This window comes from Algoriphagus jejuensis (genome assembly GCF_039523455.1).
GTDB classification, from domain to species: Bacteria; Bacteroidota; Bacteroidia; order Cytophagales; family Cyclobacteriaceae; genus Algoriphagus; species Algoriphagus jejuensis.
Genome location: NZ_BAAAFI010000002.1, coordinates 115,344 through 173,014, shown reverse-complemented (window position 1 = coordinate 173,014; position 57,671 = coordinate 115,344). Strand labels below are relative to the sequence as shown.

General features: G+C 48.3%; 42 protein-coding genes (2 of these 42 cut by a window edge). 22 read left to right on the top strand and 20 right to left on the bottom strand.

Annotated elements, in window-relative coordinates; genetic code table 11:
- Positions 1–1,211: the final stretch of a S8 family serine peptidase gene (locus ABD031_RS01725; RefSeq protein ID WP_343848068.1), read on the top strand. Its footprint begins 1,291 nt before the window's first position; only the last 1,211 of its 2,502 coding nucleotides appear in the window; its start codon lies beyond the left edge, outside the window; the stop codon is at positions 1,209–1,211.
- A gap of 412 nt (positions 1,212–1,623) precedes the next feature.
- On the opposite strand, the gene ABD031_RS01720 is transcribed toward ABD031_RS01725, so the two are convergent.
- From ABD031_RS01720 to ABD031_RS01700, 5 genes are all read right to left on the bottom strand, one after another.
- Positions 1,624–3,249, bottom strand: a complete 1,626-nt coding sequence (locus tag ABD031_RS01720; protein ID WP_343848067.1) for a M28 family peptidase — start codon at positions 3,247–3,249, stop codon at positions 1,624–1,626.
- A 328-nt stretch (positions 3,250–3,577) separates the two neighbouring features.
- Positions 3,578–4,630 carry a 2-oxoacid:ferredoxin oxidoreductase subunit beta gene (locus ABD031_RS01715; protein ID WP_343848066.1) on the bottom strand — a complete coding sequence of 351 codons (1,053 nt, stop codon included), beginning with the start codon at positions 4,628–4,630 and terminating at the stop codon, positions 3,578–3,580.
- On the bottom strand, positions 4,605–6,440 hold the full coding sequence (locus ABD031_RS01710; protein WP_343848065.1) for a 2-oxoacid:acceptor oxidoreductase subunit alpha: 1,836 nt from the start codon (positions 6,438–6,440) through the stop codon (positions 4,605–4,607). Before ABD031_RS01710 ends, ABD031_RS01715 begins: the two co-directional genes overlap by 26 nt.
- Positions 6,437–8,242, bottom strand: a complete 1,806-nt coding sequence (locus tag ABD031_RS01705) for an FAD-dependent oxidoreductase (RefSeq protein WP_343848064.1) — start codon at positions 8,240–8,242, stop codon at positions 6,437–6,439. Before ABD031_RS01705 ends, ABD031_RS01710 begins: the two co-directional genes overlap by 4 nt.
- A gap of 467 nt (positions 8,243–8,709) precedes the next feature.
- A complete protein-coding gene (locus ABD031_RS01700; RefSeq protein WP_343848063.1) occupies positions 8,710–8,994 on the bottom strand; it encodes a hypothetical protein in 285 nt (94 codons plus the stop codon).
- Between the two features lie 246 nt (positions 8,995–9,240).
- On the opposite strand from ABD031_RS01700, the gene ABD031_RS01695 reads away from it, so the two are divergent.
- The 6 genes from ABD031_RS01695 to ABD031_RS01670 all read left to right on the top strand — a co-directional run bounded on the left by ABD031_RS01695 (position 9,241) and on the right by ABD031_RS01670 (position 15,414).
- A complete protein-coding gene (locus tag ABD031_RS01695) occupies positions 9,241–11,289 on the top strand; it encodes a tetratricopeptide repeat-containing sensor histidine kinase (protein ID WP_343848062.1) in 2,049 nt (682 codons plus the stop codon).
- 19 nt (positions 11,290–11,308) lie between these two features.
- The gene (locus ABD031_RS01690) at positions 11,309–11,686 is read left to right on the top strand and encodes a response regulator (RefSeq protein ID WP_343848061.1); all 378 of its coding nucleotides are present in this window, start codon (positions 11,309–11,311) and stop codon (positions 11,684–11,686) included.
- Between the two features lie 59 nt (positions 11,687–11,745).
- Complete coding sequence (locus tag ABD031_RS01685; RefSeq protein WP_343848060.1) at positions 11,746–13,110, top strand: sensor histidine kinase; 1,365 nt, start codon at positions 11,746–11,748, stop codon at positions 13,108–13,110.
- 37 nt (positions 13,111–13,147) lie between these two features.
- Complete coding sequence (locus ABD031_RS01680) at positions 13,148–13,528, top strand: response regulator (protein WP_343848059.1); 381 nt, start codon at positions 13,148–13,150, stop codon at positions 13,526–13,528.
- Between the two features lie 442 nt (positions 13,529–13,970).
- Positions 13,971–14,351 (top strand): response regulator, encoded by a 381-nt coding sequence (locus ABD031_RS01675; protein WP_343848058.1) that lies wholly within the window; start codon positions 13,971–13,973, stop codon positions 14,349–14,351.
- Position 14,352: 1 nt separating this feature from the next.
- Entirely contained in the window at positions 14,353–15,414 is a 1,062-nt protein-coding gene (locus ABD031_RS01670; RefSeq protein ID WP_343848057.1) for an adenylate/guanylate cyclase domain-containing protein, read from the top strand.
- Between the two features lie 118 nt (positions 15,415–15,532).
- Here the strand turns inward: ABD031_RS01670 and ABD031_RS01665 are convergent, their stop codons facing one another.
- Positions 15,533–15,670: an ATP-binding protein gene (locus ABD031_RS01665; protein WP_343849127.1), complete on the bottom strand. Its 138-nt coding sequence runs from the start codon at positions 15,668–15,670 to the stop codon at positions 15,533–15,535.
- A 235-nt stretch (positions 15,671–15,905) separates the two neighbouring features.
- On the opposite strand from ABD031_RS01665, the gene ABD031_RS01660 reads away from it, so the two are divergent.
- Positions 15,906–19,529 carry an amidohydrolase family protein gene (locus ABD031_RS01660; protein WP_343848056.1) on the top strand — a complete coding sequence of 1,208 codons (3,624 nt, stop codon included), beginning with the start codon at positions 15,906–15,908 and terminating at the stop codon, positions 19,527–19,529.
- 63 nt (positions 19,530–19,592) lie between these two features.
- Here the strand turns inward: ABD031_RS01660 and ABD031_RS01655 are convergent, their stop codons facing one another.
- A complete protein-coding gene (locus tag ABD031_RS01655) occupies positions 19,593–20,057 on the bottom strand; it encodes a TspO/MBR family protein (protein WP_343848055.1) in 465 nt (154 codons plus the stop codon).
- A 2-nt stretch (positions 20,058–20,059) separates the two neighbouring features.
- Positions 20,060–20,362: a DUF4286 family protein gene (locus ABD031_RS01650; protein WP_343848054.1), complete on the bottom strand. Its 303-nt coding sequence runs from the start codon at positions 20,360–20,362 to the stop codon at positions 20,060–20,062.
- Between the two features lie 97 nt (positions 20,363–20,459).
- Here ABD031_RS01650 and ABD031_RS01645 point away from each other — a divergent pair, with 97 nt between their 5' ends.
- Positions 20,460–21,125, top strand: a complete 666-nt coding sequence (locus ABD031_RS01645; RefSeq protein WP_343848053.1) for a carotenoid biosynthesis protein — start codon at positions 20,460–20,462, stop codon at positions 21,123–21,125.
- Positions 21,126–21,251: 126 nt separating this feature from the next.
- On the opposite strand, the gene ABD031_RS01640 is transcribed toward ABD031_RS01645, so the two are convergent.
- The 9 genes from ABD031_RS01640 to ABD031_RS01600 form a co-directional block, all read right to left on the bottom strand.
- On the bottom strand, positions 21,252–22,598 hold the full coding sequence (locus ABD031_RS01640) for an alpha-L-fucosidase (RefSeq protein WP_343848052.1): 1,347 nt from the start codon (positions 22,596–22,598) through the stop codon (positions 21,252–21,254).
- Positions 22,599–22,636: 38 nt separating this feature from the next.
- Positions 22,637–23,962, bottom strand: coding sequence for a sugar porter family MFS transporter (locus ABD031_RS01635; protein ID WP_343848051.1), 1,326 nt, complete (start codon positions 23,960–23,962; stop codon positions 22,637–22,639).
- 15 nt (positions 23,963–23,977) lie between these two features.
- Entirely contained in the window at positions 23,978–24,832 is an 855-nt protein-coding gene (locus ABD031_RS01630; RefSeq protein WP_343848050.1) for a DUF1961 family protein, read from the bottom strand.
- Between the two features lie 62 nt (positions 24,833–24,894).
- Positions 24,895–26,997, bottom strand: coding sequence for an alginate lyase family protein (locus tag ABD031_RS01625; protein ID WP_343848049.1), 2,103 nt, complete (start codon positions 26,995–26,997; stop codon positions 24,895–24,897).
- 81 nt (positions 26,998–27,078) lie between these two features.
- On the bottom strand, positions 27,079–28,524 hold the full coding sequence (locus ABD031_RS01620) for a sulfatase-like hydrolase/transferase (protein WP_343848048.1): 1,446 nt from the start codon (positions 28,522–28,524) through the stop codon (positions 27,079–27,081).
- Between the two features lie 74 nt (positions 28,525–28,598).
- Positions 28,599–31,466, bottom strand: a complete 2,868-nt coding sequence (locus ABD031_RS01615) for an endo-acting ulvan lysase-like protein (protein ID WP_343848047.1) — start codon at positions 31,464–31,466, stop codon at positions 28,599–28,601.
- 151 nt (positions 31,467–31,617) lie between these two features.
- Positions 31,618–33,507 carry a RagB/SusD family nutrient uptake outer membrane protein gene (locus ABD031_RS01610; RefSeq protein WP_343848046.1) on the bottom strand — a complete coding sequence of 630 codons (1,890 nt, stop codon included), beginning with the start codon at positions 33,505–33,507 and terminating at the stop codon, positions 31,618–31,620.
- An 18-nt stretch (positions 33,508–33,525) separates the two neighbouring features.
- On the bottom strand, positions 33,526–36,807 hold the full coding sequence (locus ABD031_RS01605; protein WP_343848045.1) for a SusC/RagA family TonB-linked outer membrane protein: 3,282 nt from the start codon (positions 36,805–36,807) through the stop codon (positions 33,526–33,528).
- Between the two features lie 443 nt (positions 36,808–37,250).
- Entirely contained in the window at positions 37,251–41,423 is a 4,173-nt protein-coding gene (locus ABD031_RS01600; protein ID WP_343848044.1) for a hybrid sensor histidine kinase/response regulator transcription factor, read from the bottom strand.
- A gap of 693 nt (positions 41,424–42,116) precedes the next feature.
- Between ABD031_RS01600 and ABD031_RS01595 the strand changes: the two genes are divergently transcribed.
- From ABD031_RS01595 to ABD031_RS01535, 13 genes are all read left to right on the top strand, one after another.
- Positions 42,117–43,310 (top strand): DUF4861 family protein, encoded by a 1,194-nt coding sequence (locus ABD031_RS01595; protein WP_343848043.1) that lies wholly within the window; start codon positions 42,117–42,119, stop codon positions 43,308–43,310.
- 172 nt (positions 43,311–43,482) lie between these two features.
- On the top strand, positions 43,483–44,715 hold the full coding sequence (locus ABD031_RS01590; RefSeq protein WP_343848042.1) for a glycoside hydrolase family 88 protein: 1,233 nt from the start codon (positions 43,483–43,485) through the stop codon (positions 44,713–44,715).
- Between the two features lie 106 nt (positions 44,716–44,821).
- Positions 44,822–45,661 carry a 5-dehydro-4-deoxy-D-glucuronate isomerase gene (gene kduI / locus ABD031_RS01585; protein ID WP_343848041.1) on the top strand — a complete coding sequence of 280 codons (840 nt, stop codon included), beginning with the start codon at positions 44,822–44,824 and terminating at the stop codon, positions 45,659–45,661.
- A complete protein-coding gene (locus ABD031_RS01580) occupies positions 45,661–46,452 on the top strand; it encodes a gluconate 5-dehydrogenase (RefSeq protein ID WP_343848040.1) in 792 nt (263 codons plus the stop codon). Before kduI ends, ABD031_RS01580 begins: the two co-directional genes overlap by 1 nt.
- Before the next feature lie 252 nt (positions 46,453–46,704).
- On the top strand, positions 46,705–47,151 hold the full coding sequence (locus ABD031_RS01575; protein WP_343848039.1) for a sterol desaturase family protein: 447 nt from the start codon (positions 46,705–46,707) through the stop codon (positions 47,149–47,151).
- On the top strand, positions 47,148–48,044 hold the full coding sequence (locus ABD031_RS01570) for a MerR family transcriptional regulator (RefSeq protein ID WP_343848038.1): 897 nt from the start codon (positions 47,148–47,150) through the stop codon (positions 48,042–48,044). Before ABD031_RS01575 ends, ABD031_RS01570 begins: the two co-directional genes overlap by 4 nt.
- Positions 48,045–48,467: 423 nt before the next feature.
- A complete protein-coding gene (locus tag ABD031_RS01565; protein ID WP_343848037.1) occupies positions 48,468–48,980 on the top strand; it encodes an RNA polymerase sigma factor in 513 nt (170 codons plus the stop codon).
- A 3-nt stretch (positions 48,981–48,983) separates the two neighbouring features.
- Positions 48,984–50,468, top strand: coding sequence for a phytoene desaturase family protein (locus ABD031_RS01560; RefSeq protein ID WP_343848036.1), 1,485 nt, complete (start codon positions 48,984–48,986; stop codon positions 50,466–50,468).
- Positions 50,469–50,488: 20 nt separating this feature from the next.
- The gene (locus ABD031_RS01555; RefSeq protein ID WP_343848035.1) at positions 50,489–51,331 is read left to right on the top strand and encodes a phytoene/squalene synthase family protein; all 843 of its coding nucleotides are present in this window, start codon (positions 50,489–50,491) and stop codon (positions 51,329–51,331) included.
- On the top strand, positions 51,331–52,041 hold the full coding sequence (locus tag ABD031_RS01550) for a lycopene cyclase domain-containing protein (RefSeq protein ID WP_343848034.1): 711 nt from the start codon (positions 51,331–51,333) through the stop codon (positions 52,039–52,041). The genes ABD031_RS01555 and ABD031_RS01550 overlap by 1 nt, the downstream gene beginning before the upstream one ends.
- A gap of 3 nt (positions 52,042–52,044) precedes the next feature.
- Positions 52,045–52,890, top strand: coding sequence for a 4-hydroxy-3-methylbut-2-enyl diphosphate reductase (locus tag ABD031_RS01545; RefSeq protein ID WP_343848033.1), 846 nt, complete (start codon positions 52,045–52,047; stop codon positions 52,888–52,890).
- Positions 52,891–52,906: 16 nt separating this feature from the next.
- Positions 52,907–53,605 (top strand): fatty acid desaturase, encoded by a 699-nt coding sequence (locus ABD031_RS01540; RefSeq protein ID WP_343848032.1) that lies wholly within the window; start codon positions 52,907–52,909, stop codon positions 53,603–53,605.
- Between the two features lie 94 nt (positions 53,606–53,699).
- A complete protein-coding gene (locus ABD031_RS01535; RefSeq protein ID WP_343848031.1) occupies positions 53,700–56,102 on the top strand; it encodes a TonB-dependent receptor in 2,403 nt (800 codons plus the stop codon).
- Here the strand turns inward: ABD031_RS01535 and ABD031_RS01530 are convergent.
- The 3 genes in view from ABD031_RS01530 to aqpZ are tightly spaced (at most 54 nt apart) and all read right to left on the bottom strand, a layout consistent with a single transcriptional unit that may run on beyond the window.
- Positions 56,099–56,560, bottom strand: coding sequence for a YdeI/OmpD-associated family protein (locus ABD031_RS01530; protein ID WP_343848030.1), 462 nt, complete (start codon positions 56,558–56,560; stop codon positions 56,099–56,101). The two genes, ABD031_RS01535 and ABD031_RS01530, sit on opposite strands and share 4 nt — an antisense overlap.
- A gap of 54 nt (positions 56,561–56,614) precedes the next feature.
- Positions 56,615–57,061 (bottom strand): outer membrane insertion C- signal, encoded by a 447-nt coding sequence (locus tag ABD031_RS01525; RefSeq protein ID WP_343848029.1) that lies wholly within the window; start codon positions 57,059–57,061, stop codon positions 56,615–56,617.
- A gap of 51 nt (positions 57,062–57,112) precedes the next feature.
- A protein-coding gene (gene aqpZ, locus ABD031_RS01520) for an aquaporin Z (RefSeq protein WP_343848028.1) crosses the window boundary here: on the bottom strand, positions 57,113–57,671 show its 3' portion. Its footprint extends 125 nt past the window's final position; the window shows 559 of its 684 coding nt (coding positions 126–684); its start codon lies beyond the right edge, outside the window; its stop codon occupies positions 57,113–57,115.

The following is a 57,671-nucleotide window of genomic DNA, read 5'->3' as shown; positions in this document are numbered from 1 at the left end:
ACGGCGAAGGAATTTCCATTTGTGCTCCTTCTAACAACATACATCTGTACCGGCGGGGCGTGGTAAGCGGACTTGGTATCACAACGACATCGGGAGATGGACAATTTTTTAGTGCGCAGTTTGGAGGAACTTCCAGTTCCACACCCTTGGTTGCTGGCATTACCGGATTAGTTATCTCGGCCAATCCCGAACTTTCAGCCCAAGAAGTCATCTCTATTCTTCAAAAAACGGCTAGTAAAGATCTGAACCTTGCAGCCTACCCAAAGTCCACACCCGCAGCTTTTGACCCCAATCCTTCGTGGGATATTTCACCTGTAGCGCCGTTTACGGCGGGAGACTTTACTAATATTGGACATGAGGATGGTACTTGGAGTGGATGGTTTGGATTTGGTAAAGTGGATGCCCGTTCGGCTGTAGCTGAAGCCCTACGTACAATCAGACCCCCTGATCCCGACAATGGTATCGTCACCAAATCTTCTACTCCTTCACTATCAATTCCTGACAATAACACCGTAGGCATTACCGATACCATCACAATAGATAACAATGGAACTGTTTCCAATGTAACCGTTGACCTCGATCTCACACATACATTTATTGGAGATCTGGTGATAAAACTAATTTCTCCAAGAGGAACGCCGGCGATTCTCCACGAACGTAACGGAGGAAGTGCAAAAAATATCCTAAAATCATTTGATCTTCAAAATGCACCAACCTTGTCAAGATTTAACGGTGAACCAGCCTCCGGCAGATGGACTTTGGAAGTGGTAGATGCTGCTGCTGTCGATATCGGAAAACTTAACAAATGGACAATCAACATCGGAGTCGGCAATGTCAAGGATATAGAATTGGAAGATAGCCCCGGAATGTCGATACCTGACAATAACACTATCGGAATTGAAAGAAGTTTAAATATTACCGGCAACGGCACGATAAAAGATATTAAAATAGGGCTTGACATAACCCATAGCTATATCGCTGATCTAGTTGTCAATCTTGTATCTCCAGAGGGATCGGTTATAGGTATTCATAATCGTTCCGGCGGATCAGATGATAATATTATCAGGGACTATGAGATTGCAACTTTCCCTGCTCTTAGAAGTTTACAAGGACAAACAGCCAATGGCCTTTGGAAATTGCAAGTTGCAGACGTTGTGGGTCACGACGTGGGAAAATTGAATAAATGGTCAATTAAAATCACAATGATATAATCAGGGTCTGCTGAAAAGCTCAGGTAGAACAAGCTAAAAAGCCAGTCCTGATTTCCCCCTGGTCTCTTTTTTTTTGTCTTAGAGACAGCTCGGAATATGCTCAGAGTACCCAATACACAACGAGCAGCTCATCCCAAGGAATCTAAAAGTATAGAATGCCGCCCAGCGATTGGAGGTGTCCAGCCCGTTATTGAAAGGAGCCTCAAACTCGGTGAACGAAGGCTGGTGTTTTCTGGGTGTGGTTCACGCCTTTTGGAAGTATTCTTCATAAATCCATACATTTGGCGTCTTTCAATTTCTAACCTAATCTAGCGCAGTCTTCCTGAATCATCCTTTTGTGTTTTCTAAGCAGACTCTAAGTAATTTCAAAAAGCGGGAGACTTTTATAAGGCTCCCGTTTTGGATTCAGGCGTTATTTAATCCCAAACAAATCTCCTTCATTCCACTCTGGCCTTGCGGCAGTTTGAGCAATGGAATAGCTGATCAGGAAGTTGAGCTGAACATAGGTTTTGGCTGCGCCAAAGTCAAAGATACCGTCCATCCCATCGGCGGACTGATGATAGTATTTGGCGCGCCAAGTCTTGATAAAAGCATCCATGTCAAAACCCGGGACGTTTGTCTTATTTCCATACTTGATGTGCAGCGCAGGTATTCCATTAACCACAAAGCTGTATTGATCGCTTCGCACAAATCGGTTTTGCTCAGGCTCCGGATCCCCTTCTACTTCCAGTCCTAAATAGTCCGCGGCAAATTTCACGTTGTTCATGATGCTCGAGTGCTCGGCCCCAAGGGGAACAATCGAAAGCAAAGGCGCAATCACTGTCGGCATATCCGTATTGACATTGGCGACGATGGCCGATTTGAGCACAGTCGGATTGGATGCAAAATAGGCTGAGCCGATCAGGCCCATCTCTTCAGCAGTCACCAACACGATCAGAACCGAGCGCTTTGGTTTAGCTTTTCCTTTGGTATAGATTCTGGCGATTTCCAAAAGCGAGGCTACGCCCGAAGCGTTGTCGTGAGCACCATTATAGATCGAATCTCCGTTGACCGCACGACCAATTCCAACGTGGTCTAGATGCGCAGAGTGTACCACATACTCGTTTTTCAATCTGGAGTCCGAACCCGGAATCAAGCCGACGACATTCTCGCTTTCAAACTGGCTAAAGCTATTGCTGTAGCTAGCTCCCAGGATAAAAGGGAATTCAAATGAAGAGTTTTTACGAGACTTTAAGGCAGTCAAGGTTTCAGTCAGGTTTTTTCCCGAATTCAAGAAAAGTTGACTAAGGAAAGAATTGTTTGCAGTCAGGGCAAAATCCAAATTGCCATTGAATCCTCTGCTGTAAGCAACGGTTTTTTCAGGATTCACTCCGACTGTGGATTGGATTGTCGGATTTGGATTGGGAAAGGAGTTTATCGGATAAACCAAAACCGCCCCGATGGCACCCTTTTCTGCTGCAATATTCATTTTATTTCCTGCGCTGGAAAAGTGCGATATCAACGTAGAAGCAGAAATCCCGTCTGGCACACCCGCTAGGAATACCACTACTTTGCCGGAGACATCTATCCCGTCGTAGTCGGAATAGAAATCTGGGATATCCACCCCATATCCTACAAATACCAACTTCCCACTACCTGATGCTTTCTCAGAAAAGGGATGTGCATACGGCAGAAAGTCAATGCCAAAACCTAGAGAATCCACATTTCCTTTCGTGTCGCTGAGGAAAGCTTTCGCACTTCCATTGTCAACTTTGGTGTTTTGCAAAATCAGTTTTTGCGTGAACTGCCCCGGATCGCCTGCGGGTTGTACGCCCATTTTTTTGAATTCAGAGATGACATAGTCTACAGCTAGTTGATAGCCTTCTGTTCCTGGTTTTCTGCCCAGCAGACGATCATCCGCGAGATAGGCTATGTGATTGCGAATCGTGGTAGTATCGATCTGGTCCATGGCTTTTTTGACAGAACCCGGGACGGAAATATCTTGAGCAATTGATCCAAAAGATATTGCCCAAAAAAGAATAAAGAGTTGTTTTTTCATAGCTGGTTTAACGGGGATGAGTTGATTCTAATTTTTTCGAACGCTAGCCTGGCTTTGGTGTGTCCGCACTAGAAGCGATGGTATCGGGATTTGCCAATTCATGGAGATAGGCAATCGCCGCCCCGAATTAAGCATCTTTCCCTCAGAAAATGAATTCGGCATACCGATCACTTCGATACCAGAGACAATTCAAAGGTTGTTGATTAGACATATTCTCAGCGGCTCTTTGGACTGCTGATCGCGATGCTAAAAAATTAAAACCCACTTAATGAAAGACGCCCCAAGCGCATCTTTCTTTCAGGCCTTTTCAAAACCAATGTGAATCACCCTATCTAAAACTGTCATTAATCTGTTCCAAAGCTACATTTCCCGGATTTAAATCTGCCTCCATCAGTTGATTCAGCGGAGTTTTGGCTGTGTTCAGCGTTTGGTGTAGATCTTTCCATTCGTTGTTGACATATAGCAAACCTGTCAAAATCTCATCGTTTGCTCTCGCTTTCTGCAACGCATTCACTGCGGAGTTGCGATTCTCCGGATCCCAGTCCAAAGCCAGCTTATTCAATTGAATTTCTGAACCGTCGTGCATTTCCACATGAGCAGATTTTCCTGCGGGGAAGTCCGCTTTGATCTCGGTTTTGATCGGCACCAGATCCTTGGCCGATGTTGCTTCGATATGCTCTCGTACATAGTCGTAGGATTTGGTGGATCCGGGATTGTTGTTAAAAGTGACACAGGGCGAGATCACATTCAGAAAAGCAAAACCCGGATGACGGATGGCAGCTTTAAGTAAAGGAATCAGCTGCTGCTTGTCCCCGCTGAAGCTTTGCGCAACAAACGTCGCTCCCAGCTCAATCGCCAAACTGGCCAGATCGATCGCCTGAAAAGGATTAATCGCTCCCGATTTGTTTTTGGAACCTAGATCAGCCGTCGCCGAGTCCTGCCCCTTGGTTAGACCATAGCAGCCATTGTTCATCACCACATAGACCATATTCAGGTTTCGGCGAATGACATGGACGAATTGCCCCATGCCGATGGAAGCCGAATCCCCGTCCCCCGATACCCCAAAATAAACCAGATCTTTGTTAGCCATGTTTGCTCCCGTCGCCACGGAAGGCATCCGTCCATGTACCGAATTGAAGCCGTGAGAATTGCCGAGAAAGTAGGTGGGTGTCTTGGAGGAGCAACCGATGCCAGAGATCTTAGCGACCAGATGCGGCTCGATATCCAGCTCATAGCATGCTCGTACGATCGCGGCACTGATGCTGTCATGTCCACAGCCTGCGCACAGCGTCGACAGGGTTCCTTCGTATTCCTTGAGCGTGTATCCCAGTTTGTTTTTGGGAAGGCGAGGATGACTAAACTGTGGTTTGAGATAGCTCATGGCTGGAGGTCGTTTTTGGGTTTAGGTAATTGGTAATTTGCGTTTTGATGGCATCCGCGGTGATTGGCATACCGTCGTAATTGAGCACCGGTACGAGCTTCTTGGGATTGCAGTCCAGCTCCATGAGCATCATCTTGCGCATTTGCGCGTCCCGATTTTGCTCGATGACAAAGATCGTTTTATGGTTTTCGACAAACTCGACAACTTCTTTTCCAAAAGGAAAAGCTTTGATTCGGATCGAATCCACAGAGATTCCTTCTTCAGAAAGCAGGTCTCTGGCTTCTTCCGAAGAGAAAGTCGAGGTACCAAAGTATAAGATTCCAACCGCTTCAGCACTGGACGAAGCCTTGATCTCCGCAGCCGGCACCGTCGTTTTCGCAGTGTCCCATTTCTTGATCAATCGATCCATGTTTCTCTTGTAAACTGCCCCGTCCTCGGTGTAGCCGGCATATTCATCTTTGGATGTGCCGCGGGTGAAAAAAGCACCCTTGGTCGGGTGAGTGCCGGGATAGGTGCGAGAAGGAATCCCATCTCCGTCTGAATCCAGATATCTCCCAAACTTCCCGATGTCTTCCAAATCCTCAGCTGACAGGACTTTTCCACGCTGGTATTTCCGATCAACACTCCAATCAAAAGCATCGCTCACGTGGTCGTTCATCCCCAAATCCAGATCTGTCATAAGGATCACTGGCGTTTGCAATTGCTCGGCCAGATCAAAACTGGCCGCGGTCATTTCAAAACATTCGTAAGGACTTGCCGGGAAAAGAAGGATATGCTTCGTGTCGCCATGAGAAGCAAAAGCTGCCGCCATGAGATCTGATTGCTGGGTTCGGGTGGGCATCCCTGTACTCGGGCCCGCGCGCTGCACATCGATCAAAACTGCTGGCACTTCCGCAAAATAAGCCAACCCTAAAAACTCACTCATCAGCGAAACTCCCGGCCCAGAGGTCGCGGTAAATGCTCTTGCCCCATTCCAGTTTGCTCCGATCACCATGCCCATCGCAGCCAGTTCATCCTCCGCCTGCACGATCGCAAACTTGTTTTCGCCGTTTTCTGCCTTGCGGTATTTTTTGCAGTAGGTTTCAAAAGCCTCCGCCACAGAGGTCGAGGGCGTGATCGGATACCAAGCCATGACGGTGGCACCAGCGAATACTGCTCCCAAACCACAAGCAGTATTCCCGTCTACCAGAATTTTGTTTTCCAGCAGGTTTCTTTTCTCCAGTCGAAAGTCCAGCGGGTAGTCAAAGTTGCGTTCGACATACTCCATTCCCAAATTCAGGGCTTGGAAATTCGCCTCGATCAGCGACTTTTTCCCCGCGAACTGCTCCTCTACCAGCATTCGGATAACCGACTCATCCATTTGCAACAGCCTCACCAATGCACCGACGTAGATGATATTTTTTAACAATTGTCTTTTACGGGGATCCTCGAATGCCCCGTTGGCCATCTCCATCATCGGAATGCCGAGGTAGTGGATGCCTTCACGCTCGTATTCAGGGTTGAGCTTTTTAGTGCTGTCATAAATAAAGTAGCCGCCATCCTTCACGTTCTGAACGTCCTTGGCCATGCTCTGAGGATTGACGCTGACCATCAGATCGATCCCTTCTCGGCGACCGAGGTAGCCTTTTTCGCTTACCCGCACTTCATACCAAGTGGGCAATCCCTGGATATTCGAAGGGAAAATGTTCTTGGGAGTAACGGGGATTCCCATTCGGAAGATAGTCTTGGCAAACAAGTAATTGGCACTTGCAGATCCGGTACCGTTTACATTGGCAAAACGGACGATAAAATCATTGATTCGAAGGCTCATTTGCTGATGGAGGGTAGTGGTGGAGGAATCTGATAAGCTTTGGTGACGCTGTAGAAGTATTTTTGCATGTCCCAGGCTGAGGTAGGGCACCTCTCGGCGCAGAGACCGCAGTGGAGGCAGACGTCTTCGTCTTTGACCATGACTCTTCCGGTTTTTAGAATATCTGAAACCAAGATGTCCTGAGTAGTATTTTCGGCTGGAACCAGTAGATTTTGCCGGAGTTGATCTTCATCCTCGTTGACCGTAAACGTGATGCACGAGGTCGGACACACGTCCATGCAGGCATCGCATTCTATACAGCGATCTTCGGAAAAGACCGTCTGCGCATCACAATTGAGGCATCGTTGGGCTTCTTTAAATCCCGTGCGAATGTCAAACCCCAATTCAACTTCCTGTTTGCGATCCTTGAGCGTCACAGATTTTTTGGCCTGTGGCACGATGTAGCGCTGATCAGCAGCAATCTGGCTGTCATAGCTCCACTCGTGGATACCCATTTTTTGACTGACCAGATTAGTGTAGGGGGAGGGTCTGTCTTGCAGATCTTTTCCTTCGCAAAACAAATGGATCGAAACGGCAGCCTGATGTCCATGCGCTACTGCGGTGATGACATTTTCCGGCCCAAAAGCCGCATCCCCACCAAAAAATACGGTTGGGAGCGTAGACTGAAAAGTCTTGCGATCCACGATCGGCATGTCCCATTCGTCAAACTTTAAACCTAAATCCCTCTCAATCCATGGAAAGCTGTTTTGCTGACCGATGGCGAGCAGCACTGTATCTGCTTCGATAAATACCTCGGGTTCGTCAGTTGGGATGAGTGATCGCTTTCCCTTTTCATCGTAGACGGCTCTCACTTTTTGAAATTTCATTCCGATCAGCTTGCCGTCCTCGACTTCAAAACTCACCGGAACATGGTTGTCGATGATATCTATGTCTTCATGAGCGGCATCTTCTTTTTCCCAAGGCGAAGCCTTCATTTCCCCGAAAGGGCTCCGCACCACCACTTTTACGTCTTTTCCTCCCAGTCTGCGGGCTGTACGGCAGCAGTCCATCGCGGTATTTCCTCCACCGAGGACGATGACTTTTTTGGAAATGGTTTGAGTATGTTCAAAGGCTACGCTCGCCAGCCACTCGATTCCGATATGGATATGGGCTGCACCTTCTTTTCTTCCAGGAAGCTTGGGAAGGTCTTTTCCTCTCGGCGCGCCAGTTCCGACAAATATCGCATCGTATTCTTTGGCAACGAGCTCTTTCAGGCTCTTCACATAGGTCAGAAACTGCGTATGAATTCCCAAATCCAAGATATAGTCGACCTCTTCGTTGAGAACCGTTTCGGGAAGCCTGAAAGACGGAATCTGGCTACGCATCATTCCTCCGCCTGCGATCTGCTCATCAAATAGATGAACTTCATAGCCCAAGGGAGCCAAATCTCTCGCCACCGTCAGCGAAGCGGGCCCGCCGCCGATCAAAACGATCTTCTTTCCGTTTTGCGGAAAAGGAGCCTGAGGCATGAGCTGCTTTACTTCGCCCTTTTGGTCGGCGGCGACTCTTTTCAGCCTACAAATGGCCACTGGCTCTTCCTCGACTCGCACTCTTCTACAAGCGGGCTCGCAAGGACGGTCGCAGGTTCTGCCCAAGATGCCCGGAAACACGTTGGATTCCCAGTTGACCATGTAGGCTTCGGTGTATTTCTCTGCGGCGATCAGGCGGATATATTCCGGCACCGGCGTATGCGCAGGGCAGGCATACTGACAGTCTACGACCTTGTGGTAATACTCCGGATCCCCGGTATTTGTTGGTTTCATCGCTATTTCGGGTTACTGAATTTTCGAAAAATATCAAAATTTAATATAGGTAATTGGGATTTAATTAAACCAATCCTATCGCAAAAAAGAGTTCAGGCGGGTATTTCCAAACTAGAAAAATACCAGGACAGTCCATCCAAAAATCAAGTACGCTTTCACCCGAAAAAGAAAACTAGATTAAAGCTGAGTAAGATTGACGATTCAAAATTTACGTGATGTATAAGACAATCGCCGAGAAGCGATAGAGTTCGCCTGCTAGGATCGCATGCGATCATATCAAAAAATAAAGGTGTCACTAATCTGCCTCTTGGGTAGAATCCAGGTCGTTGGACGTTTTCAAAAAAGACAAGATCCGCAGCTCCTTGCACGGGACTCGAGCAGATCCAACCAAAAAATAAGAACAGAATTCTCCCATCCGCTCAAGGTAACAATACTGAACGGATGGCTTCTTAAATGTCGGAACCAAATTAAGTTCTCGCCGGATCGACACCTCGAGTTCTCGCGGGATCAACCACTCTGGTACGGGCTGGGTCAACTCCTCTGGTCCGAGCCGGGTCGGCTCCGCGAGTTAAGCCTTCTTCTGAATCGGCTTCACTTTGGTTTTCCTCTGCATTAGCTGGATCCTCTTGAGGCTCCTCGATATTTTCGTCCTCTTCCAATCTTAGATTGGCGGACAAGGCTAGTGCAGCGGCAAGAATTAAAACCTTGGCTGGCTCAATAGTGGATAGGTGAAATTGTCTGTTGAAATTCATAAAGTGCAAATTATATATGCTAAATATAATTTTTTTAAACATGAATGCAAATTATATTGCCCCATAATGGAAGCCTTGGCCCATTCTGCAATGAACAGAAACTTTCAATCCTGTATACAAAAACACTTCAGACTTCAAAGGGGTCAAGGTTGGGTCTTTGCACTTTTAGTGTCTAGTCTTTGTCTTCTGATTCCCATTGACCTTAGGGCTCAAACCGTCGAAAGTCTGAAAGCAGACTTGGATCGAATGGCAAACAAGCCGGGATATACCATTGACACCCTTTACCTCAAGACCGCAAATGCGCTGGGGTTTATGCTTGCAGAGAGCAGCCCCGATGAGGCCGTCATCTTTTTACAGCGACAGATAAATTTATGCCAAGAGGCAGAGTATAAAAAAGGCGAAGCGGAAGCATTAAAGATTTACGGCAACGCGCTTCAAAACCAAGGGGATTTTAAAAATTCAATCGAGTATTATAGTCGTGCGCTAACGATTGCCAAAGGTCTACCTAACGAAACGCTGGTTCCTGGAATCCTCAACAATATTGGATTGGTCTATTACAATCTTGGAAACTATACCGAGGCGCTCAATAATTTTTACGATGCGATAAAAGGTGCCGAACAGATCAATGATGCCAATGTCAAAGCTGCTGCCATCAACAATGTGGCGCTAATTTACTTTGAGCAGGGAAAATTCGATCAGGCGAAGGCTAAATACTTCGAAATGCTGGCCATTTACAGGGCGATTGGAAATCAGGGTCGGGTCATACTTGCTTACAACAATATAGGTGACGTAGAGCTCAAGCAAAACAATCCGACAGAAGCCTTAAAAAATTTAAAAATCGGCTATCAATCTGCATTGGAACTGAATATTCCCGAATTCATCGAAATGACCTCTCGGACTCTGGCCGACATTTATTCAGCCTTGGATAGCTTGGACATAGCGGAACAGATGTATCGCAACTCCATCGATTTGGCCAAGCAAAATAACTACGGAGTGCCTTATGCCCACTCGCTCATCGGTATGGCCAAACTGTACCATAAGAAAGGCGAGATCAACAAGGCACTCGAATTTGCCAATGAGGGTCTGGCCGAAGCGGAATCAATGAGTCAGCCCATGCTTATTCGCGATGCCAATGAATTGCTTGCAAAGATTTATGAAGAAAACGGAAATGCCGCGGCTGCGCTGAAAAGCTTTAAACTCTTCAAGCACTACAACGACAGCATTCACACCTCCCAATCCCAGCGATTGACCGCCACGCTTGAAGCAGAATATGAGTTTTCAAAAAAGGCTATGGAATATGAAAAGGCAAGCCTTCGCCAGCAGTGGGTCATTTTTTCGGCATTCGGGGGGATTGTCGTCTTTTTGGTGATCCTTTTTTTGGTCTACCGCAACCGAAACCAGCTGAATGATGCCTATCATTCGCTCCAGGAAAAAACCAATGAAATCGAGAGTAAGAATGAAAAACTGGAAAGCACACTAAACCAGCTGAAGGCCGCTCAAGCGCAATTGATTCAGGCTGAAAAAATGGCCTCCTTGGGCGAGCTCACCGCCGGCATTGCGCATGAGATCCAAAATCCGCTCAACTTCGTCACCAATTTCTCAGAACTCGGGACAGAAATGGTTCAGGAAATCCAAGCAGAAAGAGCCAAATCTCTTCAAGCGCAAGATCAAACTTTGCTCGACGAGCTCCTCTCAGATGTGACGCTGAATCTGAGCAAGATAAATCAGCACGGCAAGCGGGCAGACTACATCGTCAAAGGGATGCTCGAACACAGCCGCTCCAGTGCGGGTGAAAAAGTCCCGACGGATCTGAATGCTCTAATCAACGAATACCTGCGGCTTTCCTTCCATGGCTTGAGAGCCAAAGACAAAACGTTCATTGCTGACTTCGCCACTGAGCTGGATCCCAAGCTTCCAAAGGCTCTTGTCATCCCTCAGGACATTTCCAGAGTTTTGCTCAACCTGTTCAACAACGCCTTTTACGCCTGCGGAAATTCTGAATTCAGAAAAGCCCATCCAAACTTGGCACCTCTTGTCAAGGTATCCTCAAAAATCATCGGCAGTAAGGCCACTAACCAACGCATCCAAATCACTGTGACTGACAATGGCGTCGGCGTGCCCGATTCGATTATCGATAAAATATTCCAGCCCTTTTTCACCACCAAGCCCTCTGGCCAAGGAACCGGACTTGGTTTGTCCTTGAGCTATGACATCGTAAAAGCCCACGGAGGAGAACTGAAAGTAACTTCAAATCCTGGCGAGTTTACACAGTTCAGCGTTTTTTTACCCATTTAAAAAACTTAACTTTTACCCTATGAAAATTCTTGTAGTCGATGACGAAAGAGACGTCGAAGATCTTTTTCGACAGAAATTCAGAAAAGAAATCCGCAACCAAGGACTTGAGTTACTGTTTGCTTTTTCGGGAAAAGAAGCTCTGGAAATCCTGGAAAGTGACGACTCACCTCCGGTAGTCAGTGTTTTCTCAGATATCAATATGCCCGGAATGAGTGGATTGGAAATGCTGGGAATCATTAAGACCCGATTCCCTCAGCTTACCGTCAACATGATCTCCGCTTACGGAGATAAAGACAATTATCGAAAAGCCATGAGTTCAGGGGCCAAAGGATTTTTTACAAAACCTGTTGATTTTGATTCACTTCGAAAGGAGATTAGTGAAATCTTAGCGAGTTAAAGCCATACCTATCCACGATTTTTTAACACGATCTCACACTAGAAAAGACACCGAGTTCTATGATCCTGATCAACCTGATCTCTCTTTTTCTGCTCTACTACCTTAAGAAAAGTGCCGGTCCTCAGGGATTCCCAACACATCTGAACAGGTATTTTAAGTATGGAATGATCGCCGCCGCGACATTGATCGTGCTTGGAATTCTACATGTGCCACCAGCGATTCTTTTTCAGCTGGCATCATTTGCGTTGGTCGGAGCCATTATCTACTTCATACTCCACACTCCTGAGCTGGAGTATCAGCGTACGCTTGCGATTACTCCACTACCTATCGTAGGAGTGCAGCTTTTGGACTATTTGGTCAGGACTTTGAGTCCGGGTTTTCACGACGTAATCGAAAACTATTTTGATGCGGCTGGGGTCTTTGCATTGATCTGGGCAGTGACCATGTGGCTGAATCATCGTAAACAAATGAAGGAAGTGGAGATCGAGCGAATCATCTCCAAGGAACAAGAAAGACAACTCAGGAGCACGGCCGAGCAAAAAAGCCAACTGGAAATCCTGGTGGCCGAGCGAACCTCAGAGATTCTCAGCCAAAAAGAAGAACTTCAGCATGCGCTGGACCACCTCCGCTCCACGCAGGAGCAGCTGATCCAGCAGGAGAAGCTTGCCTCGCTCGGACAACTGACTGCGGGCATCGCGCATGAGATCAAAAACCCCCTCAACTTTGTCAATAACTTTTCCGAGCTCAGCGTGGATTTCCTCGATGAAATCAGCGAGGAGATGCCACGAATCCCGGACAGTCCCGAAAAGGAAAATATCCTTGACCTACTCGAAAACGTCAAATCCAATCTGGTCAAAATACGACACCATGGTTCTCGTGCTGATGGCATCGTCCGCTCGATGCTTATGCACTCCAGAGGAGGCACCGGTACGATGGAGCCCAGCGACCTCAATGCATTGATTCGGGAATATGCCAACCTCGCTTTTCATGGTATGCGTGCCAATCCCAATCCGATCAACGTCGATATTCAGCTGGATCTAGACGAAACGCTACCCAAGATCAAACTTAACTCGGAAGATTTCAGCCGTGTGATACTGAACCTCCTCAAAAATGCCTTTGATGCCATGCGTGACAAAATCGAAGCCCAAGGGTCTGAGTACAAAGCGAAAGTGATCATCCGGACTAAAGACCTCGGAAATCGTGTACTTGTCGAGGTGGAGGACAACGGGCCAGGCGTACCGGATGAAATCAAAGACAAGCTGCTGATGCCATTCTTTACCACCAAAAAAGGAACTGAAGGAACCGGGCTAGGACTCAGTATTACCCATGACATCATCAAGTCTCATGAGGGATCGCTGGAGATCCAATCCGAAGCAGATACGTTTACGCTTTTCAAAATCTTACTTCCTAAGACAATATCTTAGACGGCATTCTATTGTTGCCAATCAAATCTCTATGCCTATGAAAATTTTATTTGTCGATGACGAGCATGATGTCGAGGCGCTCTTTCGCCAAAAGTTCCGCAAGGAAATCAAGAGTGGAGTTTTGGAATTGGCCTTTGCTTTCTCCGGAAAAGGGGCTCTCGAACTTCTGGCGGCCGAAAATCCGCCCAAATTTGTCTATGTATTCTCAGACATCAATATGCCGGGCATGAGCGGACTGGATCTTTTGAACCAAATCAAAGCCCGTTTCCCGGAAATTCAGGTCAGCATGATTTCGGCCTACGGAGATCATGAAAATTATGACAGGGCAATGAATTCCGGCGCAAAAGGCTTCTTCACCAAACCGGTGGATTTTGAGCGGCTAAAACTGGAAATCGCATCCCTGGCCGACAAGAATTAAGAATCGGCGTTCCTAAGCTTAAAAAATTTGGATGGCTAGTCACTATTTCCGCTCCGGATGATCCCCAGCCGTCGTCAGCCCCTTACACCAAATTTGGCCTTGGAGAAGCGCATCGTCTTGTTATCAAAAAACGATTTCGGCGCTATACGTGACAAAATAAGTACTGTAGGATCAGAATATAACACTAAATTGGTAATCCGTGTCACCAGTATTTGGGGCTGGCGCTTCCTAAGCTGCGCAGCCCGAAGGATACATCAAAGACCGAGCGTTCAGTTCTTCTGTTTTTCACAAAAAAGAAACAGAACAACGCACTAAAAAAACGAAAGATTGTAACCCAAGTACCTCTGAATTCCGGCGAGGTAAAGCCAAAAATGTAGTTGTGAAAGCACGCTTTTCCCAATTCAGAAATTTATTACCCAAGACCGCAACATAATTTTTTCTGATGAAAATTTTAATTGTCGATGATGAACAAGATGTTGAAATCATGTTCCTTCAAAAGTTCCGTAAAGAGATCAAGAGCAAGCAATTGGAAGTAGATTTTGCGTTCTCAGGCGAGCAGGCGTTGGAGATGCTCGGGCAATCCGGCTCTCCGAATGTCGTGTACGTGTTCTCAGACATCAATATGCCTGGAATGAACGGCCTGGATCTGTTGGCGACGATCAAAAGCAGATTTCCCCACATTCTGGTCAGCATGATTTCGGCCTATGGGGATCAAGAGAATTACAATAGAGCTATCAATTCGGGGGCGAAAGAGTTTTTTACCAAGCCGGTGGATTTTGAGTCACTGAGAAATGAAATCGCCGAATTGCTAACCGATCAATAACATGGCAAAAATACTGGTAGTCGATGACGAGGAAGATTTGGAGATGCTTTTTAGGCAAAAGTATCGCCAAAAAATACGCGCCGGAGAATACGAAATGCTGTTTGCCCTAAATGGACAACTGGCCATGGACACGCTTCGAGATCACCCGGACGTAGACATGATCCTGAGCGATATCAATATGCCGGTGATGGACGGACTCACGCTGCTGGCTAATACCAAGGACAAAAATCCGCTGGTCAAGACGATCATCATCTCCGCCTACGGAGATATGGAAAATATCCGCAAGGCAATGAACCTCGGTGCGTTTGATTTTGTGACCAAACCGGTGGATTTTCAGGATTTGGAAATCACCATTGAAAAAACCCTCACCTACATCAATCAGATCAAGGGGACACTGCATGCCTTGAGGGAAAACAACATCCTGAAAATGTATGTGGATGAGACCGTGCTGAACTTCATGGGCGGGAAAGAAATTGAAGTCGCCTTAATGGAAAACGTGACCATCGAGGCCTCAGTGGCTTTCATTGATTTGGTTGGCTTCACCAAAATATCCGAAAATGAAGATCCAAACACGGTAGTTGGGTTGCTCAACGAATACTTCGACCTGATGGTCAGAGAGATTATCGAACAAAAGGGCAGTGTGGATAAGTTTATCGGAGACGCCGTCATGGCGGTATTTCAAGGCCCAAATCACTTATCCCGCGCTATCAAAGCCTGTCTCGCAATCCGGGAAAAAATGGGGGCGATCCCCGAATACTCGGCAAAAACACTTTTCAAACCCCAAGTGTCGATCGGGATCAATTCGGGAGAGATGGTCTCCGGAAACATCGGATCCAAGTCCCTAAAGCGGCTCGACTACACCGTCATCGGAGATGCCGTCAATGTAGCTTCCCGCCTGCAAAGCGCAGCAAGTCCCGACCAAATCCTGATCCTGAACCGATGCGCGGAGCTCATTCAGGGGCAGTTCAACGTTCAGGCTATAGGCGAGATGAGCTTGAAAAACAAGGCTAAAGCGGTGACGGTTTTTGAAGTTTTGGACGGATCCATGGAGGGCAGCCAATGAGCTGGAGGTATTAGTCCTGAAGTGATTGAAAACCGGGACGAAACTCTAGTATCAAGCCCATTCGAATCAGCATTGCGGAGAGATGAATTTGGGTTTTTTAAACGGAAAGGCTTCAGCTTTACCTTGGCAGATATAATATAAAAGTAGTACCAACGCCGATTTCCGATTCCATCTCTAATCTCTCATCATGCGCCTTCTCCATATCATTGCTTAAGCTCAACCCCAATCCCGTTCCTTCTCCAGTTGGTTTGGTAATTTTGTTGATGAAATGTTGATTTTAACCCTTTCATGTTCAGACATCATTTGGAATCTGGATTATAAAATCTGTAAATACAGATTATATGATTTATAGCAAGACCCTACATTAATCCTTGTATTAGACGAACGATTCCAAAAAATGCCCGAAACCGATCTATTTGGACAGGATTGGGTCTGGCGTTTTCGAAAAGCCAAAGAATCGCTGTAGATTAATTGCCCAAACCCAAATTGATATGAGAAAGCTTGCCCAGCCGGCATTATTGCTTGCTCTAGGAGCATCAGTAAGTTTTGCTGCTTTGGTACCCAAAACGGGAGGAGATCTTTTCCCCCATGACGGCAACACATCAGCCGACACTACAAAAAATGATAGTCTCGACTATCCCAAATTCAAAGACCTCCCCTTGAAGCCAGAGCGTGAGGTGAAGTTTACCGCCAAGGAAGGCACTTGGATGAGTGTCGATGTCAGCCCCGACGGAAAGACCATTGCCTTTGATCTCATGGGAGACATCTACACCCTTCCGATCGAAGGTGGCACTGCTATTCCGTTTACTTCTGGAATCGCCTATGAAACGCATCCGAGATTTTCCCCAGACGGAAACAAGATACTATTTACCTCCGACCGTGCCGGAAGCGACAATCTCTGGTACATAGACTTGGTAAAAAAAGATACTGTCCAGGTGACCAAAGACAAAAATGGAGATGTTCCAGGCGCCTATTGGACACCGGATGGAGAATACATCATCGTGGCCAAAGGTCGTCGGATCACCAAACTTTGGATGTATCACAAGGACGGCGGAGGCGGAATCCAGCTCAACGAGAATCCGGCTTCGATGAAAACCATCGATCCTTTTGTAAGTCCCGACGGCAAAAAAGTTTACTACTCCCATAGAAACGGCGCTTGGAACTACAACGCTCTGCTGCCTCAATATCAGATAGGCACCTATGATTTCGAAAAAGGTGAAATGTCCAGCATCACTTCCCGATATGGATCCGCCTTCACGCCGACCCTCAGCAAAGACGGAATGTGGATGGTCTATGGAACTCGCTGGGAAGACAAGACGGGCTTGGTACTGAGAAATCTCAAAACCGGTGACGAGAAATGGCTTGCCTACCCGGTACAGCGAGATGAGCAGGAATCTATTGCGCCTCAAGGTGTCCTTCCTGCCATGGCTTTCACGCCGGACAGCAAGTCCATCATTGCTTCTTACGGCGGCAAAATCTGGAAACTAGCTGTCGATGGTGCTCCGGCGGTAGAGATTCCCTTCGAGGCTAACGTCAAACTGGCCATGGGTCCGCGACTTTATTTCAATTACGAAATCAAAGATACCACAGCAAAACTCGCCACCCAGATTAGGGATGCAGTTCCTTCCCCGGACGGAAAAAAACTTGCTTTTACCGTACTCAATCGCCTCTATGTGATGGACTATCCCAATGGCAATCCAGCTCGGGTAACCAAAAATGAGTTTACGGAGGCAATGCCTTCTTGGAGCCCCGATGGCACTCAGCTAGTTTTCACGACTTGGGAGGAAAAGGAGGGCGGACATCTCTACAAAGCTTCCCTTGGAGGGAGAGGCGGCGTCACGCAACTGACGACTGAGTCATCGCTCTACTATACTCCTATCTGGGGACCAAACAATAGAATCATCGTTTACAAAGGGTCCAATCGCTTACTTCAAGAATCGGAAGGACCGGGAGTCAGTGCCGCTGAAGCCATCTTGGCCTGGGTACCCGCCTCAGGAGGAGCATTCCGAAAAATCATGGATGCCGGAAACTATGGCAATCCACACTTCACGCAGGACACAAGCCGAATTTTCTTGAACGGATCGGGTGGGTCGCTGTTGAGTGTGAAATGGGACGGAACGGATGAGAAGGTTTATGCTAAAATCACCGGCATCACGCCATTTGGCTCTGCTGCGGATCCACATGCTGACCACGAACACGCAAGTCTGGAAGAGGCATCAACCGTCCGCTACGTGATGGGCAAGCCAGTTTCCAATGCCGATGCGGTAAATTACTGCATGCTACCTGAGGGCACCAATTCCCGAGAACCCCAGATGACGCCTGCCAGTGCCAGCACAATCCTCATGGCACCGGTTGGCAACAAAGCTTTGGCACAGGTCAACAACAACGTCTATGTGATCACCATCCCTACAGCAGGCAAAGTGCCAACTATCAACGTGGCCGACCCGACGTCGAGCAACTTTCCCTCCCGACAACTCACAGACATTGGCGGTGAATGGCCAGCCTGGGAAGCCAATGGTAAAAAGATCCACTGGTCGCTTGGAAACGGGCATTGGGTGTACGACCTGGACCGTGCAGATTATGTAGATGATTCGGTGAAGACTGCTAAGAAAGCAAAAATGCTGGCGGAGGCTGACAGTGTTTCGACGCTGAAGGCAAAAGGAGAGGCAGCGGTGAAGCTTGCGGACTCTTTGGCAAAGGCTGATAAAAAACGCATCGACTCGCTGTTCAAAGCGGACAAGACCTTGGCAAAAGCGGACAGCCTTCACAAAGTCGAACTGAAAGAAAAAGAATCCTATAAGCCGGCGGAAAGTCAGGTGAAGGTATATTTTGCCAAAGATATTCCGAAGGGAACAATCCTCTTGAAAAATGCCAGGATCCTAACCATGAAAGGATCGGAGGTCATCGAAAACGGTGACATATTGATCGAGAATAACCGGATCAAGGCAGTAGGACCCACAGGAACTTTAGATGCAGCCGGTGCCGAAATTATCGATGCTTCAGGCAAAACGATCACTCCCGGATTTATTGACACCCACGCTCACATGTGGCCTACCTGGGGACTGCATAAGAATACGGTTTGGATCTATGCCGCAAATCTCGCCTATGGAGTCACCACCACCCGTGACCCTCAGACGGCAACTACTGATGTCCTGACCTATGGAGATATGGTGGAAGCCGGAGTGGTGCCCGGACCAAGAGTCTATTCCACCGGGCCCGGAGTCGGCTATTGGATGTACAACATGAAGTCGCTCGATCAGACCAAAAATGTGCTCAAGCAATACAGCAAATACTACAACACCCAATACATTAAGATGTATCTGGTCGGCAATCGCCAGCATCGTCAGTGGGTGATCATGGCCGCCAATGAGCAGAAACTGATGCCAACGACTGAGGGAGGTCTGGACTATAAGCTGAACATGACTCAGCTTTTTGACGGATATCCGGGACACGAGCACGCTATTCCGATCTATCCGCTTTACAGCGATGTGACCAAGACTATTGCCGAAAGCAAGATGGCCTACACACCAACATTGCTCGTCGCCTATGGCGGTCCTTGGGCCGAAAACTTCTACTACACCACCGAAAGTCCACTTCACGATCCTAAATTGAATCGATTTACCCCATACAACGAGCTCAATTCCAAGGCTCGCAGAAGAGCAGGTGGATTGGGAGGTTGGTTTGCTCCGGAAGATCATGTCTTTGAAGATCATGCGAAAGGAGTCAATTCGATCATTTCACAAGGAGGCCTGGCAGGCATCGGATCCCACGGGCAGTTGCAGGGTCTAGGCTACCATTGGGAGCTGTGGTCCGTGGCGAGTGGTGGAATGAGCAATCTCAATGCGATAAAAGTAGCAACGATCTTGGGTGCAGAAGCACTTGGGCTGGACAAGGAATTGGGCAGCATCGAAGCGGGTAAGCTTGCCGACTTGGTGATCATGGAAAAAAATCCACTGGAAAACATCCGCAACACCAACTCAATCAGCCATGTCGTAAAAAATGGACGGGTGTACGATGGAAACACGCTGGACGAAATCTTTCCGACTCCTCGAAAACTGGACGTAAGCTCTTGGACCAAGGAGGCTCCAAAGGTGACCACAACGGTAGAGGATTAATGTTCGACTAGTCCGAAAACATGAAAGCCAGCTCAATTCGTTTTGAGCTGGCTTTTTAAGTTTTTAATTTAACATCAGAATCGCAGTATTCAGTGCTGTCGCAAAGGTGACCCAAAGCAGGTAAGGTACCATCAATCCGGAAGCTAAAGGACTGGCCTTTTTGAACTTAATGACGCAAAGAATAATAGCTGCCCAAAGTGGGACGATCACCATCAGTCCGAGCAGGGGTGATTTCATGCCGAAAAAAGCGGGAGACCAAAGGGTATTCAGAACCAATTGGAGGGCATACAGCTTTAGCAAAGTTTCTTTCCGCGGAAAGTCACTTTTCCAAATCAGGTAGCATGCGATTCCCATCAATACATATAGAAAGGTCCACACCGGACCGAACAGCCAACTGGGAGGGTTCCAACTCGGTTTGACCAGTGTAGCAAACCAGCTATCGACTGCGGTAATCGTGAAAAAAGCGCCTAACCCTCCGGCTAGCTGCGGTAGCGCTAGACTGATGATCAATTTGAGATACTTGGACATGATCAGATCGTCTCCAAAAGCGTCTGAAACATCACGGCCTTGCTCGGATATCTTTCTTGGGTTTTGTTTCGAAGCAGCGGGGCATGATTTTTTTCGTAGTCCATCATCCGGTCGATATTCTCGGTGAAGTATTGGACACAGTAATTGGTAGAGCCGTCTTCGGAATCGTGGAGGAGTCTGAAAAACTTGTGTTCATCAAAAACTCCAATTGCAAGCATCTCAGGAATATGGGTTTCTTTCATCCAAGAGATGAAATCCTCTTCGATGTCTGGGGATACATTGATGGTGATATTGTACAGGATCATAAGCGGGGGATGTAGTTTTGGTTACTTTTGCTGCCAACAAAAAGCGGTTGCTCAAAGTTAAGCATCCCTAATAGAAACTACGCCTCCCAGAATAATTATGCATCTCCATGTCCCTTCCCGGGGTGAGCCCCGAATTTCCAGAATATTGATTGGCAAGATCATTATCGTTGCATTGCACATAGTCGGAGTCATTGGTTTGAGCCTTCCGGAATACCGGGAATTGTTTTTGGGATTGACGCCTGCACAGCTTTTGGTTTCGCTTCTGCTGGTCTTGTTCTTTCACCGGGGCTGGAATGATGCCTTTCCTGTTTTCGCAGCGGCTGCATTTTGGATTGGATTTGGCTCGGAGCTTATCGGGATTCATACAGGATACCTGTACGGTGACTATGTCTATGGGCCGACTTTGGGGCCAAAGCTCTGGGACGTTCCCATCATCATCGGGGTCAACTGGTTTGTCCTCAGCTACCTCACCGGGACGGTTTTCCGGCAGATCCCCAACGACTACTATGCGGCATTTTTGGGAGCCTTGGCGATGACGGCATTGGACTATATCATAGAGCCGGTGGCCGTCGCATTAGATTTCTGGGTGTGGAAGTTTGACATCATCCCTCCGGGAAACTATGCCGGTTGGTTTGGGGTGTCCTTTCTCATCCACCTGATCTTTCGCAAGGCGAATTTTGAAAAGTCCAATCCCTTGGCGGCTTGGCTGCTGATGGCGATGATTATTTTCTTTACGATATTGAATTTCACGCTGAAGGTCTGAAACGAAAAAAGGAAGCGGGTTTCGGATCTATATCGAGATACCCGCTTCCTTTGGATCAGGGAAAACAATCCCACTGCTCTGCGTCAACTTCCCTATTGAGCTCCGGCAACCGGAGGCAGTCCCCCCTTACAGCAACTCAAGTTTGATTACGGTCACGATGGTATCCGGGGCAGCGGTGGGAAGTTGGATGCTGTGGGTAGCCTCGTCAAATTCTACCGGAGTGGATGGGGAAGCCAAAAGCGAAGTTTTCTTGACCTTCATCTCCGGATTGATCGCCAGGCGACCATCTTCGGGCCAATCAAACACATGGGCATACACCACGCCGTCTTTGCTGGTGTACCTGCCCCATTCCGGTCGATCGTATGGGCTGGCTTTTGCGCCGTAGATAGACTCTCCATTGACCTTAGTCCACTTACCCATCGCCGCCAGACGGTCGATGCTTTCCTGCGGAAATAAGCCCTGCCCATCAGGACCGACATTCAGCAGAAAATTGCCGCCTTTGGACACGATGTCGACTAGATTGTGGATCAGCACTTCGCTGCTTTTCCATTTATGATCGGAGGGTTTGTAGCCCCATGATCCGTTCATGGTCATGCAGGATTCCCAGTCCGAGTCGATTCCCGTTGCCGGGATTTCCTGTTCGGGAGTGCCAAAGTCACCTGCAAATTCGCCTTCGCGATCCATTCCTTCCATCCCCATTCGACCCTTGTCGACTCTGTTGTTGACAATGACGTTTGGCTGGATCTCGCGGATAAAGGAATAGAGCTCTTTACCCATCTCTGTGGTGTAGTCGGCGATCCAGTCTCCGTCAAACCACACCACCGCGATGTCGTCATAGTTGGTCAGCAATTCCTTCACTTGCGGTTTCAGGTAGTTTTCGTAGTACTTCGGAAATTCCGGATTGACGATCGTCTGGTCTTTTTGCCCTGCATTATAGTTGGGATACAGTGGCGCTTGGGCCTGCGGGTGATGCCAGTCCACGATCGAGTGGTAGACGCCGAATTTGATGCCGCCTTTTTTGCAGGCTTCGGCAAGTTCTCTGACGATATCCCGCTTGAATGGCGCGGCATCCATGATATCGTAGTCGGTCACTTCAGAGTCCCAGAGACTGAAACCGTCGTGATGCTTGGAGGTGAGGATGATGTATTTCATCCCTGCATCTTTGGCGATTCGCACCCACTCGTCGGCATCAAAGTCAACGGGATTGAATTCAGCCACCACTTTTTCGTAGTCTTCGATGGTGTAGTCCAACTTATCCATGATCCACTCGGCGCCGCCTTTGCAGATTTCGCCATTGCGCTCCCCACCGGGAATCGCGTAGGCACCCCAGTGGATAAACATGCCGAAGCGGGCATCGCGCCACCATTCCATCCGCTCGTCGTCGGTCAGGATTTTCTGCTCCGGAGCATCAGGGGCACAGCCGGAAGCGGCTAGAATTAGCAGAAAGACAAATAGGTAGTTTAACTTTTTCATAAGAAAGGTATTAGGCAAGATAGAGGTTGTTGTAAGTGTCAGAATCCGAGTTTTTTCTGGATGTCTTCGAGTGAGACGCCTTTGGTCTCCGGCATCATGAAGACTGCGAAAAGCAATTGGAACACCATCATCGCGGCGAAGATGGTGAAGATCGGCCAAGGGTTGGTCTGGAAAATCCCGATCACGACAGGCCCGAGCAGAGTGATGATCGCCGCAAATACCCAATGCGTTCCGGTGCCCCAGGATTGTCCTGCCGCACGAGCGTGATTGGGAAAAATCTCCGCGATGAACACCCAGATCACTGCTCCCTGCCCGACGGCATGGGAGGCGATGAATGCCATCATCGAGATCAGGAGGAAGGTAGAACCCAGGCCTGCGTAGAAGCTGGCCGAAATCATCAAGAGGCTGACGATGTAGCCTATCGAACCAACGATGAGAAGTTGTCGCCGGCCAGCACGATCGATGAGATACAGGCCTACAAAGGTGAAAACCAGATTGATCCCCCCGATCGCAATCGAGCTGAAAAGGGAATCTTTGGTCGCCAGTCCAGCCATTTCAAAGATCTCCGGAGCATAGTACAGGACAAAGTTGATCCCGGAGAGTTGATTGAAGAATGCGATGAGGAAGGCCAGGGTCAGCGGCTTTTTGTAGTGTTTGAAGAAGGAATCGGTTTTCTGAACCGTGTCATCCGCCGCTTGTATCTCCGCGATCTTAGCATCGACATCTTCCACTCCCATCTTCAACAGGACGGCCTTCGCTCCAGCGACGTCATTTTTCACCGTGATCAGCCATCGTGGGCTTTTTGGCACAAAGAGGACCGCGACGAAATAAATAATCGCAGGCAGGCCTTCGATCCCCAGCATCCATCTCCAGTCATTGTCTCCACCCACACCTTTCAGCAGGTAATTGGAAAGGAAAGCGATCAGGATGCCAAGCACAATATTGAACTGATACAATGCGACGAGCTTTCCCCGGTTTTTCGGTGTGGAGATTTCAGAGATATACATCGGGCCCGCGACCGTGGAGGCGCCGACGCCCAAGCCGCCGATGAATCGGAAAAACGAAAACATATACGGATCCGTCGCTAAGCCGGAACCGACGGCAGAGACGAAATACAGGATTCCGATCCAGATCAGGGTGTTTTTTCTGCCAAAGCGCTGGCTGGGGATGCCGCCGAGTAGGGACCCAACTACCGTTCCCCATAGCGCCATGGACATGATAAAGGTGCCATGAAACCATGGACTGGTTTGCCAAAGTTCTTTGATGGGGAGATTGGCTCCCGAGATCACGACGGTATCAAAACCGAATAAAAATCCGGCGAGAGAGGCGGTGAAAGCCCATAAGTTTTGATTCGAATTTTTCAAAATATGCGTTGAGGTTTATTGATGAGTTGACGGGTGTGGCTTATCCTGATTTTTCATGTAGACCTTGAAGTCCCTGTAGGTAGCAGCGCGGGTAAACATGTGTCTAAGGCCAATGCGGCCTTCCGTGACCGGATCTCCCTGAGGCAGATCCCACCCGTATTCCTTGACCTCTCCGTTGCCTGCCACGGACAGGAGGAGTTTCTCATTCGTCTTGATCCAAGTCATCTTGTAGGTCACATTCGGGAGAAACAGACCGGTATTGAAGTAGGCGGGAGCCACTTCCATGTCGTCAAAGGTGATTTGGTCAGTCACCGGATACTTCCGCACGCGCAGGTAGTCATTGTCAGCGTCTTCGTTGACCATGGGAAAAGCAGCATAGCTGATATGGATGGTCTTCATGTGATCGTAGTATTTGCTCATCGTCGGCACCTTTCTGTAGTCGTTCCATTTGGTGATATCCTTGTGAAAGATACTGTCACCGACGCCAGTCGCCTGGATGAAAAGGATGTTCACATTGACCACCTGACTGTCCGTGCGGGTGAAGTCGTACTCGATCTTGACGTCTCCCTCAAATGACTCCTGGGTCCAGAGTACGGCATGATGGGCATCGTCCCGATTGACCGGCCCGGCTTTGAAATTCATGCCCTTTTCCGAGGTTTCGATAGTGGCGAGTTCCCCGTCCAGAAACCAGTTCTGCTGCCAATTCCCCGTGCAGGGATCTTCAAACTGCAGTTTCCATTCTTTTGCAGTTTCGGATTGAGTCGTGTCGCCTTGTTCCTTGGCAGCGCATCCAACGATGCTCAGCAGGAGCAGTGCTCCAAGGACTTGTCGTACTGATTTGAAAATATTTTCAAGCTGTGTTGCTGTCATCTTTTTTGGTTTTTTACCTCCACCTTCTGTTGGTCCTGTAAGAATCCCGATCCGGCTTACCGCTACTTTTTACCCGAGCTGGCGGGATCGGCAGATGATTCGGCAGCCTTTCCATTGCCTTCCAGTCGATTCCCTCTGAGGATCGCGTCTTTACCTGGCGCTACCTTTATTCCATAGTCACCATTGTACTGGGATAGATTATCCAGCACATTTATCCGGTTGATCTCTTCCACTCGTTGGCCGATATGGAATCCATTTCGGTCGTTTCCTTCGACAAGATTCCCTTGGATTCTGAGGTTTTGGGAGTCTATTGCATGGATTCCATCTCCGGCATTTCTGGCCAGTTCGGAGTTTGAGATTGAGATATCGGCGCCATATTCTATGTGGATGCCATTACCCCAAGGGGAGGTGTCAAATCTGGACTCGGCAATCTCTACTTCCTGGGTATGCAGAAGTAGCAGGTTATGCTGAAGACCCGCGCCGGGCACTACACTTGAGCCGTTGTCGCTAAAGTCGCAGGCTTGGATCGTGACGCCCTTTGCCCCTTTGATAGCCACTCCCTGATGGGTATGGTTTCGCACGGTGAGGTGCTCCAAGTGGATATTGCGGAGGTGTTCCTCTCTAAGGCCGGAGAAGATGATTCCCGCACGGCTTGGGGCCATCTGGTAGGAGCGCTGTCTGCGGTCTTGATTGGGATCGCTCGAAGTTTTTACCGTCAAGGCACCTTCGATCACAAAGTCCCGAAGGATGACATCGTGCAAATCATCGACGGCATTGACCAGAGCGGTGCCTGCGCGATCGTTGGTAAGTGCTGGATCAAGGAAAAGGATGGTTTCGATTCCCTCTCCCGCGAGCGTAATCCCACTCGGAATCTGAAGCATGGCGGGCAGCGTGTGTACGCCATTTTTCAAGAGCACCGTTCCCCCGATTTTCGCAGCGGAATCTATCGCCGCCTGAATCGACTCTCCCGGAGCGACGGGGATTGCGTTGGAGGGGACAGGGGTGGATTCCGTGGCCAGAGCTCCCGCCTTTGGCGCAATGGCACTCAGAACCGGTGGCCCTGAGGCCGTCTTTGGACTGTCGGGCAAGGGGCCCTTGTAGGAGGTCAGGACTTGGACGGAAGACTTTGATCGCGTTTTCTCCAGGACCTTTTCGGTATAGGGCATTTCCAGTCCTTTGACATAGCGGTAGTGTTGAAAGACACCCTCATAGATATCACTGAACCGGCCCCGGCCCTTGCTTGAGATTTCTCCGTAAGCCGGTACTTCTTCCCCCAACAGATACTTTGCAGTGTATTCATAGCCCAGGGCGAGGCGATTGTCTGCCGTTTCAAAGAGATCCACACCCTGATTCCAGGCGATTTGGGCGGTAAAAGCGAAATGCCCAAGTCCCAATTGTGTATGACCCATGTCTCGGGTACTCTCCTGGCATTGGCCACTGGGATAGATGTACTTGGTCAAGCCACCGTTGCCATTTCCCAGCAGAAACTGATCTTCGGAGCGATCAAACATCTCGCGGTCATCCAAGAAAATCCCGATACTCATCATCGTGTTGATGATGGCTGCGTCCCAGTTGCCGTTGGCTTCGGGAAAGAAATCGACGAGCATGGGATAGTAGGCCGTCAGCAGCATCTTTCGGAATTGTGAGATGTCTTCGGCCTGCCATCCGGAGTCGGTGTGTTTGAGAATCTCCGCCGCGTTGCAAAATTGATGTCCTGTCCAGCCTGCCAGAACTTTTGCGTCATTGTCATCAAAATCCCACAGCACGGCCGACCAGGCATTCAGTATTTCAATAGACTTTTGCGCATGCAGTTTATTGCCGGTAATGTACCACATGAGCGCATGTTCGTAGGCTGCACTTGCGCTGGCCGAGAGTTCTTTGCCACCTATCGAAGGTCGGCCGTAGGGACCTCTGATCACATGGGTGAAGGGCTGGGGCTTAAAGTCAAGCGAAGCGGATTCGCTCAGGTTTTCAAAAGCGGCTTTCCAAGGCTGTTCGCCGCTTTGAACTTTTTGTTTCATCCACTCCAGATCCGCCTGCGTCTGATTGATCCCAGGGTGCACAAAGGGAGCGGAAGCCTTTTGCGCAAGCAGTCCATCGCAGGCAGCCAAAGTGAAAAGGCAGATAAGCAAGAGATAGAATTTTGTTTTTTTGTTACTGGACATAAAGGGCTTTTTGCTATTTATCGGAGATTTTTGAGCAACACACAGATCCTCGAAATGATACTTTTAATTAGACCGGATGCATCAGTTCCGTTTCCAAAATGGGCTATCTGCCAGTAGACCTTGGTACTCGGCTTTCAGGCGATTTTTCTTTTCTTCAAAAATTTCAGGATAGTCTGAGGACACATCGACGCTCTCACCGCGGTCGTTTTTCATGTCATAGAGGACAAAGTCCGCGAGCTCACTTTCCTTGAGCAGCGCCTCATTCCCCTCGTAGAGGTTTTCGATCTTCGGCAGATAGGCGTTTCCGTTTTTCAGCCTCGCCATGATCTTCCAGTCACCGTCACGAATCGCCACGACGTGATCGTTGATCGCATTGTAAAAGCTCCATATCAGAGGTTTGGTCCGCAGGAATTCCCCTTGGTCGAGAAGCGCGGCAAACGATTCTCCGTCGATCGTCCGCTGTGGCAAGGCGGCGCCGGACAGTTCCGCAAATGTTGGCAGGAAATCAAGTCCTGACACCACCTCATCGTGCGTCCCGCTAGCGGTTTCCTTCCCCATCCAGTAGACGATCCCCGGCACTCTAAAGCCCGCCTCGGTAGTCCAAAGCTTCATGCCCTTCAAATCTCCGGGTGAGCCGTAGGATCGAAAAGAGCGTGCGTAACGATTTAGCGTCTCGGGGCCGTTGTCCGAGCTAAAGACGATCAGGGTATTTTCACCGTGATTTTCCTCCAAATACTCCAGCAGGCGCCCGACGGCTTTGTCCATGTTTTCTACATTGGCGAAGTATTGAGCCTGGTTTTCATTTTCTGCCAAGGGCAGGTATTTCGCCACCAGATCCTGTGGTGAAGCCACTGGCTCGTGCGGTTCGTGGAAATTTACCTGAAGGTAAAAGGGAGATTCGATTTTCTTTTTCGATAACCAATCCAGCGCTTCATCTACCACGAGCTGACAGCTATAGCCCTCCAGCTCTCCGACTTTTTCCCCATTTCTGACAAAATTGTTGGGGTTTTCGTGGCTTGGAGCGGCGTTGTTGTGTGTGGCAAACCAATGGTCGAAACCAAAGTCGCCGGGCTGGGGCTGCTCCGGGCTGTTGAACTTCGAATTGCAGTGCCACTTTCCTGAAAGGCAGGTCGCGTAGCCCGCCGATTTCAGCATGGCGGGGATGGTTTCCTCATCGGCCTGCAGATGCACCAAGTCCCGATTGTCTTCGCTCAGTTTGGGGCCAGGGATGAAGTCATACACGCCTGCACGGTTTGGGCTTCTACCGGTCAACAGTCCTACCCGGGACGGCGAACAAACGGGAGCGGCTGAATAGTAATTCGTCAGCTTAATACCTTTCTCAGCCAGGCGATCCAGGCTGGGGGTCTTGATGATGGGATGTCCAAAGGAGCCAAGATCCCCGTATCCCAAATCGTCGCAGAGGATCACTACGATGTTGGGCTTTTCGGCTTCTTTCTCCGGTTGAAAATCAAAGGAGAAGACCGAGGAAATTAAAAGAACCGATTGAAGTAAAATAGGTAACAACATGAATGATAAGGCTTAGCGTAAAATGGAGTGGTTGAAAGTTTCTCAGCGGAAGTTCATGGTCGAACCTTCAGGATCTACTTTTTTTGATGCTGTACTTGGAATGTCTGAAAGGAGATCACCGGAACTTCAAAATCAACAGTTTTCTTTCCTTTTTCCCTGAGGCGTATGCCCCTGATTTTCTGTGAATCGAACATCATATAGACTTCTCCTTTTTTGAACGTGTCCGGTATGGAAATCAATGCCGGAGCGTCGGTAGTCAACTGAAGAGAATCGCCCGCGATGACCAGCGTTGCAGCACTGGGATCCTGGCCGACGATCTGGATTCCATAGCCTGCTTTTTCAAGTTTCGTCCCCGCACCCAGAAACAAGGCAAGGTTCTCTCCTTCGGTGCTGACTACACCATAGGTACCCAGAAACGAGATGTCCTGCACTACCGTGCTGCGGGCGGTATCTGAAGACAGTACGAGATCGGTACGATCGGTCAGACTCTCGATCTTTAAGGCGACGAAACCGTCTGCGAAATCCTCCTGCTCGACTACCTCAACAGATCGAATCGTGGCCGGCTCGCTTTCCGTCGAGGGCTCATATACTGCCACAAAGGGACGGGTCCAAGCTTCTCCGGTCTGCCGGACCACCATGGTCTGTAGCGGAGCTTCGGATATTTCCTGGGGTACCATCTTCGATCGAAATGCTTCCGAAGGTGGAGCCAGCACTTTGAACATTTCACGGGATTCGTCCCCCTGCATCCACATGTCCATACGGACGGACTCCTCTCCTTCCATTGTCATGGTATAGCTAGCCGTGAAGGCCTCGGCGGATTGGACCGATTGCTTGTCTGTGAGGTAGTCATAGGCAGTCAAATCACCCTCTGCCGAGGATAGGCGCTCACTCGGAGAGAGCTGGAGCGGCTGACCGCTGCGATCCGCTAAGACCAATTCCTGTCCAAGGTTGTGGTAAAAATAATCGTGGTACTTGTCTGCTTCATTGCGTCTGCGGGACCGAAAGATGTCCACATAGTACCCCGTCGACCCGCCGGTCCGGACGATGCTCATCACGCGATTCTGATCGGCATCGGTGGCGGGTTCTAAGAAGTATAGGTCGGAAAAGGAGATTTCGGGATAAAAACCATCCCGCTCCGCCTCTGGATACATCGCATCCACGCTGAAGGCATGAGTGCTCAGCATCTCAGGATACTTGGAAATCCCGTCCACCGCCACGGTGTTGTGTGCCGGGAATTGGGAGTAGTATTCCAGATAGTCGGATTGAAAATAACTTCTGCCCACTCCACCCTCGGGAGCGAGGACATAACCTTTGCCATACAACTCCATAGCGATCCCGTTGGAATGCATGTGATTGCCCAGCGAACCTGCCTGGGAGATCATCAAGCCATGTTTCGGATCGAGGCCATTGCGCTGAACGAGCCAGCTTACATTGGGCGCATAAAAAGTCTGAGTAACGTAGTCTTTCAAGGAGGCGGCAGGGATACTTTTGTCGAATTCAAACTCGCCCTCGCCATCCAGGAGTGACCTGAAGTCCAGTCTCCCGCGGCCCGAATTATTGACCTCCTCACCCAGGGAGCTGATCATATTTGCCAGCGCGGTGAACTCTCTTTCCTGCTCGGGTTTGTTGAACTTTCGCGCATTGACGACCATGTCGCGCATGGCGCCGGTGTTGAGGTAGGTGTAGTGGGTATCGCCAAATCCTACGATGTAATGATTTGGGAACATGTACTGGGGCAAGACTTTGACAGCCTTCGGCAAAACGGGCATGTAAGGCACGATATCGAGATTCATGGTATTCTGCAGCCGCAGGGCAAGCTTCATAAAATCCCTTACCATGTTCATGCTGTAGCCCGGACTTTCATTCCAAATGCCGGTATTGGCATCGTATCCGTAGCCCAACAGCTTATCGAGAGACCATTGTCGGGCTTCGGTCTTATTGAGCACTCGATCGAGGTAATATTGGGAACCTTTGCCATCAGCATAGAAGCTGTCGTCTTCCAAGACCAGCGCGATCTCGGCCACGAATTGGGCTTCAAAAAGATTCCAGTTGTTGAAGGGAACGCCGTTTTTGATGATTATCTCGGCAAATTTTCGGAGAGAGACGGTGTACACCGGCATCTGCTCCGGGGCGGTGGCCAGCAGGTAATCGTACAGATAGTCATAGCATCCGACGAGCTCTTCGAGTACGCCTTCTTTGATGACTTGAAAAGAGGTGAGTCCGACGATGTCCTGATGGTGTCCTTTGGTAATATCGATGGGTTCACTGCGGTAGGACATCCCGACCATGTAGGTATCGAAGATGTCAGCGGCGAATTTGGCGTATTTTTCATCTCCCTCCAGCCAATAGATCAAGGCCGCATCGTTGGCCAGACTCATGATCTTGGCGTTGATATTCTCAATGATTCGACCTGTCTTGGCTTGTGGTACCCATTCCCACTCTTGGGTGGTCTTGTGTTGTGCCCAGATGCCACGTTCGTCATCCATGTAGGGCTTGATATCTTCGATGCTGGGTGTGAGATGGTCGATCACATAGTCGCGGGCGCCCGTGAATCGGACCGTAGGAACCGGGGCATGGCCTTCGGCATGGGAATACACGCCCGCATTGATATAGACGTCTGTCGAGTGCGTTTTCCAGTACATCTGTAGACGGGAGACAATCCACTCAGGATCCGTCACGTGTCTGTCCACGTACTCGTCCACATTTTTCTTCAATCGAATAAATGCTTCAGCGACTTCAGGATCCGTCTTTACTTTGCTCAGCAAATCGGCTTTATCCACATCGATTGCCAAGGTCCGTGGGTGTGCTCGGTCGATCTTCTCCGGAAGGACGATCTGTGCATTTGCTTTCGCAGAGATAAAAAATAAAAGGATCAACACCATCGCGCTGTTTGACCAGCTGGCAGCAGTTCCTTTTTTAAGTAGTATCGTATGATGGGTCATTGCTTAATTGGTACTCGAGGTGATGCTAGTGTAGGCAAAATAGGGGAAAGCTGATTCTTGGTATGAAAAAGCAGCCGACAAAAACGAATTCGTTGCCGGCTGCTCTCCATTGATTAGATGGATAATCTAGGGGAAGATTCCTCTCCTTCTGTTACCAACCTGGGTTTTGCAGCAAATTAGGATTCAACTGCATCTCATCTAGAGGGATGGCATCCACATAGTGCTTGATGCTGAAGTTACGGTTGGATGCTCTGTCAAGAACGATGGTACCTGCAGGCACAGTCGCGAATCCAGCATAGCTTGAGTTGGATTTTGGCTCTGTGCTGAGCTCAAATGCTCCGGCTGTATAGATGGGCTTGCCTGGATTTTTCGGATTTTCGGCAGTTTCCCATTCTGTTCCTTTTATCACCGTCACCGTGATATCCTGGTTCAATTCCTGAGGAGCGATGTTCCAACGTTTCAGGTCATCGAATCGGAAGTTTTCGCCAAACAATTCAATGGCGCGTTCTCTGCGGATTTCACCCAACATGGTCAGGTCTGGATATGGCGCAATCAAGGCATTGGTCAATCGCCCTACGCCGGCACGGGTTCTGAGTTTGTTGATCGAAAGGTCAAGGTCAGCATCAGAGATGGTACCGCCATTCAATTCTACAGTCGCTTCTGCATAGATCAACATCACCTCCGCCAAACGGATGAGTGGGTAGTTGTAGGATTCTGATCCAGTCTCGCGCAGCTTCATTTCGGTGATGAACTTACGTCCGGCGTAGCCAACATTTCGAGGAGTACCCGGAGACGAAAGATTTGGCACATGTCTGTAGTCAAAGGCGATTCCGCTGTCTTCGAAGGCTACTCCATATTGTGCACCACCGCCATCGACGTTATTTCCCCAGCCCCAGTATTTTTTCAAAGGCAGGAAGGTCAGCATCCGATGATCTCTATTCTGAAACTCTGAGGTCATCGTCGCATAGCCCTCAAAGTCTGCTGAGTGCTGCACCGGCAAGCCGTCGGCACACAGATACATATCCATTAACTTACGAGTTGGGCCCCATGGCTTGGCGTGAGTCAGATTGCTGTTTGGATTGGGGATTCTTCGCAGATTGAAATCATAGACTGTTTGGAAGATGTATTCTTTGTTGTCGGCTTTGGACAATCCTGCGGGATTGGATCCGCCATCTTCCAGGTTGAATAGGTAGAAAAGATGATCGCGACCAAGCTCAGCTTTGTAATCCCACAGCTGAAATGCACCACTGTTCATCACAGCCAATGCTTCTGACTTAGCCATTGTCAACATTTCGGTTACACTTGGATAGCCCGCGGGCTTGGCGGAACCTGCGCCTGTGCTTGTGCCATCTCCATCGGCAGCGGTACCAACATACTTTTCCCAGGTACCTTCATACAGCAATAGACGGGCCTTGAGGGATCTCGCTGCTTCCAGGGAAAGTTTCCCCTGATCGGCAAGACCCAGCGTAGATGCGGCAGGCAGCTTTGCAATCGCCTCGTCCAAGTCATTCATGATCTGGAAAGCGACCTCATACCGGCTGTTTCTTTTTGCCGTCAATTCCGGAGAGTTTACATCCATGGTTTTCGCAGCGATGACTACCCCGCCGTATTTTTTCAGCAGGTTAAAATGATGCCAGGCTCTGAAGAAATAGGCTGTTCCGACAGACGGAGCTATTTCAGATGGATCGCCGGCATATTCCGCTGCCTTGTCGATCAATTGATTTGCAGCGCGGAGCGCAAAGTAGTTGTCTTTGTAGACTTCGTCATTGGGATCGGCTATGTTCAGTCCACGACCATACCGCTCGGTTGCATCCGTGACATTATTGGACAAATCGGAGGTCTCATCTCCATCTTCAAAACCTGTACGGGTGTGAAGAAAATTTGCAGCGGCTACGAAATGCTCTTTATTCTTAAAATATGCCGCTTCACTCAGCGATGATAAGGGTTCTTGATCCAATACATCCTGACAGCCGCTCAGTAGGATTCCCGAGAGTCCGAGGGTCAAGCAGCAGGTAATCAATTTTATATGTATGTTCTTCATGTTCTTTTCAATTAGCTATTAAAAGGTAAGGTCTATACCAAACAACAGGGTAGAGTTATAGGGTACTGAGTTTCCTTGCGTGGCGCTGCTCGTCATCTCAGGATCCATTCCATCTTTTACATTGGAGATCACGAACAAATTGTTGGCGGTAACAGAAAAACGGAGTCTGTCGATGCGAGCTTTCTCAAGAAGGTGGGCAGGCAAGGTATATCCCAGCGACAGGACTTTGGCACGTAGGTAAGATGCCTTGATGATGTTGACATCGTTGGCATGTGCATAGTTCCAAGTAGAGCGTGAACCGGTATAGTGCAATCTTGGATAGTCTGCATTGGTATTGGTTTCGCTGTACGTATTGCCAAGGAAGGTGACGTTTTGGTTTCTCCACCAGTTGGCAAAAGGCCAAGCCAATGCGCCGGAACGTCTGATGTACTGTTCTCCCACACCTTGGAAGAAAGTTCTGATATCAAAACCTTTCCAATCAAAAGTCAGGTTGATACCGAGGTTCAGGTGCGGAGAGCTGTCCCCGATATAGACGAGATCCTGTTCGTTGATCTTGCCGTCTTTGTTGACATCCACACGCTTCAGACTACCCACGGTGAGGCGGTCACCTGTATTGTAGGCCGGCATCAGCTGGGATGACTTCATCACGTTGTGATTGTCTGCGTCTTCAAATCCGTATTGCTGGTAGTAGGCCAAAACCTCTTCCTCGCTGTTGAAATAGCCATCAGTCTGGTAAGCGTAGATTGAATTGAGAGGCTTTCCTTCGATCAATTTTGGACTGGAAGCAAAGGAGTCGTTTAGGCCTTGTACGGGCACTGTGGAGTTTCCTTTCATGTCGACCACGATGCTTTTGTTGTCCCAAAACATGAAGCCAACTGAGTATCTCAGGTCTCCCGCTTGATCTTTCCAATTCAAAGCAGCCTCCCAACCAGTAGTTTTGAAGCTACCGTTGTTGGTCTTTGGAGGATTTCCTCCCAATACTGAAGGAGTGGCTACCGAGATTAACATGTCGTTGTTTTCCCGGATGAAATACTGGACATTCCCGCTCAATTTATTGTTCAGAAAACCAAAATCCACCCCGAAGTTGGTATTGGAAACACGCTCCCAGCTACGCTGATTGGTCGTAATACCAGAAATCCAGGCGGTGGTTGCCAAGGCTGGGTTCGCACCAAAGATGGTCGAACCTGTCGCCATGTTGGAGAGGTAATCGTAAGCGCCGATACCGACAACCGATCCTGTTTCCCCATAGGAGGCGTAGACTTTCAAGTTGTCAAAGATTCCGTTTTGCAAGAAGGCCATTTCAGACAGGCGAATCCCGCCACCGAAATTGTAGAAGTTTGACCATCTGTAATCCGGATCCAGTCGAGACGATCCGTCTCTACGAAGCAATCCATCCAGAAGGTAGATGCCTTTGTAATCATAGGTCATTCTCGCCATGTAGGATACCAATCCTATGGCGGTGCTTCCTCTCCAGTTGTTGTCATTGGTGGTCTGCGTGGTGATGTCACCGGTGGTGATGTCGTCCAGTTCATCGGACAACATGTTAGATCGAGCCTGATAGGTTCGCTGTACCTCATCTTCCTGAGCTGTCATACCCACCAGGAAACCGAAATTGTGGTCCCCGAATGAATGCTGATAGTTTCCTTGCAACACGTGAATCTGCGTGAAGCTCGTCTGGAATCTATCCCTCACATAGGAAGTGGCCAAGGTTGGATTTAGGAAAGTGACATTTCCATCCCAGTCATACATGGTGACGGTCGTAGCTCTTTCTCTGCGGTGATAGTTGTAGTCTGCCACATTGATGTCGTAATTGAACGACAGGCCCTTTACATGTTTATCCAGATCCATAATGATTTTCCCTCCCAGTCGTAGGATTTCATTTTTGGTTTTGGTACGTCCACCTTCGTCAAGTTTGGCCAGCATGTTGTTTCCTCCAAAGTTGTCATAGTACTGACCAGCTTCATTGTACATCGGAAACAGATACATATCCTGAATGCCTTCTCCCACGCCCTTGGTAGGAGCATCGATCAATTGATCGTCATAAGAGACAGAAAATTCCGCCCGGAACATATCACTGATGTTATAGCCCAGATTGGTTCGGAAGTTGAATCGCTTGGCTCCGTCATATACAAAATCAATCGGCGAACGCTCGTCGTTGAAGCCTGCAGAAGTCATATAGGTGATCTTCTCATTCCCACCGGAGAGGGAGATATTGTGCCTCTGAGATGCTGTGGTCCCGTAGACCAAATCCCACTGATTTACATCCGCGAAGTAATGTTCCTTATTGTTCCAGAAATACGTCTCGGGGGCCATCGGCATGGTGCCGTCAATGATGGATACCAGCTCGTCTCTGGTGAAAAAGCGATAGTTTGGCGTAGCGACCTGCTGATTACCTTTTGAATCAACAAAAGGCACCGCATCGTTATCACCCGCCTCTAGCCATAGTCTGGCCCAGTCTTGCAACCCGGCCACCGGCATCTGTCCCGTCGCAAAGTTCAACTGGTACTGCCCGTTGTAGTTTACTTTTACCGAGCCTTCTTTTCCCTTTTTGGTCGTCACCAAGATCACACCGCCCGCTGCCTGGGTACCATAGATTGCCGCCGCACCGTCTTTCAACACGGAGATGGTTTCGATATCATTGGGGTTCATGGTAGAAAGCGTTTCATTGGGTACAATCAGTCCGTCCAACACGACCAGTGGCTCTCCACCGCCGCCGTTGACGGTATAGTCACCGCGGACTTTGAGAGAGATTCCCTCGTTGCCGGGTCGGGACGAGCTTCGCGTCACCGTCAAACCGGAAACTTCCCCCTGAAGGGCAAGCGCTCCGTTGGAGGTACCCTTAGACTGGATGACATCGTCGCCCTTTACCTGTGCGACCGACCCAGTCAGGGTGGATTTCTTTTGCGTCGTATAGCCAACGACCACGACTTCCGACAAAGACTGCATATCTACCGCCAAGGTAATATCCAGGATAGAACTAGCTCCTACAGGCACTTCCTTGGATGCGTAACCGATAAAACTGATTACCAACACAGACTCTGCCGAGGGTACGTCCAAGCTGTAGTCTCCATTGACATCTGTGACCGTTCCTTGGGTGGTGCCTTTCACGATGATCGTTGCACCCGGGATCCCTTGGCCGTCTGATTCATCGGTGACCTTGCCCGATACACGCACGCTTTGCGTGGTTTGCATTTCAGCCATCGCTGGCCCAGTCATTAGAGAAATCATCAACGCCATCACTGCGAGTATCGCAGGCCGGACGATGGATTTACATCTACTTTGAAACATGGTTATTTTCATTCTAGTAAATTTTAATTCATACATGGTTGTTTGATTTTTTGGCAAATGACTATCACTCACCAAGCGGGGGACGGCATCAGGAAGATGGTCCAACGCGAAAAAATTAACTCGCGGGTAACGATATTCTTTTCATAGGCATTTTGGGGTTATGTTAATACTAAATGCGATTGAGGGCTTCCGCAATCGATTGAACTGGTGACAATTTTAGCAAGAACTCAGGGAGCGGGGTATAAACTATAATTCAAGCATTATAAAAATGTGACCAAAATGGGCTAATCCGAGGGAGTGCGCCGGAAGAGGCGAAAAAAGGACTGAATATACCTCGCTATAAACCAGCTAATTACAATCACCACGGGAAGACTGAAGAAGAATAAGCGCGTTTTCAGGACGGGTTTGAAAAAAAACCACTCTTTGGAGTGGCTTTTTAAGGTAACAGCTGATGCTTATTGACTCGATCCTGTATGCTGGTCTGCATATTCCTTCGGAGTCATGTTATACATCTCGCGAAAAGTTTTACTAAAATAAGCGGCTGAGTTAAACCCGGACATGTAGGCTATTTCTTTGATGGAATACTTGTTGGATACCAAGAGCTCGGAAGCATATTTCAAACGAATGGCCCGGATAAACCCACTTGGATTTTGCCCGGTGAGTGAATTGACTTTCCTGTAAAACTGTGACCTGCTGACTCCCAACTCTGACAGTAAGGCCTCCAGCTCAAAGTCGGGATCACTTATGTTTTCAAGGATATATTTTGTCGCTTTGTCCAGGAACACCTCATCCAGCGAATTGGAGGTGATCTCATTAGAAGGCATGATCCCACCGATCGACGCGAACTTGTTGCGCAGCCGCTTTTTCATCTCCAGCAGTCCATTGATCCTGGCCTGAAGCACGCGTATGTTAAAAGGCTTGGGAAGGTATTCGTCGGCACCCGTCTTGTATCCTTCGATCCGATCTTCCTCCAGGCTTCTCGCCGTCAACAAAACGACTGGAATATGGCAGGTTTCAAATTCTGATTTCACCCGCCTGCAAAGCTCAAAGCCGTCCATTTCGGGCATCATCACATCGCTGATGATCACGTCTGGGTAATATTTATTCACCATCTCCAATCCTTCTGCCCCATTGACGGCCACGCGCACCTTGAATCGGCCTTTCAGTTCATTCTTCAGATGGAGCCGCAGCTCCTTGTTGTCCTCCACGACCAGTATCACGGGCCGGGTCGCGCCGCCTTCGACCGCAAATTCCTCCTCACTTACTTGACTGGTGTCGCTGATCGCAATCTCGTATTCGGCAGATTGTATGGCGCTCTGGTTGTATTCATAGGCACCCAAAGCCTCCACTGCACCGACTTCGAGGGTCTCCGGATCGGGTTCGGTCGGCAGTTGAACAGTGAATGTGCTTCCCTTTTGATACTCACTTTCCACCCAGATCTCGCCGCCATGCAGCTCCACGAGACCTTTGGTAAAATTCAGCCCGATCCCGGTGCCCGTTTTGGTGTTGTCCACATGAAAAAATCTCCTGAAGACATCCTTCAGCTGCTCTTTCTTGAATCCCACTCCCGTATCCTGAATCTTGAGCTCGAAATATTCCTGTCCTTTCTTCCTGTTCAGGATCTTATTCCGGGTGCTTTTTGAGATGGTAAAAGTCACTGTGCCACCGGCTTCCGTAAATTTCAGGGAATTTGAAAGCAGGTTGGTGATGATTTTCTCAATCTTGTCCGGGTCAAACATCACGGGCAGCTCCTGTAGTGAGCTCTCAAAGACCAGCTGGATGTTTTTAGACTTGGCCAAGTCCTCAAACAGCTGACAGATATCCCGTCCAAATCTTACAATATCCGCCCTGACGAGGTTCAACCGCTCTTTTTTGAGATCCATCTTTCTGAAATCCAGCAGCTGATCTACCAGATTCAACAGCCTCCTGGCACTTCGCTGAATTGTATAGGCGGATGCTTTTACCTCCTCAGGATTGTCATAGGATGATATGATCTTGTCTACAGGATTGAGAATGAGCGTAAGAGGTGTACGAAACTCGTGGGAAACATTGATAAAGAACCGAAGTTTCATCTGATCCAACTCGTGTTCCTTTTCCTCCCTCACCAATCTGGTATAGTACCTCAGAGGAATCCACAGCGCTGCCGCCAAGAACAATATATATAAGGTGTATGCCCACCAAGTCCTCCAGGGTGGAGGTGAGATGGAAATCATCACCTTCGTCACCTCCGCATTGTCCCAATCCCCATCCTCGGTGGCCTTCACTTCGAATGTATAGTCTCCCGGCGCCAGGTTGGAATAGTTTGCCACGCGCGAGAGCTCTGCCAGGCTAAAGTCTTCATCCAAGCCTGTCATCCGATACATATAGCGTATCCTATCCGGGTTTTCATAGTTCAATGCCACAAAGCTGAAACTGATGTAGCCCTCGTTATACTTGAGATGTATCGGCTCCAAGTTGCCGATAGACCTTTTCAGGAGGACCCGCCCGTTGATCGTATCACCGGTAAATACGACTTTGTTAAACATCTTAAACTCTGTGATAATCGGCTTTATCCTGTCGTACTCCCGATACACCTCCTCCGGGGCAAAAACGTTAAGGCCGTTTATTCCACCGACCAGGATTCTTCCGTCCTGCGTCTTGTCTATGGACTTGCTCTGAAACTCGAGTCCCTGCACTCCATCGTGCACGTTGAAATTTCTGAAATCGTTGGTTTCCGGATTCAGCCTCGACAAGCCACCCTTGGTAGATACCCACAAAAAGCCGCTGTTATCTTCTACGATCCCCAGGATGAGATTATTGGGCAACCCGTGTTGGGTAGTGTAGGAATTGAGCAGGGCTAACTGCCCGTCGAGTTTGTGCAGGCCCAGGTCTGTTCCCACCCATATATTACCCAGATGATCTTCCGTGATGTAGTTGATTCTGTTTCCCTGGATATTTCTCTCCTTCACTTCCCGAAAGGATATCTTGTCTGGGATAAATCCGGAAAGCCCGGCCAAATCAACCACATCCAAACCCAGAGAAGTGCCTACAAACAGACGCTGCTGAGAATCAATAAAGGTGGAAAAGACAAAATTGCTCAGGATGCTGGTGGAGTCTTTGGCATTGTGGATAAACTGGGAAAACTCCCGGGTATTCGGGTCAAAAAGATTCAATCCGGCAGTTTGCGTACCCAGCCACAGGCGATGAAGATTGTCCTCTGAGGCGCACCAAACGGTATTTTGACCGATGGATCGGGGATTGGCTTCGTCATGCTTGTAGGAGATTGCTTTCTCTGTCTTTGGATCAAACTTGTTGAGCCCGCCGTCCCAGGTACAAACCCACAACTCTCCGTCGTAGCTTTCCAGCATGTACAATATCTTGTCTGAGCTGAGCGAGCTCCGAACTTCCGGGTTGGCCCGGAAATGTTTGAATCTGTTTTCTTTTTCATCGAACAGGTTGAGTCCTCCGCCGTCCGTGCCAATCCAAATATTTCCACTTTTGTCTTGCAGGACCGATTGGGCGATGTTGGTACTCAGACTGTTGGGATTTCCTGGTTGGAAAAAATAGTGGCCAAACGTCGATTTAGACAGCGCCAACTTGGCAAATCCTCCGTTGTAGGTGGCAAACCAGAGTATCCCGTTACTATCCTCCAGGATCTTTGATACCTGGTTGTTGGGGAGGGAAAAAGGATCGGCAGCATTGTGCACAATGTGCTTGACCAAGCCCTGGTTTTTATGATAGATATAGATCCCGTCCCCATCGGTAGCGATCCATATCGCGCCGTTCTTATCCTGATAGATATCAAAAATCGGAACGTGCTTCTTTACCGGTGAAATCACCTCAAATTCATCGGTGTCGCGCCTCCAGAGTATGAGCGAAGACAGATTATTGCCTATCCAAAAGTCTCCGTCGTTATCCACCAATACCACTTTCGGGAGATGATCGAGTTCAAAAGTTCCGCTCACCTCGATCCTAACTCCCTCGAAACTGTTGGAACTGGGGTTATACCTACTCAAGTACTCACCTTCGGCGCCCAGCCATATATCACCCTTCTTATCTTTCAATATACTGGTGACATTGCTCCACTCGATGGATTCGGAGTCCAACTTGTCGTAATAGTGGTCGATCACTACGTTTTCCGAATTGGGGATCGAGGCATCCTCCAGCATCAGCCGACTGACGCCATTTCGGGTAGCGATCCATAACCAACCAGTGCTCTGGTCGTACAAGAGGTCATTTATTACCGCTCTGGATTTGGAAGCAGGAGACCTCTCCTTATATAAGTCTATCCTATAGAATCTTCCGGTTTCACGATCAAACATGTTCAACCCATTGGAAGTACCTATCCACAGATTGCTGTTGGTATCTTCTACGATAGCATTGATTCTGTTATTGCTGATAGAGTGGAGGTCATTTAAGATCGGCCGGTAGATCTGAAAACCATAGCCATCGTATTTGTTCAGACCATCTATGGTACCGAACCACAGAAAGCCTTTGCTGTCTTCGAAAATCTCAATGCTGGTACTGCTTGACAAGCCTTCGAGAGTCGAATATTTTTCAAACTTCAAGTTGTCGTACTGTGCAAGTACTCCCGCTGAAATACTCCAAAACAACACTAGTAAACAAAACGGTCTAATTCTGCGCTCCATCTTCTCTTTACGTCCAGCCCTTTTTTGAATACACTTTAAACAATCCTGACGCACATTTCCGGCTCGATTGCCTAGATTCTGACCTCTCGGGAAACCAGTAATTTTCTTTCGTCCAGTTGTCTTCGTACTCCGGGCTGACTTGACTATAATAGTTGGAAATATAGGTGAATCGTCTTAGCCAACAATAGAGAACCGCTGGAAAACACCACAGCTTCTTGGCGGCGGTCATGTGGATTTTTGCAGTTGCCGCTATCTGTTCTGACTATTTTCTAAAGCAGCAGAAAAGAATTAGTCACCAGACCAGGCATATTGGCTTTAGTTTCCGCTGGGCTGTCACCTTTTTACCTGGCCACCTTACTGAAAGATCCTCACTTCCGCGCAATCCTTCAAGCTACGTGTTGCTTTAACGCGTCTGGATCTGGAATGCATTTTTTATGAAACCGCGATCAAATTCCTTTAGCCCGGAGATTAGCTTCATCGCACTATGAGAATGCCCATCCATCCTAGATAGCCCGGAAGTAGGACTGCCTACCCCACTTCGGGCAATGAGTTACATCCTCTGAACCATAATTCATATCCCAAAGAATTGATTTGAGCGATAATTGCACACTGAGCAAAGCACTACCATCATGAACCCTGGAAGATAGCGCCTGCTCTTAAAGTTGACCATTTTAAAAAAAGATCAAACAAGTAATGAGTAAGGCAAATTATTTGGCCACCCTGTTGATTTTTCTCTTGTTGTTGGGCTGTGAAGAAAAGGAACCATCGATCACAACGACGTTTTCCAATCCCTCAGAGATAAAAAGAACCCAGGAAACTGTCAGCATTCCTGCGAGCCAACTCAGCTCACTGCTAACGGGACATGAGCTCGACGATATCCTGGTTCGAGATGAGGGGACCAAAACCTACCTGGTAGTCCAGTGGATTGACTACGATCAGGATGGCGCTCCTGAGGAATTGCTTTTCCAGGTCGACCTCGACGCAAATCAGAGCAAAGAATTTTCCATCCTTTGGAAGGAAAGCGGGAAAGCAGAACAGCCCAAATCGACATTGACCACCTATTCGCGCTTTGTGCCCGAGCGTACGGACGACTACACCTGGGAAAACGACAAGGTCGCATTCAGAACCTATGGCCCGGAAGCCCAGCGATTGGTCGAAGAGGGACTGGAAGGCGGCACACTGAGCAGCGGAATCGACCTTTGGCTCAAAAAAGTCGACTACTCGATCATCGATTCATGGTATGAGAAAAATGCCAAAGAGCAGGGCTATTACCATATCGAGCATGGAGAAGGCCATGACCCCTACCATGTGGGAAAAAGCCGCGGAACGGGTGGCAGCGGCGTGTGGCTTGAAGACTCCTTACATATATCCAAAAATTTCGTTTCGTACCGAACGCTGGCGACTGGCCCGATCCGTACCGTCTTCGAATTGGACTACGCTCCCTGGAGCAAATACGGCATTCAGGAGAAAAAGAGAATTTCACTCGACTTGGGATCCAATTTTTCAAAGTACGAGATCACCCTAAGCTCGGAACAGGCACTGCCGAACTACGCTGTCGGGATCACGCTTCATGAGGGAGCGGGTGAAGTTTTGGAAAATAAGGAAGAGGCTTGGTTTGGCCATTGGGAACCCATGGGCGACAGTTTCGTGGGCGAGGGGATTCTCGTAGCGCCAAAGGACTACCAAAATCACTTTACCAACTACTCCGTGGTACCCGACCAAAGCCAACTGCTCATCCTGCTCCGCAGCAATCCATCACTTACCTACTATGCCGGATTTGCCTGGACTGCGAGCGGTGATGTTTCCGATAAGGGTGATTGGGAGGAAATGCTGCAGTACAAAGCCAAAGTGCTGGCTAATCCTTTGGAGGTCACTTTTGGCAAGTAAAAAACAAACTATAACTCTGAAAATAAACCCTGTAAGCATACGATTCAAAAGGCGACATAGCTAGTCCCAGCCGATCAATAGTCCTCTTTTCTTAACAAACAGCACAGAGGTCTACCGCCTGCTTTTCGGGAAAAAAGATTGATCCGAACCGATACCACAAAATAACCCTGGAATGAAAAAACCCATATTAATCGCATCTCTGGCTTTGCTTGCATTTGGCTGTAGTCAAAAACAAGAGCAGTTGGACATCGACAAGCAATTGGAGTATTGCGTAGCGCAAGCGACCAAGACTCTGGACTTGATTCCCGATGATTCCTCAATGATCCCACGCAATGTGCCCCATGGCACCGCCGAGTGGACATTTGTAATATACAAAGACTGGACGAGTGGCTTCTGGCCGGGAATACTCTGGTATCTGTATGAGGCTACCGGTGACGCGAAGTGGAAGGACGAAGCGGTTCATTTCACCAATTACCTCAAGCCACTCTCAGAAATGTCTGCCATCAATCATGATTTGGGCTTTCAGGTATTTTGCAGCGCAGGCAATGGCTATCGCCTTACTGGCAACGGGGAAGACAAAACGATGGTGCTCAAGAGCGCAGATACGCTTGCCACGCTGTACAATCCACTGGCTGGCACCATCCTTTCCTGGCCAGAGCACAAGCACGATTTTCAGCACAACACGATCATCGACAACATGATCAATCTTGAATTGCTGTTTTGGGCTTCGAAAAACGGCGGGGACCCGGCCCTGTATGACTTGGCCGTAAACCACGCCGAGACGACGATGGAAAACCATTTTCGCGAGGATTTCTCTGCCTACCATGTCATCCAATATGATACGATCACAGGTCAAAGGGTAAAAGGCATCACCCATCAGGGATTTGCGGATGAAACGATGTGGGCACGTGGACAAGCCTGGGCGATCTACGGGTTTACGATGGTGTACCGGGAGACCAATGATCCCAAGTTTTTGGCCTTTGCGCAGAAAGTGACGGATGTTTACCTGGAGCGATTGCCGGAGGACATGATCCCATTTTGGGATTTTGACGCACCCAACATTCCAAATGAACCCAAGGATGCTTCTGCGGCAGCCATCACTGCATCGGCCCTGCTCGAGCTTTCACTCTATGTCGATAGTGCTGACAAAGCGGAAGCCTATCGATCCGCGGCTGAGAAAATGCTCCTTGCCTTGTCTTCTGAAAAGTATATGAGCAAGGATCAGAATACGGCATTTCTCCTTCACTCCACCGGGCATCATCCCAACGGAACTGAGATCGACGCATCGATCATCTATGCAGACTATTACTATCTGGAGGCACTTCTGAGACTGAAAAAATTGAAGTCAAACGAACCCATCATAGACACCGACTATAAGATAGTAAATGCGAATAACGCAAAGTAACAGGCTTTGCTCCGTCCTCGGGTGCAGCTCAGCTGCAAATCAGGGGACAACAGTCAGCGCCTGAAACAACAATCCAAAACCCTCTCAGTAATACCAAAATTTTGTCATGATAAATACTTCCACACGATACGCCACGCACCCTAGTCAAGTAAAGCAGTTTGACACGGCACAACTCCGTGAGCATTTTCTGATTGAAACGCTATTCGTGGACGATACTATTGAGCTGGTGTATTCCCATTTTGATCGGCTGATTGTCGGTGGGATCAAGCCGGTTTCCCAAACCGTCAAGTTGGAAACCTTTGAGTCACTGAAGGCCAACTACTTTCTCGAAAGAAGAGAGATCGGTCTCATCAATGTAGGCGGTACGGGCACTGTCATTGCCGACGGCGAGTCGTACACGATAAATCCCAAAGAGGCTATCTACCTCGGAAGAGGGGTGAAGGACGTTTCCTTCGCTTCGGAAAAGAAGGAAGACCCAGCCCTTTTCTATTTTAACTCAGCTCCCGCACACGCCGCTTTTCCGATTGCCAAAACTTCCTTGGAAGCTGCCGAAACCGTCGTGCTCGGGTCGAGCGAAAATGCCAACCACCGTACCATCCGCAAATTGATCATCCAGGCCAACGTGCAGTCTTGCCAACTCCAGATGGGATTGACCGAACTCAAGCCCGGCAGTGTCTGGAACACGATGCCTCCACATACCCATGACCGAAGGATGGAGGCCTACTTCTATTTCAATATCAGTGAAGGCAATACGGTGAGCCATTTTATGGGACAGCCCGAGGAGACCCGACATATCTGGATGAAAAACAACCAGGCGGTCATCTCCCCACCCTGGTCGATCCATTGCGGAGTGGGTACTGCCAATTACTCTTTTATATGGGGAATGGCCGGCGAAAATCTCGACTATGGAGATATGGACCAAGTAAAACCGCAGGAACTACGCTAATGAAAAATTCGCTATTTGATTTAGCCGGAAAGACGGCGCTGGTCACCGGCGGTACCCACGGACTCGGAATGGCCATGGCCATGGGGCTGGGGGATGCAGGCGCGACGCTTGTGATCAACGGACATTCTAGGGATAGGATGGAGTCTGCCTTGGACACCTACCGCAAGGCAGGCTACACGGTTCACGGCTTTTTGTTTGACGTGACCAATGAAGCGGAAGTGAAAACTGCGATCGCCGACATAGAAGATCAAGTCGGTGAAATCGACATTTTGGTAAACAATGCCGGGATTATCAAGAGAATCCCCGCTGTCGATATGGAGGTGGCTGACTTCAAAAGGGTGTTGGAGGTCGACCTGGTAGCGCCCTTTTTGATGTCTCGGGAAGTGGGCAAAAAGATGATCGCTCGCAAAAGCGGAAAGATCATCAATATCTGCTCGATGATGAGTGAGCTGGGAAGAAACACCGTCTCGGCCTACGCATCGGCAAAAGGTGGGCTTAAGATGTTGACGCGAAACCTAGCCACTGAGTGGGCGAAACACAACATCCAAGTCAACGGAATAGGACCGGGATATTTTGCCACGGAGCAGACGGCTCCTATCCGGGTGGATGGACATCCTTTCAATGAGTTTATCATCAACAGAACGCCGGCTAGCCGTTGGGGAGATCCCGATGATCTAAAAGGAGCAGCCGTCTTCCTCGCGTCCAAGGCGAGTGACTTTGTAAATGGGCAAATAATCTATGTCGATGGGGGCATATTGGCCACAATAGGGAAGCCAAGCAACGAAAGCTGATCCGAACAAAAAGCTGGGTTATTTTTTTATAGACCGATCCCGCCAGCTAATCCGCTGGTTGGATTGGTCTTTTGCATTTGCTCAATTACCCTCCAATTTTTTCCATTCGGATATTTCTTAGCTTTGGAATTCGGCTTTCTCGCAAGTTTCAAACTATCACAAGAATTGTCCCCCACGCGCAACAGCGGTTTCCGGCGGAAGGACTTTTCAAATTGATTCTAACAAAATCCCCCCGATCTGGTTGTGTCTACGATGATCAACGCATTAGCATTTATAGCGCTTGGATTTGTCGCAATGGAACTTGCGGGATGGGCAATCCACAAGTACCTGATGCATGGGCCGCTGTGGATGATCCACAGGACCCACCATGAGCCGTCCAAGTCCTTCTTTGAGCTAAACGACCTGTTTTCTCTCCTCTTTGGCAGTATTGCAGTAGTGTTGATTTTCAAGGGAATAGATGCTCTGGACTACCGATTCTGGATGGGAGTGGGCATCAGTGTATACGGCTTACTCTACTTCATCCTTCATGATATCTGGGTTCACCGGAGATTCAAGTGGTTTGGCAGGCCAAAAAACTTCATCCTAAAGGGCATCTTCAAAGCCCATCAGGCACATCATCGTACCAACACCAAAGACGAAGCAGTTTCGTTTGGGCTGTTTTTGGTACCCAAAAAATTCTTTAACGACCAGGAAAAGTGAGCACTTATTCGATCAAGGATCTGGAACAGCTTTCGGGTATCAAGGCGCACACGCTGCGCATTTGGGAGCAACGCTATGCCTTGCTCAGCCCGAAGCGCACCGCTACCAATATTCGATACTATGACAACGAAGATCTGAAGCTCATCCTGAACGTCGCACTTCTCAACGAAAATGGCCTCAAGATCAGCAAGATCGCCGCGATGGATTCCCGCTCCATCCGTGAAGAAGTCCTCAAACTGACCGAATCTTCTCCCAGCCATTCCGATCAAATCCAAGCGCTCACCCACAGCATGATCGACATGGATGAGGAGCGATTTGGCAAGATCCTGGCCTTCAACATTGACAAACTGGGTCTGGAGCAGACGATGTTTGACCTCATCTATCCTTTCATGTCCAAGATCGGAGTACTCTGGCAGACCGGCGCGATCAACCCGGCGCAGGAGCATTTCATCTCCAACCTGGTCCGTCAGAAGCTGATCGTGGCGATCGACGGACAGCAGCTCGTGCGGGGTGGAAAAAAGTTTCTGCTCTTTCTGCCCGAAGACGAGCTACACGAGATTTCGCTGCTTTTTGCCAGCTATATGATCAAGTCCTACGGTTTTCAGGTAGTCTATCTGGGTCAAAGCACCCCATTTGATGACCTGCTGTCTGTGTACCGGGTTCATCGGCCGGATTTTTTACTGACCGTGATTACCTCTTCCCAAACTGCCGAGTTTGCCCAAGAATACACTACTAACCTGGCGAATCAATTCCCTCAAGCCAAAATTCTGGTGTCGGGTTTTCAGGTATTGGCTCATGATATCGTACTCCCGCAGAATGTGAGAAAGATGAGCGATTTTGAAGAGTTCAAGGGTATTCTCCTGGAGAACAGCCCAGAAACAGTAAGAGAATAAGTTTAGGGGCAAAGTCCGGCTTTCCTTTATGGATTCCAGCTGGCCTTGGTCAAAATACTTGCAACAAAAAGTCCGACAAATGAACGTGCTGTACCCCTTCGACGGACTCTTTCCAGAAGTCATCCAGCCAAGCCACCTTTCTAAGTTGTACAGGTGACTTTTTCTGGGTATAACCCCAAAAAGATCTATTTGTCAGAAGTTTTTGGGGTTATATCCTTAAAACTTTTACCGAATCGTCCTGTCAGATTCCCAAAGGCCATTTCCTCCCATTTCCCAAACCCCATTTTAGCATCCTCTCGGTCCAGCCACCTTGTTCTGAAAGTAGAATCTCCATTTTGTTTAATATTTTTCTCTATTTCTTAAACAATATCTTGCATTCTTGTTTAATCATTTGTAGATTTGATTAAACATAAATGCCTGAACATGACAACTCTAGAATTCAGCTACTCCTTAAACAAACTGTCCAGTTCGCTAAAGCCTTTTGCTTTGAAATTGACCCGCGACCTGGACGATGCGAATGATCTAATGCAAGACACCTATGTCAAGGCGTTCTCCAATCGAGACAAGTTTGCCGAAGGCACTAATCTGAAGGCTTGGCTCTATACCATCATGAAAAATACGTTCATCACCAATTACCAACGAATGGTGCGCCGTGGGACTTTCGTTGATACCACTGAAAACCTACATTATCTGAACTCCGGCAATGTCGAAATTGAGAACGGCGTATTCGGTAACTTTACGATGGCCGATATAAATCGAGCGATTGAAAAATTGGATTCGACTTACAAAACTCCATTTATGATGTATTTTCAAGGATTCAAATACAACGAGATTGCCGAGAATCTCCGTATACCAATAGGAACTGTGAAAAACAGAATCCATATCGCAAGAAAGTTGCTCAAAGGAGACTTGGTGATGTATACGCACAAAAATTAAATCATGCAGCAAAAACACGTGGTGGTGATCGGTGCCGGGTTTGCCGGACTTTCTGCAGCGACACACCTCGCCGATCGCGAATCTTGTACGGTTACGCTGTTGGAAAAAAACGATACCCCTGGAGGTCGGGCCAGAAAGTTTTCTGCTGAGGGATTCACTTTTGATATGGGCCCAAGCTGGTACTGGATGCCCGATGTGTTTGAGCGATATTTTGCTCATTTTGGAAAAAAACCTTCCTGCTATTACGATCTGATCCGACTCGATCCTTCCTATTCGGTTATCTTCGGAGCTCATGATATCATGGAAATTCCGGCGAATTTGGATGAATTCAAATCGATGTTGGAAAAGCTGGAAATAGGCGCCGGAGCTCAACTGGAGAATTTTCTGGCACAGGCCAAATACAAGTATGAAGTAGGGATTCAGGATTTAGTCCAACGCCCTAGCAGATCGCTTGCAGAATTTGCTTCACCGAAACTGCTCGTAGACGTAATTCGGATGGATGTTTTCCAATCGATGTCCAAGCATATTCGGAAGTTTTTTACCCACGAGAAAATCATCCGATTATTAGAGTTTCCGGTGCTTTTCCTCGGAGAAACTGCGGAAAATATACCTGCACTCTATAGCCTGATGAACTACGCAGACATCGCCTTGGGTACTTGGTATCCCAAAAAAGGAATGCATGAGATCATCAAAGGGATGGTCAGCTTGGCGGAGGAGAAAGGGGTGAAAATCCGCTATTCATCAGAAGTAGAAGAAATTGAAATCACAGCCGGAGAAGCGAAACAAATCCGTCTGAAGTCTGGAGAACTTATTCCGGTAGATGTTGTCATTGCGGGAGCGGACTACCACCACGTCGACAGACATCTCATTAATCCCAACTATGCCAACTACACGGAAAAGTATTGGGACAGGCGCGTCTTGGCTCCATCCAGCCTACTTTTCTATTTGGGTGTGAGCAAAAAACTGAAAAATCTCCGTCATCACAATCTGTTCTTTGACGAGCCGCTCGCGCCGCACGCCGATGCGATTTATAAAAATCCAAGATGGCCCGAAAAGCCGCTTTTTTATGCCTGTGTTCCCTCGATCACGGATCCGACAGTTGCGCCGGACGGGATGGAAAACCTGTTTCTACTTGTTCCTCTCGCTCCGGATCTAGAAGATTCAGACGCAATCAGAGAAGAATACTACGAGCTGATCCTTGATCGGCTTGAGAAAATCTCCGGTCAGGATATCCGATCGCATGTGAACTACAAGCGATCCTATGCCCATAGTGACTTCAAAGCCGATTATCATGCTTACAAAGGCAATGCATATGGGTTGGCGAATACGCTAAGTCAAACAGCGCTGTTGAAACCCAGCCTTAAAAACAAAAAGGTTAAAAATCTGTTTTACACAGGACAGCTGACTGTACCTGGTCCTGGTGTGCCTCCATCTCTGATTTCGGGCGAAGTGGTTGCCAGAGAAGTAATACGGGAAAATCATTTATAGCGAAATAGGTATATTTTAACATGGATTCAATAGCGCTTTTCAACCAAACGACTCTGGAATGCAGCCGCCTGATTACCCAGCGCTACAGTACCAGTTTTACGTTGGGAATAAAAACATTGGACAAGAAATTCCACTTGCCCATTTATGCGATATATGGCTTTGTCAGACTTGCCGATGAGATCGTAGACACTTTTCATTCCCAGGATAAACAGACCCTTTTGAGCCGATTTAAGACAGATACCTTTGAATCGATCTCTACCGGCATTTCTCTAAATCCCGTCCTCCATGCCTTCCAGTTGATCGTCAATCAATACCAAATCGACTTGGGATTGATTGAGGCGTTTCTGCACAGTATGGAAATGGATCTTGATTTCAAAAATTATGACGATACCCGCTACCATGAATACATCTATGGCTCAGCGGAAGTTGTCGGACTGATGTGTTTGAAAGTTTTCTGCGAAGGAGATTCGACGATGTACGAGCGACTTCGAGAGCCTGCTCGCAAGCTGGGTTCGGCGTTTCAGAAAGTTAATTTTCTCCGCGATATCAAGAGTGATTATTTGGAAAGAGGTCGGGTTTATTTTCCAGCCGTCGATTACCTCAAATTTAACAATACCGCTAAACTGCTTATCGAAATGGATATTCAAAAAGATTTCGATGATTCGCAGGTCGGTATCGAAAATTTGCCCGTGGGCGCAAAATTTGGCGTTAGGATAGCCTATCTATATTACCAGAAACTATTCAATAAAATCAAAGGAATGCCAGCTGACGTCCTACTTCAGAAGCGGATCAGAATCCCAAATTCTCAAAAACTGACTCTTTTGCTGGGCTCTTATTTCGAAACAAAATTAGGATTGCTCTGATGGAAAAGTACCTGTATTCAGGCGTCTTGCTTTTCGCGATTTCCTATCCGCTTGCCCAGTCATTTGAGCGTAGGATTCGATATGTATCCCAGTGGTATGCACTTTTTCCGGCATTGTTGATCTCAGCAGCTATTTTTGTGGTTTGGGATTATTGGTTTACACAGATCGGAGTCTGGGAATTCAATCCGAGGTATGTTCTCGGGATTTACTTTTTCGAACTTCCGCTAGAGGAATGGCTCTTTTTTATCATCATACCATTTGCCTGCGTATTCATCTACGAAGTGCTGATTTTCTTTTTCCCCAGGGACGTCTTTCAGCCTTTGGCGAAGCCATTTGTTTTTGTCATGGTTCCTTTCTTAGCTGGATTGGCCTTATTTCACTTGGACAAATGGTACACCTCCGTCAACTTTCTGTTCGGGTCATTCGTATTGTTGCTTCATTTTTTGGTTTTTAGTGATCGATACCTCGGCAGATTTTTGTTTGCCTACCTCGTTCATTTGGTTCCGCTTTTGATTTGCAACGGTATCCTCACCGGAGGACTCACCGAAGAGCCGGTGGTCATCTATAACAACTCCGAAAATCTTGGCGTTCGAATTTGGTCAGTTCCAATCGAGGACCTGATCTACTCCATGTCTTTATTTTTGCTCAATATCAGCATCTTTGAAAAAATTCGAAGCCGAAAAACAATTGTTCCTCTTGGAAGTTTATAAGCTATGAAATCTCTCCAAGTACATATAGACGATCATTCAGGCTTCTGCTTCGGAGTAGTTTACGCCATCGAAATGGCTGAGGAAATTTTGGAAGAACAAGGGTATCTCTATTGCTTGGGGGATATTGTGCACAATGACGAAGAGGTCAACCGACTGACCAGAAAAGGACTAAAAATCATCGATAAGGAAGATCTGCGTGGACTGAGTAATGAAAAGGTGCTGATCCGTGCGCATGGTGAGCCACCGTCTACCTATGAATTGGCCGTGAAAAACAACTTGACGCTCATTGATGCGAGCTGTCCCGTCGTCCTTAAGCTTCAAAATCGAATCAAAAATTCCTTTGATCGAGGCGAACCAATATATATCTATGGCAAGCACGGTCATGCTGAGGTGATTGGTCTCCTTGGTCAGACTGGCAATGCGGCGGTTGTTTTTCAGGATATTGCCGAACTGGATCTTCCCAGTCTGCCCAAAAATCTTACACTGTATAGTCAGACAACCAAAAGCACTGAGAAATTTTACGAGATCAATAATTCTCTCCAGCAAGAGGGAATAGCGGTCGCAACCAATGACACCATTTGCCGACAGGTATCCAATCGAGATAAGGAACTAAGGGATTTTGCTGCGAAATTTGACAAAGTCGTCTTCGTCGCAGGTACTAAGTCCTCCAATGGAAAAGTTCTTTTCAAAGCCTGTGAAGAAAGCAATCCGAATACGTACTTTGTCTCCAATCCCGAGCAAGTCGAAACCAGTTGGTTTGAACAAAATGATACCGTCGGGATCTGCGGCGCTACCTCAACCCCCATGTGGCTGATGGAGCAAGTCAAAGAACGAATCCTTACCATTTGATCCAACCGATCCTGCCATGAGTCTGGCACAGACTTCCACTTCAAATTCAATAGACCCCAAAGGCCTGCTCATCGGTTGGGGGATCATCGCGAGCTGGTTTGCGTCGCTTTATGGCTTGCTGCACTTCCCAATTTCCTGGTCTGATCCTTGGATTTATCTTGGTGTTTTGGTCCAAATGCACCTCTACACGGGCCTTTTCATTACCGCACACGATGCCATGCACGGCGTAGTCTCGGCCAACAAAAAGCTCAACCTACTGACTGGCTGGATTGCTGCTTTGCTCTTTTCTTACAATTTCTTCGGTAGGCTTTTCCCCAAACACCACGAACACCATCGGCATGTGGCTACAGACCAAGATCCTGACTATCATCCTTCGGGAAAGTTTCTGATTTGGTATTACAGCTTTATCCGACAGTACGTGACCCTATGGCAGATCTTGCTGATGGCAGTGACTTTCAATATTCTGAAGTTATTTTTTCCTACGGAAAATCTCATTTTGTTTTGGATGGTTCCGGCGATTCTGTCCACTTTCCAGCTTTTTTACTTCGGCACCTATCTTCCCCACCGCGGGGAAAATGAAAACAAACATCACTCTGGCACACAGGACAAAAACCACCTTTGGGCCTTTCTCAGCTGCTATTTCTTTGGCTATCATTACGAGCACCACGACTCCCCAGGCACACCTTGGTGGAGGCTATGGCGTGCGAAATCGTAGCGAACCTCCCAAATAGCTTGATATTTGTCAAAATCTCCAGGCTCGCTAAAACTTTATCGCCGGCGATTGATTTTAGAAGCAAGCACTTTACTACATGAATTTTAGATTTCTCGCCTTCGCCTTTTTTTTGCTTTCTTTCCAGGCACTATCCCAAGGAATCATCCGCGGGAATGTGGTCAATCCGATCAACAATGAGCCGGTGGCTTTTGCCAATATCCTGATCCTGAATACCGAGTTGGGAGCGATCAGCGATGAAGAGGGCAGGTACGAAATTACCGACGTGCCTCCGGGGCTTTACAATGTGCGGGCAAGCTTTGTGGGCTACAAGACTTCTACGCTTTTTGAAATTCAAGTGACTTTGGCTCGAGCCGTTCAGCTGGATTTTCAGCTGCAGGAGGATGCTGCCGACCTCAGCGAAGTCGTCGTGAGCAGTGAATTTACACGCTCGGAAGAAACGCCGCTTTCGGTGCGGAAACTCAATGCCAACGAAATCGAACGCTATCCCGGCGGAAATCGCGACATCTCGCGCGTGATCCAAGCTCTGCCCGGAGTGGCCAGTACTCCCAGTTTTCGAAACGACATCCTGATCAGGGGGGGAGCACCCAATGAAAACAAATTCTACGTCGACGAGATCGAAGTGCCGGTGATCAACCACTTTTCGACCCAAGGGTCTTCGGGTGGCCCTGTCGGAATTCTCAATGTGAACCTGATTAAGAACCTCGACCTGATAGCGGGAGGATTTCCTGCGAATCGGATGGATGCGATGAGTTCATTTTTTGAGATAAAGCTCAAGGAAGGCCGGCGCGACAAGATGGCTACCCAACTCACTGTGGGGGCTTCCGAATTGACATTGTCCAACGAAGGCCCGCTTTCAGACAAAACTACCTATTCATTCTCGGCACGAAGGTCCTATCTGCAAGGGCTTTTCAAGTTGCTGCAATTGCCCTTTCTTCCGACTTTCAATGATTTTCAGGCAAAAACAACTACGAAACTGAATGCCAAAACCGAACTGACTTTCGTCGGAATTGGGGCGATAGATAAGTTTGCGCTTAATGAGGATCTGCCGGAGGGCGAGTCGGAAGAAGAGCTGGAAAACAGACTGTACCTCTTGGATGTATTGCCGGTGCAGTCGCAGTGGAACTATACTACCGGATTAAAACTGAAGCGTTTTCGGGAAAATGGTTTTTGGACTTTTGTACTGAGTCGCAACATGCTCAACAACGAATCCTACAAATATTCTGGCAACGACGAAAGCAACGAGTCAAACCTCCTTTTCACTTACAAATCACAGGAATCGGAAAATAAATTCAGAGCCGAAAACAGCATTTTTGCAAAAGGTTACACACTTAAATACGGATTCAACTATCAATATTCTCGCTATTACATCAACAACTTTAACCGTTCGACTTTAGCCGAGACCGGTGAGATCATCGATGTGGAATCCACCTCATTTTTCAATCAATATGGGGCGTTCGTGTCCGGGACAAAAAATTTCTACTCGGATCGACTGCTGCTGAGTGGAGGGATTCGATTAGACGGTGCTGACTTTGCCAAAACAGCCAGCAATCCACTCAATCAGATCAGCCCGAGAGTGTCTCTCTCCTATCAATTGAGGCCCAACCTCTTTGCCACTGCCAATGCAGGGGTTTATTACCAAAAGCCTCCCTATACCGTATTGGGCTTTCGAAACGAGCAGGGTGAATTAGAAAACCGCGACAATGATGTCCGGTTCATCCGAAATGCGCAACTGATCGCAGGGATAGAATTGTTGATTCCAGAGAAAAACAGAAGGCTTACTGCCGAAATATTTTACAAGAAATATTCAAATTATCCTTCTTCGATCCGAAACGGGATTTCTCTAGCCAATCTCGGTGCAGACTTCGGGGTGATCGGAAATGAGCCGGTCGTGTCAGATTCTGAGGGTCGGGCCTACGGATTGGAGTTTTTGGCGCAGCAGCGTTTGTTCCGGGACTTTTATGGGATAGCCGCGTTGACCTTGGTCAGGAGTGAATTTACCAATCCCAACACGGAGGGGTTTGTGCCTTCCGCATGGGACAACAAATTCATTGTCAGTCTGACTGCGGGCAAGCGATTTGGTAAAAACTGGGAAATCGGTACCAGATGGAGATTTCTTGGTGGGACACCCTACACGCCTTACGACCTGGATGAGTCAAGCCTGATCAGCAATTGGGACCTGAGAAATACCGGAATACTGGACTACGATCAGATCAACGCCGTGCGGCTGTCTCCTTTTCATCAGCTCGATCTCAGGATTGACAAAAAGTACTATTTCGATCGCTGGAATCTCAACTGGTATGTGGATATCCAAAACCTCTACAACTTCCAGGCAGCACAACCACCGATCTTGATTCCCGTTCGGGATGATTCAGGCAATATTCTGGTAGATCCGAATGACCCCAGTCGCTACCTTTTGAAATTGATCGACAATCCGGCGGGAAACGTCCTTCCGACCGTAGGAATCATTGTTGAATTCTAGGAGTCCTGCTTTAGCCGATCGAGCAATTTGACAATCCGGGCAGCTTTCGTTTCCTCAGTGTCTGCACTGTAGATGTATTCGACCCAATGCTTTTGTTCCGCTTCGTTCAGGTTATAGAAAAGGGCCAACTTTCCGGGATCGTCTTCCAGGCAATCGATCAATTCTTGCGGGGTAGTTGAGGGAATACCCTCCCGATAGAGTTTTAACACCACCGAGTCACCTTCCTCTTTACCGATGTGAGTTCGGATGGGCTTGGAGATGGGGAGAAAAAGGATGCCCTTTTTCATGGGCATGAGATGCTTGCCGACAAAGTCAAAGTCGTCTATCGATCCATTTAGCTTGACCATACCAAAGGCTTTCCCTCCAGGCAAACGTTCTAAGGGGACGCGAACGAAAGTCCAGCCTCCCTTTCCTGGAAATCTTTCCAGCAAAAACTCACCCTCAAGTATCAGCTCCATGGCAAAAAAAAATAGAGCGGGTTTCCCCGCTCCGGTCATCAGTGGTAAGTAGGTTCAATTAAATCTCCAGCGGATGTTCAGACCGAAGCCTGCTGCATCAAAACTGGTCTCTTCGACAATGATAAAATAAGGTCTCCAGTCAAGGCCAATGGTAATCGGAACATCCGGAAAGGGATACTCAGCACCAATCTCGCCGGCGACTCCAAACTTGAAGTTATCCGACAGAAACAGTGAAGGCCCAAAGCCAGCATACCACATGATATCAGAAGTGGAAATGTTGTCATACACCGGATTCCAAAGCGCGTCAATGCCAACGCCATCATTTCCAAAACTGACATCTGCGTGTATTCTGCTGAATTCCCCAAGCGCGAATACTCCGTCGACCGCGACATTGTTTCCGTTCACGTTTCCAAATCGGATACCGACTTCCTGCGCTTGAGACTCCAGAGCGGCAAAGAGACCTAAAAACATGACAAAGGAAAGTACTTTCAAAAACTTCATAAATAAGCGGGTTGGTTTAACTGAGATTGAGTCAAAAAACGCCCCCGGATTTTACTCGTTCGGAGACAGGTTTTTGTAAACGATCCCAGCTAAAACTGCGCCAATTATGGGAGCAACCCAAAAAAGCCAGAGCTGCTGGAGATAAATTCCTCCGGCAAAAAGAGCCTGTGAAGTGCTTCTGGCGGGATTGACGGACGTGTTGGTCACAGGGATACTTACCAAATGGATCAATACCAGACAGAACCCAATTGCTAATCCCGCGAGACCAGCAGGCGCCTTGGGATAGGTCGATCCCAAGATCACAAAAAGAAAAATAAAGGTCATTACCAATTCGGTGGCAAGTGCAGCTGTCATAGAATAGCCTCCAGGCGAAGCCTCTCCAAATCCGTTAGAAGCAAATCCCCCCAACTCGAAACCGGGCTTTCCGCTCGCAATTACATACAATATCCCCGCTCCGGCTATCGCCCCCAATACCTGCGCAATAACGTAGGGCAGTACTTCTTTGCCTTCAAATCTACCCCCAACCCATAGTCCGATCGAAACGGCCGGATTGAGATGGCAGCCCGAAATATGGCCGATACCATAAGCCATGGTCACCACAGTGAGTCCA

Bases quoted from the DNA above. Each gene is read 5' to 3' on its own strand.
- ABD031_RS01720 (WP_343848067.1), bottom strand. From the start codon at position 3,249: ATGAAAAAACAACTCTTTATTCTTTTTTGGGCAATATCTTTTGGATCA.
- ABD031_RS01715 (WP_343848066.1), bottom strand. From the start codon at position 4,630: ATGAGCTATCTCAAACCACAGTTTAGTCATCCTCGCCTTCCCAAAAAC.
- ABD031_RS01710 (WP_343848065.1), bottom strand. From the start codon at position 6,440: ATGAGCCTTCGAATCAATGATTTTATCGTCCGTTTTGCCAATGTAAAC.
- ABD031_RS01705 (WP_343848064.1), bottom strand. From the start codon at position 8,242: ATGAAACCAACAAATACCGGGGATCCGGAGTATTACCACAAGGTCGTA.
- ABD031_RS01700 (WP_343848063.1), bottom strand. From the start codon at position 8,994: ATGAATTTCAACAGACAATTTCACCTATCCACTATTGAGCCAGCCAAG.
- ABD031_RS01695 (WP_343848062.1), top strand. From the start codon at position 9,241: ATGGCAAACAAGCCGGGATATACCATTGACACCCTTTACCTCAAGACC.
- ABD031_RS01690 (WP_343848061.1), top strand. From the start codon at position 11,309: ATGAAAATTCTTGTAGTCGATGACGAAAGAGACGTCGAAGATCTTTTT.
- ABD031_RS01685 (WP_343848060.1), top strand. From the start codon at position 11,746: ATGATCCTGATCAACCTGATCTCTCTTTTTCTGCTCTACTACCTTAAG.
- ABD031_RS01680 (WP_343848059.1), top strand. From the start codon at position 13,148: ATGAAAATTTTATTTGTCGATGACGAGCATGATGTCGAGGCGCTCTTT.
- ABD031_RS01675 (WP_343848058.1), top strand. From the start codon at position 13,971: ATGAAAATTTTAATTGTCGATGATGAACAAGATGTTGAAATCATGTTC.
- ABD031_RS01670 (WP_343848057.1), top strand. From the start codon at position 14,353: ATGGCAAAAATACTGGTAGTCGATGACGAGGAAGATTTGGAGATGCTT.
- ABD031_RS01660 (WP_343848056.1), top strand. From the start codon at position 15,906: ATGAGAAAGCTTGCCCAGCCGGCATTATTGCTTGCTCTAGGAGCATCA.
- ABD031_RS01655 (WP_343848055.1), bottom strand. From the start codon at position 20,057: ATGTCCAAGTATCTCAAATTGATCATCAGTCTAGCGCTACCGCAGCTA.
- ABD031_RS01650 (WP_343848054.1), bottom strand. From the start codon at position 20,362: ATGATCCTGTACAATATCACCATCAATGTATCCCCAGACATCGAAGAG.
- ABD031_RS01645 (WP_343848053.1), top strand. From the start codon at position 20,460: ATGCATCTCCATGTCCCTTCCCGGGGTGAGCCCCGAATTTCCAGAATA.
- ABD031_RS01640 (WP_343848052.1), bottom strand. From the start codon at position 22,598: ATGAAAAAGTTAAACTACCTATTTGTCTTTCTGCTAATTCTAGCCGCT.
- ABD031_RS01630 (WP_343848050.1), bottom strand. From the start codon at position 24,832: ATGACAGCAACACAGCTTGAAAATATTTTCAAATCAGTACGACAAGTC.
- ABD031_RS01625 (WP_343848049.1), bottom strand. From the start codon at position 26,997: ATGTCCAGTAACAAAAAAACAAAATTCTATCTCTTGCTTATCTGCCTT.
- ABD031_RS01620 (WP_343848048.1), bottom strand. From the start codon at position 28,524: ATGTTGTTACCTATTTTACTTCAATCGGTTCTTTTAATTTCCTCGGTC.
- ABD031_RS01615 (WP_343848047.1), bottom strand. From the start codon at position 31,466: ATGACCCATCATACGATACTACTTAAAAAAGGAACTGCTGCCAGCTGG.
- ABD031_RS01610 (WP_343848046.1), bottom strand. From the start codon at position 33,507: ATGAAGAACATACATATAAAATTGATTACCTGCTGCTTGACCCTCGGA.
- ABD031_RS01605 (WP_343848045.1), bottom strand. From the start codon at position 36,807: ATGAAAATAACCATGTTTCAAAGTAGATGTAAATCCATCGTCCGGCCT.
- ABD031_RS01600 (WP_343848044.1), bottom strand. From the start codon at position 41,423: ATGGAGCGCAGAATTAGACCGTTTTGTTTACTAGTGTTGTTTTGGAGT.
- ABD031_RS01595 (WP_343848043.1), top strand. From the start codon at position 42,117: ATGAGTAAGGCAAATTATTTGGCCACCCTGTTGATTTTTCTCTTGTTG.
- ABD031_RS01590 (WP_343848042.1), top strand. From the start codon at position 43,483: ATGAAAAAACCCATATTAATCGCATCTCTGGCTTTGCTTGCATTTGGC.
- kduI (WP_343848041.1), top strand. From the start codon at position 44,822: ATGATAAATACTTCCACACGATACGCCACGCACCCTAGTCAAGTAAAG.
- ABD031_RS01580 (WP_343848040.1), top strand. From the start codon at position 45,661: ATGAAAAATTCGCTATTTGATTTAGCCGGAAAGACGGCGCTGGTCACC.
- ABD031_RS01575 (WP_343848039.1), top strand. From the start codon at position 46,705: ATGATCAACGCATTAGCATTTATAGCGCTTGGATTTGTCGCAATGGAA.
- ABD031_RS01565 (WP_343848037.1), top strand. From the start codon at position 48,468: ATGACAACTCTAGAATTCAGCTACTCCTTAAACAAACTGTCCAGTTCG.
- ABD031_RS01560 (WP_343848036.1), top strand. From the start codon at position 48,984: ATGCAGCAAAAACACGTGGTGGTGATCGGTGCCGGGTTTGCCGGACTT.
- ABD031_RS01555 (WP_343848035.1), top strand. From the start codon at position 50,489: ATGGATTCAATAGCGCTTTTCAACCAAACGACTCTGGAATGCAGCCGC.
- ABD031_RS01550 (WP_343848034.1), top strand. From the start codon at position 51,331: ATGGAAAAGTACCTGTATTCAGGCGTCTTGCTTTTCGCGATTTCCTAT.
- ABD031_RS01545 (WP_343848033.1), top strand. From the start codon at position 52,045: ATGAAATCTCTCCAAGTACATATAGACGATCATTCAGGCTTCTGCTTC.
- ABD031_RS01540 (WP_343848032.1), top strand. From the start codon at position 52,907: ATGAGTCTGGCACAGACTTCCACTTCAAATTCAATAGACCCCAAAGGC.
- ABD031_RS01535 (WP_343848031.1), top strand. From the start codon at position 53,700: ATGAATTTTAGATTTCTCGCCTTCGCCTTTTTTTTGCTTTCTTTCCAG.
- ABD031_RS01530 (WP_343848030.1), bottom strand. From the start codon at position 56,560: ATGGAGCTGATACTTGAGGGTGAGTTTTTGCTGGAAAGATTTCCAGGA.
- ABD031_RS01525 (WP_343848029.1), bottom strand. From the start codon at position 57,061: ATGAAGTTTTTGAAAGTACTTTCCTTTGTCATGTTTTTAGGTCTCTTT.